Origin of the sequence: Prevotella sp. C561 (genome assembly GCF_000224595.1) — a bacterium.
GTDB lineage: Bacteria > Bacteroidota > Bacteroidia > Bacteroidales > Bacteroidaceae > Prevotella > Prevotella jejuni.
The window spans coordinates 1-57,671 of record NZ_JH114147.1 but is presented as its reverse complement, the minus strand read 5'-3'; the positions used below and the strand labels follow the sequence as shown (position 1 = coordinate 57,671).

The window sequence follows — 57,671 nt, the reverse complement described above, 5'->3', positions numbered from 1 at the left end:
GGAAGAATATCCACTCGTCACGACACGATCACCTAACTTAAACTTAGCATGTCGAGGTATATCATCCAAATAGGCTACATCTGATGCGCCACCATTCCAATGAAGATAACCAAAGTAGTCACGTCCCTGAATGGAACAACTGATATTTGACTTTGAATTCAGCACTGGGATAACAACAGCATAATGGATACCTGCCATATAGACAATACCTACAACACCATTACCACAGGCTACACCCATATCCTTCTGTACTCCATCCCATGTTCCCTTATTGATGGTGATAAAGTTATTTGGCTTATCCAGCGAGTTAGCAACAACCTTTGCTTGTATCAAACGGAACTTAGATAGAAAACGATACTGACCTTTATGAAGAAAGGTAGAATCCTTTGTTTTATCATACAGTTGGGCGGACAACGCCTTAACTTGCTGTTCCAATTCGAGGTTACGCTTGGTTAAAGCTTCATTCACCTCACCCATTGTCAGATATGATGTAACCTTCGAACTCCCTTCATAAGCCAAACCAGCAACGTAGTTTGCCGACGTGAACCACACACTGCCCTGATAGTCATTGAATCGGAACAGGAGAACCATACTCAAGACTTCCAGGGCAACGAACAAGAACCAATGCTTGTACTTAGCAAGGAACTCTGTCAGATTGTGCATGAACAGTTATTGTTATCTCATTAAGAACGAGAATCGGTCTACGTTCTTCAATGCAATACCGGCACCCTTAGCCACACTGTGCAATGGGTCTTCGGCTATATGGAATGGAATATTAATCTTATCAGTCAGACGCTTGTCGATACCACGAAGCAAAGCACCACCACCACTGAGATAGATACCATTCTTTACGATATCAGCATAAAGCTCAGGTGGAGTGTTTTCCAATGCTGAAAGTACAGCATTCTCAATTTTTGCTACTGTCTTATCAAGGCAATGAGCAATCTCTTGATAGCATACAGGTACCTCCATAGGAAGAGCTGTTATACGGTTAGGACCATGTACGATGTAATCCTCTGGGGCCTCCTCACCAAGATCCGTCAGCGCTGAACCCACATGAAGCTTGATACGTTCTGCCATACGCTCACTGACCTTTACATTGTGCTGGCGGCTCATATATTCTTGAATATCAGCTGTAAGATCATCACCAGCAACACGGATAGAGTTGTTACATACGATACCTCCTAAAGAAATCACAGCTATCTCCGTACTTCCACCACCGATATCAACAATCATGTTACCCTCTGGTGCCTCTACATCAAGACCCATACCAAGGGCTGCTGCCATTGGTTCGAAGATAAGGTAAACATCACGACCATCAGCGTGTTCTGCTGAGTCACGCACTGCACGAAGTTCTACTTCTGTAGAGCCAGATGGCACTCCTATCACCATACGAAGTGAAGGAGAGAAGAAGCGATTACCAGTGTGAACCATCTTAATAAGTCCACGCATCATCTGCTCACAAGCCGTAAAGTCTGCAATAACACCGTCGCGTAAAGGGCGAATAGTACGAATATTGGGATGTTCCTTCTCGTACATCATCTTTGCATCACCTCCCACAGCAATCATCTTATCTGTGCGACGGTCCAGAGCTACTACTGACGGCTCATCAACAACAATCTTATCATCACTGATAATGATTGTGTTTGCCGTTCCCAGGTCCATAGCTATTTCCTGGATAAATGAAAATAATCCCATTAATATATGTGTATTTTGTAAATTTCTAATTCTTTATCTTATATGCTTATTCCGCTGCAAACCAACGATGAATAGCGGTATCATAATGACTACTAACACCAAAAGCACGCTCTGCAAACATCTTTCGATCTTCTATATCTGTCTGTGCTCCGTTCGTGTTAAGTATCTGAAGCAACACAGGATATTCTGCTTTACTTGGCACAATGACAACATCCTTGAAGTTCTTAGCACCTGCACGTATCAGCGAGATACCACCAATATCAATCTTCTCAATGATATCCTCTGCACTGGCACCACTGGCTACTGTCTGCTCGAAAGGATAGAGGTCTACGATAACAAGGTCGATAAATGGAATATCATACTCCTCCATCTGTTCTTGATCGCCTGCATTATCACGACGAGAGAGGATTCCTCCGAATATCTTTGGGTGGAGTGTCTTTACGCGACCACCAAGAATAGAAGGGTAAGATGTAACCTCTTCAACCTTTTGGCACTCATAGCCTAAGGCCTCAATAAACTCCTGTGTACCGCCAGTACTTAGGAACTTAACGCCTTCTTCGTGTAACGTCTTGAGCAAATCCTCAAGTCCATCTTTGTGAAAGACCGAAATAAGAGCAGTCTTAATTTGTTTTTTACCAGCCATTGTAAAACATTTTATGGATTTGATGTGCAAAGTTACTAATTAAAGGTGACTAAACAATATTTTAAATCAAAAAAAAACAAAAGGTGAGCAACTAATTGATTAAAGTCTAATAAGCTGCCATCTTTTGTTTTATTATGCTTGTTCCCTGAGCGCTGCTGTTTTGTTCTTAACTCCCTACAAAGCTCTCTTTAAGTTTATTCATTACGCTTGATACCGAAAGCATCTAATATACCTTGTATCTCACTACCAAGCCCAAAGACACTATTCACCACTCCGTCCTTAGCACCTCGCACCATGTAGCGTGCACAATCGCCTTCGAGTCTGCCGATACGCTGGCGTTCTGCAACGGTATAGTCATGACGTGCTATCTCACGACGTATCCTACCGAACTTGTTCACAGCCTTACGCCACTTCTTTGCAGTATAATACTGACTGTTATCTCGCAATTCGTATGAAAATTTCTCTAAATCGTTAACAGCTGACTCACGTGTGGCACATGAGCTTACCGAGAGTGTTGCCACAATGAGGGCAAGTCCCATTAGCATTTTCTTCATCTTGTTTCTCATCTTTTATAACCTCTAATTCTACATTAATTTTCCCTATCCTCGGCTTGTATTTATCATACTTCCACTACATGGTAAGTAATGTCTGTTTTTGCCATCATAGGGTTATAGTCATGGCAAAAATAGGAAATAATAATGATTTTAGCAACAAATCGCCACGTTACTTTTCATTCTTTTTCTACTTTTTAACTACCTTTGCCCCATGAATTTCGCAGCGACACTCCTTCAATGGTTCAAAAACAACGGACGAAGCCTGCCTTGGCGGGATACGAATGACGCATACGCTATTTGGCTTAGCGAGGTCATTCTACAACAGACTCGTATCGCTCAAGGTTTGAGTTACTGGCAACATTTTATGGAACAATGGCCTACGGTAAACGAACTGGCTGCTGCTACGGTGGACGAGGTACTAAAGGCTTGGCAGGGATTAGGCTACTACTCCCGTGCACGAAACCTGCATACTGCTGCCCTACAGGTGGTTGAATTAGGTGGATTTCCACAGACTTTCAAGGGATTGAAAGCACTGAAGGGGGTGGGTGATTACACTGCTGCAGCCATTGCTTCTATTGCTTTTGGCGAACCGGTAGCCGTGGTGGATGGCAATGTGTATCGTGTCCTCTCTCGTTATTATGGCATAGAAACTCCTATTGACAGCACCGACGGCAAGAAAGAGTTTCAAACACTGGCTCAATCTCTTTTACCTACAAGCGAACCAGCTGACTACAATGAGGCGATAATGGACTTTGGTGCTATTCAGTGTACACCATCTTCTCCTCATTGCAACACTTGCCCTTTATGTGAAACATGCGTCGCTTTCCGTGAGCAACGTGTTAATGAACTGCCCATAAAAAGCAAGAAGGTGAAACAACGGGAACGCCATCTCACCTATTTATATATTGAATATGGAGACGAGATTGCCATCCATCAACGTGGTGCTGGCGATATTTGGCAGGGATTATGGGAATTTCCACAACCCGAACTGCTTGCTCCTTCCATAGGAGATAGATGGGAAACAGAAGCACAACTACTACGGAAAGGGATGAAGCATGTTCTTACTCATCAAATTCTACTTGCTGATTTCTACCTTTGGCAGCCTAAGGTACGACCACAGCTACCCTCCGACTTCATCTGGATAGACAAGCAAGACCTTGAGAAATATGCCTTACCTCGCCTTATCGAAATTCTCCTGAAGGAAATTCCAACCTAAGCTTCTCTCCCCTTTCATCCTCCCTTCTCGCCTTCTGACTATCATCGCCTTTTCCACGGTCCACTTCTACAAGGCACAGCCTCTTAGCCAGTCTTCCCATGCAATGGCTACCTTCTCGCTCCTTTCCTTTCTCTTCAAAGCCCAGCCCCAACCATTACTTCTTTCCAAAGTCCTCATCAATGCGTAGCTGATGAGCCACCAAGAAGGGGAAGATGCAGACTATCATCACGATTACAAAGAACCAACGATAACCCACAGCCTGTGCTAATGTTCCCGCAAATAGTCCCGGAACCATCATTGACAATGCCATAAAACCCGTACAGAGGGCGTAATGACTGGTTTTGTGTTCACCCTGACTGAAATAAATCATAAAGAGCATATAAGCACTGAACCCAAAGCCATAACCGAAATTCTCGATAAATACGGCTACACTAACAGCTATTACGTTGTCTGGAAGCATATAGGCGAGGTAAACGTAGGCCAAATTAGGCAACGTGATAGCTGCAGTCATCGGCCATATCCAACGCTTCAAACCATCACGACTAATCATCATTCCTCCTATAACACCACCTATCAAGAGGCCTACTGTACCAACTATACCATTCACTGTACCATACTCAATCTCGGAAAGTGCTATCCCTCCCTTTGCCTTCGATGCTTGTAGGAAAAGTTGAGAGATAGGTATAATTAATGCCTCTGGCAAACGAAAGAGTAATAGAAAGCAAATAGTGGTTAGTGCTTGTTCCTTTTTGAAGAAGGAGAGAAAGGTCTGCCCAAAGCTACGTAACAAATGGTAAGCTGATATTTGTTCTCTCTCTGCGTCTTCAGATGGACAAGGGAGTATCAAACGATGATAGAGAGCAAGACCCATAAAGAGTGCCATCAGGCCATAGAACACAAGCGACCACGTCCATTGTATATCAAAGCTCATGTGCAGAAAACCTGCAAGAGCAATCAGTCCGCCCTTACCGACGACCATAGAAATACGATAGAAAGTAGAACGAATACCAACGAAAAAGGCTTGGTCGTGCTGGTTGAGTCCCATCATATAGAACCCATCGGCAACTACATCATGCGTAGCACTACTGAAAGCAAGTAACCAGAAGAAACAGATGGTTCCTTGAAGCCATAAAGACGTATTAACCGTAAAAGCTACTCCGGCAAAGGCTGCTCCCACAAGCGTTTGCATAATGATAATCCACCATCGTTTTGTCTTTATCAAATCAAGGAAGGGACTCCACAAGGGTTTGATGACCCAAGGGAGATAAAGCCATGATGTGTAAAACGTAACTTCGGCATCTGACAGCCCCATCTGCATATAGACTTGAAGTGACAACACCGTTACGGCAATATAAGGCAGGCCCTCTGCGAAATAAAGAGAGGGAATCCATGCCCACGGACTTATCTTTCTTTCTGTTTTCAATGCTTAACGTGTTTTATGTTCTATTATTTTCACTTTTGCTTGAGGTGTGTTCATCTTCTACCGTCTACTATCTGCAAACAGATTAGAGGTTATCCTATCATATCAGCCAAAGGAGACAGATAGGGCTAAGTAGACAAGCCGAACATTATTGAACACTTTGTTTTGTGACTTTTCAAACGTTCACAAAGATACACAAAATTAACGAGAAAAGATAAAATGACATTCACGAAAAAGGATAAGAAAGATAATTTATACATTAGAGTGCAATGATTTTCGCTTTTCTTGAAAGCATCTTTGAGAAATTTAACCTATCTTTGTGAACAGAAGAATGACATCCATCACATTATCACTTATCTTCTCTAACATGCGATTAGATTAGTTCATAATATGTGAACATAGAGACGACTCTAATACACTCTACCCTCTCTATTGGATATAGAGAACCATAGAGTAACACGATAAGGAAGCATGACACTAACAAAGGTCCATCTAAAACTCAAAGTGATATGCTTCCTTCTTCGTTTGCAAAAGAATGAACAGGAATATAGCTAAACTTTACCTGCATTAATAACAGCCCAATCTAAGGGTAGAATCTATCATCTCTAAAGCTATAGAAACACCAATATTATCTGCTTAATTATTTCTTTCTTCTATCGCAAGAATCTATCTTCGACAATTTATTCTCGTGTGAAGAAATATTTATTTTCACGAGAAGAAATATTTATTTTCATGAAGAAAAATATTTTTTTCATGAAAATAATTCGCAACACACTATTCTCTGTTATTGAAAAGAGTAACTAATACTCATCTATAATGGGGATTTAAGATGTTAGAACGACATAGCTAATAACGGATCTTACCAACGACAAGCCTCCTACCCCAGCGTTGTAACATTAAAAAAAAGGGCGATAGTCATTACGACCATCGCCCTTATACCTAATAAATATTACGGATAATTACATTCCTAAAGCCTTCTTTGCGCCCTCATTGTTAGGGTTAACCTTCAGCACCTTATTGAAATACTCGTCTGCAAGAGGCTTATTACCCTTCTTTGAGTAATAGTAACCAAGACCATAGTAAACGTTCTCCAAATAGCTCTTGCTATCTTCGTCGAGCGTTGGCTTTGCCTCTTCGTATGCAGCAACTTTCTGATATATCTCAGCAACCTTATCTGGGTCGTTCATTAACTGAGCTACATTAGCTTGGTTCAACCATACCCAGTCAGAGATTGTTGGGAACTTTGCAACCATCTGCTCATAAACGTCAAGAGCCTTAGCGAGAACCGCATTCTTTGCAGCACGGTCTGTCAAGCCATCTGCCTTTGCAATGTATGTGTTGGCAAGTGTTGCCCAGTCGTTGTTAGTAGCCTTCTTGCTCTTTGAAAGATACTCCTGCTGAACCTCAAGTGCCTTATCATCATTACCCTGTGCAGCATAAATAGCGGCCAAAGTCTTCAATGGCTCTATATTGTTCTTATCAGCTTCAAGTGCCTTGTTGACAGTGCTAATAGCCTCGTCATACTGCTGAGCACCACAGAGAGCCTTTGCATATACATCGTAGTCGTTAGCTACCTTCTTACCAGAACCAGCGAATACAGCCTTTCCATAGTTGATAGCTGAAGCATAATCCTTCAACTCAACAGATGCCATCATTGCTATACGGCTCAAGTATTCACTGTTAGGGAACTTCTGCAAACCCTGCTTTACAACATCCAAAGCTCTCTGGTAGTCTTTTGTAATGTATGCTGCGAAACCATAGTTATAGAAGTTGTCCTCTGACATATTAGCTGGATTAGCCTTAGCATACCACTCCAAAGCTTCCTTGTACTTACCGTCATTCAACATGATTTCAGCTGCAGTTGCCTCAACAGGATAGTCAGGCTTAACTTTACGGAGTTCTTCAAGTTTCTGAACAGCAACCTTTGAATTTACATGACGAAAAACCTTTGCATAACGCTCATAAGCTGTTACGTTCTGTGGATCAACAGTAATTGCGTTCTGATACTGTGTAGCAGCTGCACCCGCATTACCGATAGAGTCCTTAAGAGCAGCAATGTCGCCCAAAAGAACGTATGCTAAGCTACCCTTAAATTTCTTATTATTGATAACATTGTTGGCAATCTCTGTTGCTGCATCGTAGTTATGCTGCAAAAGATAAACATTACCCAACGCAACAATAGCCTCCTCACTCTTCTTAAAGGTCTTTTGATACTCCTTGATGAGGTCCTTGGCTGCCTTTGGATCATTTGGTGCAGCTTCGATAGCTGCTACTATAGGCTTAAGTGCAACAGCATAGTCAACTTCCTGTGCCAGTGCTGGAGTTGACATTGCCAACATCAAAGCTCCAGCTATCAAATATTTCTTTGTCTTCATAATTCTCTCTCTTTAATTTTCAATTTAAGTGAACACATTATTTATTAAGACGCCTACCATGATATAATAGTTTAAAGAAACTATCTATATTTGACTATTATCGAAGATAAGCAAGCTTATTTATCTCTATCTTATAACTACTTACTCTACGTCTATAACTACCTCTAATTTAATAATTCTTGCAAAGACTTACCTGTTAGATAACACGTAATTAATACTTAAGCTACATACTTTGGTGATTTGTACAATACCTCCATCCAACTAAAGGACTCGTAGTTAATTGCTTAAACCACATGTGATGAAAGTTTGTACGGCTTTTCCAACACAACATGATTATCAGTAGTTAAGAATTAGACCATTTGTGAGAGCTGCCTTTACCATACTTCCAACTTAGCAAGATGACCTATACTTAATACTTAAACCACCTGCGATGGCTGCTTGTACGATATACCCAACTTAGCAAGAGAATACGTAATCATTGCTCATCCACTAAGGATGGTAGCCAGCACCAACATCTTCGTCCGTGTCTGGTGACATGATGCTTAACTCTTAAACCACCTGCGATAGCCGCTTGTACGATACGTTCAACTTAGCAAGATGATATGTAATCAAAGCTCAACCACATACGATGGTAACCAGCACCAACATCTTCGTCACTGTCTTGTAACAAGTAGCCAGATGTATAAACCACCTACAATAGTAGTTTGTTCCACATCTCCATCCTATCGGATGGTCCGTTATTAATCATTAAGCCACTACTGTGTCTTTACCTCAACCTCACGGATGTTAATCTCTCCACGATAAGGTAATAGACCTGCCTTGAAGATAATCTTCTGCCCAATAGGGTTCGTTACGAAGTTAGCAAATGCCCATGGAAGTGCCTTGTGAGGGTCAGCAACTATCGCATAGATTGTTCTAACAAACGGATACCTTCCATCCAAGAGATAAGCTTGGTATGGCTGCCAACTGTTACCAGGCTGTGCTACAGTAGCCTGTGAGATACCTACTACGGTAATATCTTTCTTAAATGTAGTGTTTGTTGAGTCTCTGTGGTCATTCAACCAGTTTGAACCAATAACACCTATGGCGTTAGGAGTCTTATGAACATAGTCGACAACCGACTTACTATTACTTGCTGCAACAATGTTCGCACCCTTAATATTCTTTCCACCTAATATCGAATCGACTACATAATGTAATGTTGCTGAAGCCTTATTATCAAAGACAACTTCTATGTTACCTTTGTTATTCTTCGGGTTCAGTTGATTCCACTTAGTAATCTGTCCGCTGAGAATCTTCTTAACATTTGTGACCGTTATACATGAATCTGCATTCGTATTGTTCACAATGAAAGCAATTCCATCATATCCTATCGGGAATACCGCTGGAATAGGACCTTTCTCTCGTAACATGGCATCCTCTCCCTTCGTCAGTGCATGAGAAGTAAAGAAAAGATTAACCTTCTGGTCGAGAATCAGTTGCATACCTTTGTTGTCATCTGTATAGATTGGCAACAAGTGAGTTTGTGGGTAGCGGAACTGATAATTCTGTAACAGTTCCTCTATAATAGGACTAAAACTTTCGTCAGAGGCGAATTGAATCGTCCCTGACGTCGGTGTATCTGTTCTGCCGTCCTTAGCTTTCTTCTGTCCGCAAGCAGACAGAAGGAAGCCGAGGGATAGCATCAATCCTACTGTTATGTAGAATCTGGTTCTTTTCATATAATATTTGCTTTTACTGCAGTTTGAAAGTAATAGGGAGAGTAAACCAAACGTTTGCTGGCTGACCATTGTTCATACCAGGAGACCACTTCGGCATGCTGTTAACAACACGAAGCGCCTCACGGTCGAGTGACTGGTCAACACCACGAACAATCTGTGCCTGACTTACGCTACCATCACGTCCTACAACGAACTTAACGATAACACGACCCTGCACACCATTCTCAGCTGCTACAGCTGGGTACTGGATGTGAGAAGCCAACCAAGCATTTACGTTCGGGAACGAAGGCATAACCTCTGCCACTGTGAAGACCTTATTCTCAACCTCCTGCTTTGGCTCTGGTTTTGGAGCCTCAACAACAGGCTTTTCAATCTTTGGTACAATCTGCTCAGGAGTAGCAACGGTACTACGAGCTGCAGTTTCAGTACGATCTTCCGTACCTTCCTTGTTCTCAACACCGACTGCCTTAGTCTCCTTGTTCATCTTGACCATTGGTGGCATCTCTTCCTTTACATCCTTATCATCTTTGATGACTGGGGCTGTAAACTTAACTGTTGCACGAGTTTCTGGAACAACCTTCTCTGGTTCAACCTTCTTAGGTTCTTCCTTCTTCTGTTGCTTCTTACGCTCAGCCTGATCTTTCTTAGCCTGCTCAAGAGCAGCTAATTCCATCTTAGCAGCATAAGCCGCTTGAGCAGCCAACTCGTCGTTGTGCTTCTTAATCTGATAAGCTAAGTAACCACCACCGAGGAATGCAGCACAAAGCAGAATAGCTAACGCTTTGATGTTACGCTGAGAAACAGTTTTACGAAGCTTGTATGCACCGTACTCCTTGTTCTTGTCGGCGAACACCATGTCGACCCATTTAGGATCGCATAAATCTATTTTTGCCATTGTCTTTCTTTCTTTAATTGTTTACGAATCAGTGATTAAGCCTTTATACCTTTCTTGGCTAAGAGTGCCTTGTCTTGGTCTGTCAGCTTGTCAATGACGTAAGTTCCAATATATGAAATCTGCATTTCATCGAGGATGTCTACCAAGTGACGATATGAAGCATGATCAGTTGGTTTAATAATGACAGTCATGGTTGAAACCTTCTTGCCATCAATCATACCACCTTTAATCGATGCAATCTCAGCCTGATAGATGCTATCAGGATAAGCCTTAGGGTTCTCAGCCTTCTTGCGATTCAGATCCTTTACAGCGATATCCATATCCTTATATGGGATAGAGATAGCTTCACCAGTAGAAGGATCACCCACTTGCTTATGTTGAAGAACGTAGCGAATACCTTTTGAAGTGTTACTCCAATCAGCAGGCTTTAGCCAATTAGCGTTATCATACTCTGGTTTACCATTACCATAGAAGATTTTATCTCCGTCAGCAATGTAAATTGTAATAGAGTGTGACTCCTTAGCCTCATTCTTCTGGTTCTCATTCTGAGTTTTATCATTACTTGGCATCGTCAACTCCATAGTTGAAGGCTTGCTAAGCGAAGTACAAAGCATGAAGAAAGTAATCAGCAACATAAGCATATCTACCATCGGCGTAAAGTCTACGCGGACGGTCATCTTCTTCTGCTTGCCGCCTCCTTTTCCTGTATCCATCATTTCCATACTTTGATCTCCTTACTTATTAGCTGCCTGAGCAGCCTTTTTAGCGTCCAACTGTGTGATCATATAGTAATGGCTCTCATCCATATCTTGGAGTTCGCTCATTACCTTCTTAACGGTACCATAAGGAGAGTCAGCATCAGACTTGATAGCAAGTCTAACCTTTGGGTTCACCTGGCGGGCTGCGTTAACCCACTGTTGGAACTCAGTCATCTCCTGTCCTTGGATACTATCGAGAGGAATACCCATCTTAGGGAGTTCTTTACTACGCTCTGCAGCAGGCTTTGACAAATAAGCAGCTAACTTATCGAGCGGAGTACCAAATGTAGACTCAGCAACAAAAGTTTTCTTCTGTGCAGGAGTCAATGTAATGCCCATATTGCCTACGATCTGTCCCAACTCATTGGTATTATCGTAGCTCATGAAAACCTGGCCTTCGCCAGTAGGCTTTCCATTAGGTCCTTTTTCAGGACTAACGAGAATTGTCAAGACACCATTCTCAGGCACCTTAGTTTCAGACACAGAACCCGGAGTATTTACCTTCACTGGCTCATTCTTAACGAAAGTAGAAGTCAGCATAAAGAAGGTAAGCAACAGGGTCATAACGTCTGACATAGGCGTCATGTCGATAAAAGTGTCATTCTTCTTAACTTTTACTTTACCCATAGCGATAAATTATTAAAGGGTTAGCAAAAATTAAGCCTCGTCTGTGTGGTTTACTTCGTATGTCTGAGCGATAGAATAACCAACCTCGTCGAGGGCGAAAGTCAACTTGTCAACCTTGTTAGAGTAGTAACCGTATGATACCACTGCACACCAAGATGTTGCAATACCGAAAGCGGTGTTGATCAACGCCTCAGAAATACCAGCAGAAAGTGCAGCAGAGTCAGCACCACCACCTGCAGAAAGAGCAGAGAACGACTTGATCATACCGGTTACAGTACCGAGAAGACCAGTAAGAGTACCAAGAGTTACGAGAGTAGCAATGATAGGGAGGTTCATTGTCAGAGTTGGCATCTCAAGCTGAGTAGCCTCCTCGTGAGCCTGCTGAATCTTAGCTACCTTCTGAGCCTTCTTAAGGTTAGCATTAGCACCAGTCTCCATATCCTTGTAAGCGTTCAAAGAAGCCTTAACAACGTTTGCTACAGAACCCTTCTGCTGATCGCAGAGCTGGTTAGCCTTAGCAAGGTCATTAGCGTTAAGAGCACTCTTGATGTTTGCAACGAACTTTGGAAGTGAACCCTTACCGAAAGCAGTCTTCAATGCCATCCAACGCTCGATAGACATAGCAAGCACTGTCAACAAGAGAGTGTGGATAACTGGAACGACTACGCCACCCTTGAAGATAGTACCCCAAACGTCTGCTGGGTTCTCACGTGCAGCACCATCCTGGAAATGCATCTGATTGCCGAACCAAAAGTAGAACAATGCGAACGCAACGATAGCGCAAAAGATGATAATCCAAAATGCACCTCTAACTCCTGTGAAGCCCTCAGACTTTTTCTGTGGGACTGGTTTTTGTTGTGTAGTTGCCATAATTTGATAAAATTTTAATTTTAGGTTATTAATGAATTAATTTGTTAATATCTTTCTGATTTATAAGCATTTGTATGATACGAGCCGTATGTGAGCTCGTTCAACACAGTGTCTTATCTCCGCAAAGATAGTAATTAAAAGAAAAATAGAGATAGGATTAATAACATTTAACAGTTATAAATGTACGGTTTCTCTCTCTACTTTATTACTATCTACTCTTTCGAGCCCTATTTAAGTTTTGAAAGTACTTCTTTGATACGATGTAGTGCTTCCTTAATATTATCATCACTTGTTGCGTAACTCATTCGGAAACATTCTGGGGCACCAAAAGCGTCGCCACCCACTGTTGCCACGCCTCCTTCTTCAAGAATATACATTGCGAGGTCTGATGAACTCCGAATGACATGCTTACCATCTGTCTTGCCAAAGTAGCTTGAACATTTAGGGAAGAGATAGAATGCACCCTGTGGTACATTCACTTCAAGGCCAGGTATCTCCTTTGCCAGCCTAACTATCAAGTCACGACGACGTCGGAATGCCTCACGATAGTCAGCCACACAAGCTTGATCAGCCTCGTATGCAGCCACAGCAGCCATCTGACTTACACTACATGTACCTGACGTATATTGTCCTTGTAGCTTATTAATTCCTTTTGCAATCCACTCTGGTGCAGCAACCCAGCCTAATCTCCAACCTGTCATAGCGTAAGCTTTGCTAACACCATTGCAGAGTATCGTACGGTCTTTCATCCCTTGGCAAGAAGCAATACTACAATGACCACCTATATAATTAATGTGTTCATATATCTCATCTGACAGAACGAACAAGTCATCATGTGCCAAAACGACCTTGGCTAAGCTCTCCAACTCTTCTGCAGAGTAGACACTACCAGTAGGATTACTTGGAGAACAAAGAATAATCATCTTTGTCTTGGGTGTAATCGCATGCTCCAACTGTTCAGCCGTAATCTTGAAATCCTGTTCAATACCAGCAGAAACAATAACAGGAACGCCTCCAGCGAGTTTTACCATCTGTGGGTAACTAACCCAATAAGGTGCAGGAATAATGACCTCATCACCAGGATTAACCAAAGCCAAGATGGCATTGCATACACCTTGCTTACCTCCTGTACCAACAACTATCTCTGAAACAGCATAATCAAGGTGATTTTCTTGCTTCAGTTTCTTAACAATTGCCTCACGCAGAACAGGATATCCAGGAACAGGAGAATACTTAGAGAAGTTATCATCAATAGCTTTTTTGCCCGCTTCCTTCACATGGTCGGGTGTCATAAAGTCTGGTTCACCCACACTCATATTGATAACATCAATTCCCTGCGCTTTCATTTCACTACTCTTCTGCGACATTGCTAATGTTTCAGAAGGCGCCAGTCGATTCAAACGATCTGATAGTTGTGCCATTTCGAACTTTATCTTTCTTTATGAATAATATCAAGTACAAATGTACGTAAATTCATTCTGATAACGCAACTTTTCTTTCTTTATTTTATCATTATAACATTTTTACTGCCGATTTGACAGTTAAAACCACAAAAATAGGGTTCTTCCGATACTAAAAGTGATAGAACTTAAATACTAAGAAGAACTTTGTTATAAGAACTGAACACCTTTTCTTCTCACTGGATGACACATGAGTTATACTCAAATAGAGTTGATGGGTGGTGGGTGATGGGTGTTAAGTGATCGGTGTTAATGTTTTGTGTTTGGTGGGTAGTAGGTGATGGAAGATGGGTGTTAGGTGATGGTGGATAGGTGTTAAGGGATTGTGTTTGGCGAATAATAGGTGATGGATTATGGGTGTTGGGTGATGAGTGATAGGTGTTAATGGTTTCTGTTTGGTGGGTAATAGGTGATGGATTATGGGTGTTTGGTGATGGTGGATGGGTGTTAAGGGTTTGTGTTAGTGATGGGAGTAGGTAACATCTGATGGGTATTAGAGGCTATGGAAAACGCTCTCTCTCCCCTTTCTGTCAACTATTTTCACCCTTCATGAATAGAGTACACGCTTTTTAAGATAATAGAAGAGGCCTAACTGCATTCAAGAAGATGCCCTTCTTGCATGTTGAAGACGCCCTTCTTGAAGCAAGGAAAGCATCTTCTTCAAGTCTATATGTAACCTATTGATTTATTGTATATTATAAGCTCTATCATAAGAGTTCTTATACTCGTGTTGTAAGGGTAATTAGATCGATATTATGTAATGATTTTTTACAGTTAAGTAAATTCCCATGAAATAGAGACCAGTACTTTTGATATACTTATCGAAAAGCCAAACAGACATGAAATACAATAATATTTACATACCTAAATATACCATACTTTGCAAACAAAGACTTACCATCTTCGTCTATATAAAACATCCTTTTACATCTATCGACCTCTCTAACTTACATTCGCTCAAGCAATTCATAGCTTTGTGCCTACCCTTCACACAACTTGCAACAAAAGCTCACACTTACCCTATTGAGTAATATCTCACCTGTCATAAACCTATAAGTGCAGCATTTTTCTCATATTTCCACATAGCAACTGGTAGCTAACAAACTTACACGAGTAACGACTGTCAGAGGTCACAAAACACTACCACCACCCTATCCTACTCCATTCGCCACCAGCCAACAGACCATTTTTGATTCGGACAGATTATGAAGATGAACTCCCAAAAGCATAAACAACAATCCCACTATAAAGAGACAGAACGCCTCTCCATAGTGGGATTGACAACAAGGCTTACTACATAGCCTTTCAATAGAATATTATCTTTATAGATGCAAGTCGTGCCCCATGCGATCACGCTTCGTCTTCAAATAGCGATAATCAAACTTATTAGGAGTAATCTCAATAGGGACATTCTCCTCAATCTCCAATCCGTAAGCTTCAAGCCCCACACGCTTCGTTGGGTTGTTTGTAATCAGACGCATCTTATGGACGCCAAGATGGCGCAACATCTGTGCTCCGCAACCATAATCACGTTCGTCAGGACGGAAGCCAAGGTGGAGGTTTGCCTCAACAGTATCAAGTCCTTCTTCCTGCAGTTTATAGGCAGCAATCTTATTCATCAAGCCGATGCCACGTCCTTCCTGTTGCATATAGATAAGGACACCCTTACCTTCTTTCTCAATCATCTCCATTGCCTTGTGCAGTTGCTCACCACAATCACAACGTTGACTACCAAGAATATCGCCCGTCGCACATGAAGAGTGTACACGCACAAGCACCGGTTCGTTTTCTGTCCACGTACCTTTAATAAGTGCCATGTGCTCTAATCCATTCGCTTGACGGAATGGAATCAGATGGAACATACCATATTTAGTAGGAAGCTCTACCTCCTCACCGACAACAATACTTGTCTCGGTCTTCAAGCGATAAGCTATGATATCCTTGATACTAATAATCTTCAGTCCCCATTCCTTTGCACGTTTCTGCAAATCAGGCATACGCGCCATCGATCCATCTTCGTTCATTATCTCCATCAACACACCCGCTGGGAAACAGCCAGAGAGCTTACAGAGATCGACGGCAGCCTCGGTATGACCCGAACGACGCAGAACTCCATTGTCTTGAGCATACAATGGGTTGATATGACCAGGTCGGCCAAAGGTCTGTGGAGTAGATTTTGGGTCGGCCAACGCCTTGATTGTCTCAGCACGATCATGTGTAGACACACCTGTCGAACAGCCTTCCAGCTTATCAACGGTAACGGTGAACGGAGTACCAAGCATTGATGTGTTATCAGAAACTTGGTGAGGTAGGTCCAATTCTTCCGCACGTGACATCGTAATAGGTACACAAAGCACACCTCGTGCATTCTTCAACATAAAGTTAACCTTCTCTGGTGTGATCATTTCTGCAGCCATGATAAGGTCACCTTCATTCTCTCGGTCTTCGTCATCAACTACGATAACGAACTTTCCCTCCCGAAAGTCTTTCAGCGCATCTTCGATGCTATCGAGTTTAAAGTCTTCCATATTGTTACTGATTGTTTGTTGTTTCGATACCAATAAACCTTTGCCCCTCTCTTTCCTTCATCCGTATTATCTCTGAGATTATCATCACGTTACAGCCAATAATCGTATGGAGATCACGATAAAGACGCAAGCGGAAACGCCACATGCGGAAGTAGAAGAAGATACCAGCTGGCAGTATCACTGCTGCAAGAATATTAGACCACTTATGGTCGAACGGTCTTGTATGTGCCTTAACAGCTAATATTGGGTATTTATTCAGTTCTGTCATGATGACCTTATTGCGTGTATTACCCAAGTCTTCAATGACAGTTTCAAGTTCATCATTAATCTTCTCGATGACATGATCCGTATGATAACGGAAGAACACCTTTATTACATTAGGTGCTGACTTAAGTCTTCGAGTCTTAGCATAGTCCTCAATTCTAACGTTCAAATCCTTCAGTAGTTCTGCATCTTTATCATAGTCAGGGTCATGCAAGATAACTTCTTTGCTCGCAACGCTACGTTTCACCCTCATTCCAAACATCTTCATCAACATTCTCCTATACATATCTGCATTGAATACAGTTGAGTCATTGTTGGCTTTGTACGTAAAGAATATCGCCATTGGGATAAGTACGGCCATAGAAAGGCCCTTTCCAAACCAGATAGCCCAGTCACCCTGTCGCGACATTCGATAACCTGTATTATCGAGGATATAAAAGATTATGAACACTATAACGCTGATAATGATTGGAATACCCAATCCTCCCTTTCGGATAATAGCACCGAGTGGTGCACCGATAAAGAAGAAGATAATACATATCAGCGATAATGTAAACTTATTAATAATCTCTATCTCATGCAATCGGATAAGCTTATCACCATCACTGGTTATCATACTCTTAAAATCAAGGTCGCTTACTTCTTGCTGAACGGTCGATAAAGCTTGGTCAACAACATAACGTCGCTGATCGGCAGGTAGCTTATTAAAGGCCGAATCTATGTTAAAAGCCTTTTCTTCCGACAGTTTTATGGCCTCCTTCCTTTCGACAGCCTTTAACTTAGGCGTTCGATAATAAAGGGACTGTGCATCCTTATAGAAGGCGTTACCCACACTATCGTAGACGTGAACAAGGGAGTCCTTATCGTGCTGTATCTTCGTAATACTCTTCGTACGAGCATCATTTGAGATACCAGCCATATCCGTTAAGTTGAAGTCACCATCGAAGTCAAGGACTATATGCTTATGTGCAAATGTCTCTCGACGATATGGGACACTGGCACTATTACCCATTTCTTGTGAGCGCATGTTCTCAAACCACTCTCCACTCCATAGGTTCAATACAAGGTGTTTCTTGTCTGCTGTAGACTGTAACATACCTGAATCAGCAAGGATAATAGCCTGGTCTTCGTAGCTGTCTGTCATCCTATACACCATAATATTATATAGGTGGCCAGTCTTCATATCCTTCTTTTCAACATAGAGGTTCGTCTGTGGGATACCATCATAGAAGATTCCTTCTGGTATTTCCAGCTCAGGACTCTTCTGTTTCATGGATATAAGTAATTGAGCAATATGCTTTTGTGCTGTTGGCCCCACATTGTTTTGGAAATAGAACGAGCCAAAAGCGATAAGAACACTAATAAAGATTAGTCCTCTAAACGACTGAATAAGAGAGATGCCAGCAGCCTTGATAGCCGTCAACTCCGAACTTTCACCAAGGTTACCATAGGAGATTAGCGATGAAAGAAGAATTGCCAACGGAAGAGCCTGTGGTACCATCATTAAGCTCATGTACCAGAAGAATTGTCCAAGAACGTCCATAGACAATCCTTTACCTATCAAGTCATCAACGTATCTCCACAAGAACTGCATCATCAACACAAACAAGCTGATGAAGAAAGTTCCCATGAAAAGCATACCAAATTGCTTGGCAATAAAGATATCTAACTTCTTGATTCGAAACATGATATAATGACAAGGAGTTTATTCTCCCTTATTTACATACGAGCTATGACACATTAAGGATACAGAGGTCCCATCAGTGGAGAATAGCTTACCTTTTGCAAATTTACATAAAAATATCAGAGTAATTGTCTTTTTTAATATTTTTATTCTTTAACCAGCCTCTTTCATCTATCTGTTCACGCCAAATTAGCATCAAGGAGCTTACATTCCCGTTATGACATGTAGGCGTTCAATGTTCTGATTCCACATCTGTTCTAAGCCCTCGACGTCATCGTCCTCTGCAAAGTCAGTTATATATAGATGGTAATTACCTGCAATCTCACTATGGAACATCTTTATCTCCCAATAAGCTTCATCCTCCGAAGCCTCCCAATGGAAACGTACATGGTCGTTCTTGACCATTTCGACGATTTTTGCTGTATGTATATCATGCTCACGAAGCGGGTCGCCCCATACAAAAGTTGCGACATCCTCATTTATTGTCACGTCATCTGCTAACCACTTCTTCAGCCCTATAGGTGTGCTAATCAGTGCCCACACAGCACTGCCTGAACGTGTTTTCAATTCGTATTCTAATTCTACTTTCTTACTCATAACTAAGTAAAGCGTTTTGTTTATGCTTATTTATCAACTCTCTATTGTGTCTCTTCGCCCTCATACTATCCTCTTCCAGAAATAAAGTCATCATATAAGTTTGTTCTTAGCAGTTACTTAAATAGCCGTTAGATATACTTGCGATAATATCATCATAGAACCGTTTTCTTCTCTTACTGCGCCAAACAGAAGGACAGCCTTTAAACGTATATCTTCTTGTTTTTATTGTATTCCATCATTAATAAGCATAAATTAGGATGGTGTTCTTACTCAAAAGCATATCTTCTATCCTTATTGTAATAAGCAGCAAACCATCGCCTCCCCTGCAGTATCAGACACAGAGAAAGAATGTTTTTAATGAATAAACCACAAAAAAGTGAGTTATTATTTGCAAGTATGATTTTTTCTTCATACCTTTGCACCCGCTTTCGAGAACGAAAGTAATATGGATGGCGGGATAGCTCAGTTGGTTAGAGCGTCGGATTCATAATCCGGAGGTCCGGGGATCGTAGCCCCGTCCCGCTACAAAAAGGTTGATAATCATTTTTGATTACCAACCTTTTTTGCTTATATACTATCCTTTTAATATAAAGAAATAGATATACCAACTTATAATGATTGGTATCTGATAAAGCTCACTCATATCTATAAGAAAGAAGTTATCTGGTATATAGTATTAGATTCAGCCCTCGTTTCAAGTGATTACACAACCTTTCTTTATTGCATTAGATTTCTCGTATTACTTTACAGTTGCCCATGCCAACAGAAAGCTCACCGCATGTTCTATTTCTATGTACCATCTGCAAAGTAGTTTCCAACCAAAACTAAACTTACTGTCACTGCCGTCACACAAAGTTACCACCTAACTATCTTGTTTACAGAGAAGTTACGTCAAATGTTAAAAATGACAGCAAAACGAATTTAAAACTATTCTTGTAGTAGTACGTATTATATCCCTCTTATTTTAAAAAGTTGCATTCCTCCGTTAACCAGAACCATCATAAACTTTGCTATTAAGAAAGAAGAAGCTAATAAAAGTTGCTCGGACATAAAACACAAAAAGGCGAGCCTTACGACTCGCCTTGTGAATTTAATCAGTAACAGGTTATAAACCTTATGGAAGGCTAATAGCCTCATTTGGACAAACTGACGCACATGTGCCGCATTCTGTGCATGCGTCTGCGTCAATCTTATAGATATCACCCTCAGAGATTGCCTCTACTGGACATTCATCGATACATGTACCACAAGCGATACAATCATTACCAATTACGTAAGCCATAATATAAATAATTTATAATGTTAATAATGTTCTTGTATTACAAATAGGTTTATACCTAAATTTGATGGTGCAAAGTTAGGAATAAATTCCTTAATACCTAAACATAATGAGATAAATTACAAATATTTAGACGACATAAAAATAGAATTACAAGGCCTTTCATAAACGTAACTAACTATTAAATAGAAACTTACAAACAAAGAATACAACAATCACGAAGGCTTTCCTCTATTACATTAAACAACATCGTTTTTCTTGCTTCATACCTAAAAAGGATGAGAGACACCTAAAAAAGAGGAAATATCAACAGGAAGATAGACAATAAAACAAGTAGATAAACGTTTGAAGAATAATATGAAAAGAATACTATTCGCACTTATCTCATTGGCTACTGTGCTTTCAAGCCATGCACAGGAACGGAGAGTTCAGAACCGTCCCTACACCGACTTGCGTGAATTTCACTTCGGTGTACTCGTCGGAACACATCTGCAAGACCTCGAACTCAATAATGTTGGACCACAGATGGTAGACCTTGGAGATGGTAACGGACTGGTTCAGAAGACTATATCAGTAGACCAAGACCGTTGGGATGCGGGCTTCACTGTTGGCGTCTTAGGTGAGTTACGACTCAACTCAACCCTCCAACTGCGTATGGCCCCAGCCATGTACTTTGGCACACGACATCTCACTTTCCGAAACCTCACAGACCTTAATACGCAAGGCGAACCTACTGAACAGGTGCAAGAACTAAAGACAGCATATATCTCATGCGCTTTCGACCTCATTGCAGCGGCCCCACGATTCAACAACCACCGTCCATACGTAATGTTAGGATTGAACCCCATGCTCAATCTCTCAGGTAAGGACAATGATTATATCAAGCTCAAACGTAGCGATGTCTTCGTAGAAGTGGGACTTGGATGTGATTTCTACCTCCCTTACTTTAAGTTACGTCCAGAATTAAAGTTCATGTACAGTCTTACTAATAGCCTTGACAAGAGTCATTCAAAAAACCTCCAAGACAAGAATATGCTCATGTACACCAACTCTGTCAACGATACACGGGCAAAGATGATAGCCCTCACTTTCTACTTTGAATAAATCGCTTGTTTGCAAAATTAGCAGATATTACATCGAAGAAAGGCAACGGAAGAAGACTTACCAGAACACTTATAGAATCTATGCAATATTGAAGTGCAACTCCAAAATTGCATAGATTTTTTTATTAAAAACACGCTTTTCACTTGTACGCATGCCTTTTTTATGTAATTTTGGAGTTGAACTTCAATTTTACATAAACTTATGAACGATTATATACATCGCAAAATAGAGGAAACGATACTTGAGGCATCAAAATACTTCTCCGTGATAGCAGTCTCTGGGCCACGTCAATCAGGCAAGAGTACATTGCTAACTCAATTATTCCCATTCTACGAGAAATACAGTCTAAAGGACCTCAACATTATTGATTACGCAAAGAATGATCCCATAGCCTTCCTTAATCAGACAGATGAAGGAATGTTTATTGACGAGATACAAAGGTGTCCTCAACTATTAGACTACATACAAGGCATTGTAGATAACAATCCCAAGAGACATTTCGCATTGTCAGGAAGTTCGAATTTCGAGGTAATGAAGAACTTATCAGAATCTCTTGCTGGTCGTGCAGGGGTGTTCGAACTGTTGCCAATGTCCATACAGGAGGTTACAGGAAAGATTGATTTAGACAATCTAAATCAAATCCTTTACAACGGGCTCTACCCTTCTATCTGTGCAAAGAAGAATATTGCTAAGTTCTTTTACCCCTCTTATGTTAGGACATACTTGGAGAAAGACGTAAGAGATCTCCTACAGATGAAAGACCAAATACGCTTCACAAAGTTCTTGAAGCAGTGTGCAGCACGAATAGGCTCACTCTTCAACGCTTCTGAATTAGGTGCAGAGATAGGCGTAAGTTCCAAGACTATCAGCCACTGGCTTTCTGTCTTGCAGGCTTCTTACCTCATAACGCTCCTCCCACCCTACTATGAGAACATACCCAAAAGACTGGTGAAGAGTCCTAAACTCTATTTCAACGACCCTGGTCTGGCCTGTTATCTACTCGACATCGAGACTCCTCAACAGTTAGACAGGGATAAGATGCGTGGTGCTATCTTTGAGAATATGATTGTTATGGAGGCCATCAAGCATCGCTATAACATGGGATTAGAGGGTGGAGTATTCTTCTATCGCGACTCTAATCAGAATGAAGTTGACCTCTTAATCAAGCAGGAAGGGGAACTAACAGCCATTGAAGTGAAGTCTTCTATGACTTATAGTTCATCTTTTGAGAAGACACTCACACAGATTGAAGGCTGGATAAAGACCCCCATAAGTAGGAAGGCTATAGTCTACTCTGGCGACTTTGAGAACACGAGTGACAACATCAACCTTATCAACTATCGCCATATATCTTCCATTCTCTGAGTCTTTATTATTCAAGACAAGGTACTATTTCTCTGTTACAGAGGCTCCCCTCTTCTTTTCCCAATGCCGAATAGGTAGACAACAAAAGATGTTAAAAAAGCGAGGAATTAGTTTCAAAATATAAAAAAACAGTATCTTTGTTGTATTACAAATCGTAAACAAAAGTAGTTATGAGAAAGTTTATTATCCTTCTTTGTGCACTCGTTGCAAGTATAAACATTAGCGCACAGACTAAAGAAAAGCAAGATAGTCTGAACATACCAGTGTTTCTTGTAGATGGAGTTGAGGTACAGAACATCGATAACCTTGACCAGAAAGACATCATTAGTGTGAATGTTATCAAAAACGGTGACTTCAACAAGCTATTTTATCCACGTACTGGCGGCGTGATGCTGATTACAACAAAATCAAAAAAGTATCTGAAGCCTATCATTCAAAAGTATCAGGAAAATATGAAGAAAGCAAAGAGTGACAGGAAGCCTGGGCAGATTTACATAAGATAAAGGTGCTCACAAACACCTTTCATAATACGAGAACACTATCAGATTATAGCTTTTTACATCATAACCAACGTCCAATAGTAGCTGTAATAACCGTCAACTCCTACTATTGGGTTTGGTTCTTGTAAACAAAAGAGACCGATTTCCACAAATTATTACCATGAATAAAAGAATTTATTATCGTGAAAAAAAATATTTCTCATCATGAAAATAAATATTTCTTTTCATGAAAATAATTCGTATTAGACCCTCTGCACGCTCTTTTATCTTTCTCTTCAGGCTTATAGAATGGCGGAGAAGGCGACAGTAGAAAGCATCTATTCTCATACTCTCAACAATGCCCATAGCGCATGAACAACAATGGGCTGTATCAATAAGATAGCCATTAACAACCTTATTGATACAGCCCACATTATTTATATATAGGTCTTATCGATTGAAAGACTTACTTTTTCTTCTTCATATCAAGTACTAACTTACCGACGTAAATAGCATGCTTACCATTCTGATCATCGCCAACCATCTTACCATTAAGGTCTTTCACGTATTCTAACTTAGTCAGGAAGGTATGCGAATGACCACCTAAAATGAGGTCGAGACCACGAGTTCCAGCAATAACCTCCTCATCACTGACCCCTTCTATATTCCATCCAAGATGGGAGATACAGATAATCAAATCGCATTTCTTTGCTTTTAACTCGTCAATAACCTTCTGTGCACAAGCCACAGGGTCGTTATAAACAATCTTACCATAGTTAGCCTTCACCACAAGACCATCCAACTTAGGAGCAAGACCGAAGACACCTATCTTTAAGCCATTACGTTTCAAGATAACGTAGGGCTTTACCAAGCCCTGAAGTGGCGTACCCGTAAAGTCGTAATTAGCGCATACAATAGGGAACTTAGCCATCTTAAAGAGGCGAACCATATTGTCCATACCAAAGTCGAACTCATGGTTACCAATCGTAGCAGCGTCATAGTGCATCTGATTCATCAGTCCCACTTCAACATCACCCTTGAACATTGTATAATAAGGAGAGCCTTGTGAGAAGTCGCCACTATCAAAGAGCAGCAAGTCTGGTTGCTTCTTTCTCTCTTCTTTAATCATAGCCACACGACGCACGAAACCGCCTCGTCCAGCCTTCATCGTGTCTGCAAGATTCGTATTAAGCGGATAGATCTGGCTATGCGCATCGTTAGTATGCAGAATTGTTAAGTGCTTATTCTGACCGAAAGCGAGAACAGCCAGGAAGCAGAAAGTAATCAATAATATATTTCTTTTCATACATGTGTATCGTTAAAAGATTATTCCACTCGGATACGTCCTTCTTTATGTGAATTGACAACCTTACCTTGAGCAGTCTGCTCCTTAAAGTAGTTCATGATAAGGAAGCGTGTATTATTACTGCTTGCTTGGGGTGATACGACATTAGTAGCCGACTTGAAAGCCTCCATCTTATCATTACCTTGCGCCAAGTAGTCAAGAGTTGCAATACGATAAGTTGCCTTTGGGTCAATCTCCTTACCATTGAGACGAGCCGATTTCAACTTGTGGTCACGTGTGAAAACGAGTTCTACCCCATGGCTGACAGCCTCACCACCAGTATGTGCCATCTGTGAGAACAACTCCAAAACCTTCTCACCTGTGAGTGTCACAAAGCATATCTTATTCTCAAAAGGAGCAATGTCTAACACATCTCCGTAGGTCACTTTACCCTTAGAAAGTGCTGCACGGATACCTCCCATATTGTAAACACCAAAGTCAACCTTCTCATTATAGCTGCGAGCAGACCATACCATAATATCTGCTAACAGGTTAGAAAGGTCGCTCTCAGGCCGATGAGCCACCATCTCGTGGTCGACCTCGCCCACAACAGGTCCCATCACAGAGTCAACCTTATGCTTAAATGGTTCCATAAACTTTGCTGCTTCAGCATCAGGAGTAGCATCATACCTACTGTCAACCAGCACACGTGTACGCTGAATGCCCGCTAACTCATAATGAGAAGCACAGCCTGTCAACGCTAATACCGCCGTTAGTCCAGACAGATAAACTGTTTTCTTATACATATATAATGACATTTTATAGTTCTCATAAAGACCTGTCAGAACAAAGAATACACATCCTTTATTTGATAACCGATAATTTCCACCTATTATATATAGGTGATGTCGCAAACTGACAACATCTAAAAAGACAATGCAAAAGTAAGAAAAAAATCGAATACACTGCTTGTCTAAGAATGAAAGATAGTCTCTCTTTTCATGAAAGGACAAACGACAGCATCCCCTACGACCCTAACTATACCTTGTTTTAGGTATTGTGAGTTTGAAAGATTATTTATACTTTTGTAACCAATTATTAATATTTAACGGATTGTGTTCACATGAAGAAAGAAGTAATTTACCTATCTCTTACAATGCTCACAATGGCTGCAATGCCTTGTAATGCACAAGCACAAGAGATGGAAGACACCACATTACAACTCAAAGAGGTAACGATTAGTACAACACGTATGCCTGAAGTAAAGCAGAATGCGGCTGCTACTGTTACCATCATTGACCAGAAGCAAATAGCAGAAATGAGTAAGGCTGCACCTGACATCACCCACCTTTTGGGTATGCTCACACCTGGTATGGCTCTATCGAGCAATACCACAAGCTCGCGCTCACAATCACTTCGCGGACGAAGTGCACTTATCTTGATTGATGGAATCCCTCAATCAACTCCTTTACGTTCAACCGATCGTGACATAAGAACCATTGACATCGCTGCTATCGACCATATAGAAGTAGTGAAGGGATCTACTGCTCTCTATGGTAATGGGGCTATCGGTGGATTGATAAACATCATCACTAAGAAGAATACTACCAATAAGTCTTTTGCAGGAGAGACGACTCTCTCAGGGTCAACCTACAATTTCTTCCGTAAAGGAAAAGGCCAAGGTTATCGCATCAACCAGCAAGTCTATGGACGTGTGGGTAATTTCGATTATCTCGTAAATGGTGCTTTCGGACGTACAGGTAGCGCTATTGACGGTGACGGAGAGTTTATTTCTCCACGTTACGGACTCGGTGATACTTACACCACGAATGCCCTCGTCAATCTCGGTTACAGCCTGTCTCCAAAGAACAGAATTGAGTTGATGTATAATTTCTATCGTAGTTTGCAGGACACAAAACTGATTCCTTTCGGTGGAAAGTATCTCCAAAGCCCTTCTATTGGCGTCATTGGCAACAAGGACCCACAGGCAGTTGACGAGGGAACAAGGTACAACCACAATGCGTACCTCAAGTTTACTTCAAAGGACATATTCAAGCACACCGATTTAGAAGCGTCTGTTTATGGTTCAAGTCTATACACCATCTTCGACTTCCGCAAGGCTAATCCAGCACAACCAAGATGGGAGGAAACAAGCGGACAGTCGGCTGTTAAGGACCGTAAGTTCGGTGTTCGTGCTCAGTTCAATAGTCGTCTTATATTCTCTGACGATGCCTTTGCGCACATAGTCTACGGTTACGACTACCTCTACAATAAGACTTCTCAACCCTTAGTAGACGGCAGGTATTGGATGCCATGGCTGACAAGTAACAACCATGCACCCTTTGTTCAGATCAAGACAACGCTCTGGCAGCACCTTAACGTCAAACTTGGAGGTCGTTACGACTACATTAGTGTGAAGGTGCCAGACTACGACGTGTTGCGTAATAAGCTCTCTGACCCACAGGTTCAGGTCAAGGGTGGGACGCTGAAGTATAATAACATGTCTTTTAACGTAGGTCTTTCTTATAACAAATATCCTGCTTTTCAACCTTTCGTAGCCTACTCTCAAGGCTTTTCTATCTTCGATTTAGGTCGTACACTACGTGCTGCTAAGGCGGATGTACTCGCTAAGATCTCCACAGAACCAGTAAAGACTAACAACTACGAGATTGGTGCTTACTCTGATATCAACCATTGGCTGCAACTCAATGGTTCGTTCTTCTACACCTATTCTAAGTTAGGAAGTGACCTCAAGATAGACCACGGCTTCTGGGTAGTCAATCGTACTCCACAGAAGGTATATGGCGTTGAGTTGAGTGCAGACGCACAAATCCTCAGCAACTTAAAGGCTGGTGCTAATTTCTCATGGTTCGAAGGTAAGCTCAAATCAGCTACTGGTGATTGGGACACATACATGTCGAATATCTCTATCCCAGCCGCTAAGTTGGCAATGTATGTCAACTATGCTCCAGTCAAGAACACCTATCTCCAGCTGCAATACATGCACACGGGTAAGCGTGACCGATTTGCTCCTAACGCATCAGGACAGTATAATGAAGGAGAAGGAATAGTAAGTCGTATCAACTTACTAAACCTCACTGCAGGTGTTAAACTGAAGGTTTGTGACTTGAGTTTGGCTGTATCTAACTTGCTAAACTACACTTATTACACACCAGCATCTATGATGATGGCACGTAATGCAGAGTATGCTCATGCTGATGGACGCAAGATTACGCTCACAGCTGTGTTTAAGTATTAAGGTTAAAACACTCTCTTAAAGATATTCACAGGTGTTGGGAGTTTCCTAAATAAGGAAGCTGAGGTTGATTAAACAGTCCTCTTACACTTATACAAGAGGTCCTTTTAAACACTGATACACCTTATTTATATATCGTAACCCACAGGCAGGGAAGATGGAAAGCAACGCATGTTGCTCCTCTTTCCTGCTTTTCATTTACTATCTTAAAGCCTTTATCCTATTAGCACGATTGTTGTTACGCAAACGAAGAAGTATTACGACACTATAATATAAGGTCACACTATCAGCCATTTATACGTAAAGAAGCCAATAGTTGCAACCCCTCAGAACGACAGTCAATGCAGAATGCAACTATTAAAAACCTATTAAACCTTTGAAAAACACGTACAATTCCCTACTTTTGCAGCATATAACACATATCAACTTAAATTCATTAAAACAATTATTCATTATGAGAAAGAGTTTGTTCGTAAGCTTTGTTATGCTATTAATAGGCATGACGGTGAATGCTCAGGATTACAAGAAGCAGTCGTTCATACCAGAGGCTGACATGCCAGATGCCGGTATCTACCTCCCAGCCCCACCTGACACAGCATCCTATCAGTTCGACTATGACTTCCATCAGTATTGGTGGGGTCGCAAGATGAGAGAGGACAAAGAGCGTGCTGCACAGGCTAAGTTCGATGCTAACTTTGATGTTGATTCAGTCCTCGTAGGCTTTGCTCCTTCCTTTGGCATGCTCATCACACCCGAGAAAACACCCGAGACTTACAAGCTCATGTATATGATTGGTATTGATGGTAACCATGCTGTCGACCGCGCCAAGGCTAAGTATATGCGCAAGCGTCCATTTGCTCAGTTCCATGAGCATACCCTCCAACCACAGTTCGAGGCAGAATTAATCAACAACGGTTCCTATCCTTCTGGTCATACTTGCCGTGGATGGATTTTCGGATTGACCTTAACAGCCTTGAACCCATCCCGTGGCAACGAAATCATGAAGCATGCCTACGAATATGGTCAGAGCCGAGTAATCTGTGGATATCACTATCAGAGCGATGTCGACGCAGGCCGTCTCTGTGCAAGTGTAGGCTTTGCTGCCGTACAGTCATCAGATGCTTTCCAGAAGCAGATGGCTAAGGCAAAGAAGGAGATTGCAAAGGTGCTTGCAACAAATAAGCATTAAAAAGCATATAAATACTTTGTCATTTCATTGAAAAGTAGTAACTTTGCATCGCTTTTGGCGTAACCGCTGGTCGTGGAAGAGTCATGGACTATGTTACGTTGGAACGACAAACAATATTTAATTAATAAAAGACAATGGATTTAATTAAAGTTGCTGAAGAAGCATTTGCAACCGGCAAGCAGTTCCCAGAGTTCAAGGCTGGTGACACTATCACTGTCGCTTACAAAATCGTCGAGGGTAATAAGCAGCGTATTCAGCTCTACCGTGGCGTAGTAATCAAGATTTCTGGTCATGGAGAGAAGAAGCGTTTCACTGTTCGTAAGATGTCAGGCACCATCGGTGTTGAGCGTATCTTCCCTATTGAGTCACCTAACATCGATTCTATCGAGGTGAACAAGCGTGGTAAGGTTCGCCGTGCGAAACTCTACTACCTACGTAATCTTACAGGTAAGGCTGCACGCATCAAGGAGAAGAGAACCGTTGCTGTTGAAAAGTAAATCCTTGAGAATCCAAGAAAATAAAAGCTCGAAACCATTGGTTTCGGGCTTTTTTATTTGTCCTTCAAAAGGTTTATTTACCACTACCTCACCTGTGACACGTTAGAAAGAGAGCGAAATCAATCATCCTGAGAACTTACATACAAACTTACATCTCACCTTTCGCTTAACCCCGAGACGTGGTATTCCTCTATCAAAAATGACATTAAAACAATGTAGGGATATACGCCTTGTTTATCTCATAACAGGCCTTACCTGCGGATAAACCTACCGTATGTCCCTACAAATCCTCACAGATAGTCTTTCAGCATCCAGTCTTCAAGACTATCCCCTACCCCATCATACAATGGAGTACTTAATCTTCATAATTCAACTTCGCATCGTTTTCGCCATGCAAAGCAGCACTTAAATCCTTCCAGTTTTGGAACCCTGCAAAGAGAGCCAGCCTATCTAATGTTTTTTTAGAAGGTTTTTCTATCCCCTTGAAATAGCCAATCAGCTTCTTTAACGATGCTGACCCCAAGTGGATGTGATAAAGTGCTAACCTGTCAGACAATCTCTCCAAATCGGAAGCCAGCTCTTTACGCAGATACGTCCTTTGCCCAAGCTCCTCGATAATGGTTCTAAGCTTCTTTCTCATACCTCATTCTCCAGTATAAATACTAACGTGTTACAAAAGTAATAAAAGAATAAGTAATTAAGTAATATTCAACGGCTTTTCTCAACATTAAATATGTTAATTAAACTTGTAAACGAAGGGGTAATAATTTAATGAGTTCCATCACCATGCGATACTGCTTTGACTTAGAACGCCTTACACCGTTTTCTAATAAAGAAAAATCTAATCTAACAAACCTTATTCTGAGTTATCTAACGCCTCATCCGCCCCTTTCTATCCTCCATCCAAACAGTATCTCGGAAGGCGATTAAGCCTTAATACCATTCGTGCAAACACATCATATAACGACAGAAAAAGGGTGATTATCGTCTTTCCTATCCTTTCTATCTATCTTCCTAAGCAACAAAACGTTCCTCTTTCAAGCTTTTCTACCAGTGCATCCGACTTTTTAATGGATGTTCCATACCTTCCTCTTCCTATCTCAAGGGCATTTGTAGATACGTAAAAAATCATTACATATTATAGAGAAAAACTCTCTCATAGCAGGAATATAATATCCTCAACTATCAAGCTTATAATCCTCACTATATCAGCTTATTACAAACAGCATTGCAGAAGATGCCCTTCTTGCATCAAGAAGGGCGTCTTCTATAAGCAAGAAGGGCATGTTCTACAATCTAATTAGGCCTCTTCTCTTAGCTTGAGGGGCATATACTGTTTCCGAGAGAGGCGAAAATTATTTACATCAAGACGATTGGGATAAATCCAGATGAACGTTACTCGTATGTAAACATCTGTGCCATTCCATGAGAGAACTGGCCATCCTCCCCACAAGCTAAGAACATACGATTAGGTAAATCACACCACCTTACTTCACAGCAATGCACTCCACCTCAACGAGTGCACCCTTTGGCAAAGCTTTGACAGCGAAGGCTGAGCGAGCAGGATAAGGTTCCTTGAAGAACTCAGCATAAACCTCATTCATCGCTGCGAAGTTCTCCATATCTGAAAGGAATACTGTTGTCTTAACGACATGAGACAGGTCAACACCAGCTGAAGCCAACACGTTACGTGCATTCGTGAGTGATTGGCGTGTCTGTTCCTTCACACCTCCTTCAGCGAAAGCATTGGTAGCTGGGTCAATAGGGAGCTGACCAGATGCGAAAATGAAACCATTAGCCTCGATGGCCTGGCTGTAAGGACCTACTGCAGCAGGTGCCTTGTCTGTGTGTAATGCTTGCATATCTATTATAATTTGTAAGGGATTAAAGGTAGCCGAGGGTGTATAGTCAACGACAAGACAGCCCTCTATGCTCCAAAGATTAATTTTTATCGAGTGTAAAAGTAATGATTTCTTTCAAAAGAAACAAACCTGAAGGGCTATTTTACTTAAAAACAACGACCGTAACAACGTATTCCATTATTTTCCTTACCTTTGCATAACCATTTACATATACCACATAAGTTATATGAAAGAATTAGCTCTTAAGTACGGATGCAATCCGAACCAGAAGCCTTCACGTATCTATATGGAGGAAGGCGAACTCCCCATCACAGTTCTCAGTGGTCGTCCAGGCTACATTAACTTTCTTGATGCACTCAACAGTTGGCAGCTTGTTAAGGAGCTGAAGGCTGCTACGGGTCTTCCTGCAGCCGCATCGTTCAAGCATGTCAGCCCAGCTGGCGCTGCAGTGGGTCTTCCTTTGAGTGAGACACTCAAGAAGATTTACTTTGTCGACGACGTTGACTTCGAGCTTACACCGCTTGCCAGTGCCTATGCACGTGCTCGTGGAGCCGACCGTATGTGCTCATACGGCGATTTCTGTGCGCTCAGTGACACCTGCGACAAGGAGACTGCGCTACTTATCAAACGTGAGGTTAGCGACGGTGTGATAGCCCCTGACTATACTCCGGAGGCTTTAGAGATTCTAAAGGCGAAGCGTAAGGGGACATACAATGTTATCAAGATTGACCCTGACTATGTACCTGCTCCTATCGAGAGGAAGCAAGTCTTCGGTATTACCTTTGAACAAGGGCGCAACGAAGTGAAGCTTGATGACCCCAAGCTCTTCGAGAACATTCCTACAAAGAACAAGACTTTCACTGCGAATGCCAAGCGAGATCTTATCATATCGTTGATTACTTTGAAATATACTCAGAGTAATTCGGTTTGTTATGTGGCTGATGGACAAGCTATAGGGATTGGGGCTGGACAGCAGAGTCGCATCCACTGTACCCGTTTAGCTGGTAATAAGGCTGACGAATGGTGGCTACGTCAGTGCCCAAAGGTTATGAACCTCCCATTCAAGAAGGATATTCGCCGTGCCGATAGGGACAATACTATCAACATCTACATCTCTGACGAGTATGAAGACGTGCTGCAAGATGGCGTATGGCAACAGTTCTTTACAGAATGTCCAGAGCCTCTGACACGTGAAGAGCGTAAGGAGTGGATTGCCAAAAACACTGGTGTTGCACTCGGTTCTGACGCATTCTTCCCGTTTGGCGACAATATTGAGCGTGCGCACAAGAGTGGTGTAGAGTATATAGCACAGGCCGGAGGGAGTATTCGTGACGACCATGTCATCGACACATGTGATAAGTATAACATCGCAATGACCTTTACGGGCGTTCGTTTATTCCATCATTAAAGAGATTAAATATGAGCGATATAGATGAAATCATCGAGAGTGGAATGGTATTTCGAGGTGCCTCGAAACCCAAGACCGATGATGGTAAGGTGAAAACCAAAGCCAAGAAGAAGAAGTATATCACTGGTGCTCATGGCTCTGGCAGCGCTAAGCAGAAGGCGAAATACCGTCAGCAACGTGCCAACCGACACAAGTAAATAAATCAACAAACGCCCTCGTTTGTCCGTCCCTATCGAAGGGAACTGGAGAAATGAGGGCGTTTGCTTTTGGTTTTATAACTGTTTATTCATATCCATCACCGAAGTCTTCACCAGGATATTTCCCTAATAACCTAACAAAGCGAGGGTTGTAATGAGACAACATAGCCGAATGGAAACTTGTTGCCATCGTAATATCAGAGTAAGACTCACGGCCGTTCTTTTTTGATGACAAGGCAAGCGTTGCGTCAATAAAGTTGTATGCCCACTGATTATTATAAGCCATTACTGCCTCAAATAAGTATTTGCTACGAGGTAGCATACTACCATCATGTTTCTTTATTTCATAGTCTCGGATGCGCATCAGCAAAGGAATGAAATCTTGACAAGCCCAAACCGTAACTGCCAACAAGGCATTATCGGTTTCATCATCTTCCCAACCAACATCTTCATTATCATTATCATAATGTGATAAAGCATCCAATAAGATAGATTTATCCTCCTCTCTACGATAGGAAGCTAAAGCCTTCAATGCTTGATAGGTTCGTTCTTTAAGAACAATCTCCTTTACTCTTGAGTAATAGCTTTCCTTTGGTGGAAGTCTCAATAAAAGTTTCTTTGTATATTGATATTTGGACAATCCGGGTGTATAGAGCGCTAAAGAGTCATTACGCAAAGAATCTTTCTTACTAATGACCGTCTTATCTCTGCATGACTGAACATTACGTAAGAACACACTACCAGCATATTCCTCTTCTATAACATCATCTGAACGCACATAAATCTTCGTCGTATCAGTATAATTCGAGAGTAATATTTCCTCTAAGTGTGCATACTTTCGACGTATCAAAGCATCTGTAGCTGCAAGTCGAACACCCGCAGAATAGCTCCTATTAGTGAGTTCGCAAAGTTCTTTAGTAGTACATAATGAATCTAATAAAGACTGTACCACAGGAAAAGCTCTTGGTCCTTTGCATGTTTTAATATAAGTCGTATCAATACCATCCAACAGACTATCCACATTCAGATAATACTGTCTACCATTAATATTTTGCATTTCATAGGATGTTCCAGTTCTATTCAACAGGAAGAGAACCTTCGCTATCTGCTCCTGTCGCTTGTCTGTACAAGCCACCAACAGCATACATATTGAAAGGAAAAACAGGATTTTCTTCATACGATACAACAAATATCTCGGTACGGAATAAACGTCTCCTTAGACAGCAAAGATACTAAATTATTCACAAAGACATGCCTTTCAATCACATTTCTTCACCTTATTATATCCCGAGCTGAACGCTCAACACCACTTACACAAACACCCTTCTCGAATTCTTTTCATGATAAGAAATATTTTTCTTCACGACAAGAAAGATTTATTTTCACGACAAGAAATATTTATTTACATGACAATAAATATGTGACAACACGTCATGCAGAAATTTATCGCAGGGCTATACCAGTGTAAATAGTGCCAAATCCCTCCTTTAGAATACGTGCTGAGAAGAAATCGGAAGCATTATCATAGGTGCAGATAGCCGCCTGAAGGATGTTAGCAGTTGGTACACCGAGTTCTTCTAATTGAAGTTGATTACAGAGCGGAAGGTCGATATGCCATTTCTCATACATCCGTGCAATACGTTCCATAGGGAAGCCAGCTTCAGAAAAGGCGTCATATACCTCCTGACCAACCTCAAAGTTCTTTAATGAGATGCATGGTCCTACAACTGCCTTAAGTTCCTTTGGATTGGTACCGTACAGTTCTGTCATCTTACGAAGTGTATGTTGAGCGATACGTTGCACCGTGCCACGCCAACCGGCATGGGCTGCCCCAATAGCAGAGTGAACGGGGTCGTAAAAAAGATAGGAACACAATCGGCCGTATGAACACCAATGCAAACGTTACGACAATCGGTAACGACAGCATCTTTCCCTTCTTCCCTCTCATACTGTTCAGCGACTGAAAGATGGAAGAAATCATCCGTCACGGTAAGACAGTGCGTCTCATGTATCTGATGAAGACGGACAATCTTATCTGCTTTGACGCCAATCTCTGCAGCTACGGCCTGCAGGTTTTCGGTTACAGCAGATGGGTCATCCCCCCGATGAGGGTTGATATTCAGTGTTGCAAGTTTCCCCTTGCTAACACCGCCATGGCGCGTAGTGCTAAAGCAGACTACCTCGTCGGCAAGATTAAAGTAATGTAGAACAGGCTTAATCATCCGTATATTCAAAATCTTCGAGGTCTTCCACCTCATCTAACTCGTCTATTCCAACCTCTTCAACATCATCTATATCAGCATCCTCAGCCGCTAACTCGGCAGCAAAACGCGACATATCCTTGTCACGATGGACAAGTGTGTCTTCTGAGAGAATACCCTGTAGCTTATTACTCTCAGCGTTCAGTTCCCTCCATAGAATATCCTTCAGCTCATCAAGACCTTGTCCAGTAACTGCTGAAATGAAGACTACAGGAAGGTCGGTTGGCAATGTCTCGCGCAGCATCTCAATGAGTTCATCATCAAGAAGGTCGCTCTTTGTTACCGCTAAAACACGGTGCTTGTCGAGCATCTCAGGATTAAACTGCTGCAACTCATTAAGTAGTATCTCATACTCACGCTTGATGTCGTCTGTATCCCCTGGTACCATAAAGAGGAGAAGAGAGTTGCGTTCAATATGACGGAGGAAGCGCAAGCCGAGTCCCTTACCTTCGCTTGCCCCTTCAATGATACCTGGAATATCGGCCATCACGAAGCTCTGGTTGTCACGATAGCTGACAATTCCTAACGAAGGTTCCATTGTTGTGAAGGGATAGTTGGCTATCTTGGGCTTTGCACTTGAGAGAGAAGAAAGCAAAGTAGACTTACCTGCATTCGGGAAACCCACCAGACCGACATCGGCCAGCAACTTCAACTCAAGAATAACAGTCATCTCCTGCATTGGTTCACCTGGTTGTGCATAGCGGGGAGCCTGATTTGTGGATGTACGGAACTGAAAGTTACCCAATCCACCACGTCCACCTTTCAACAGCAATACCGTCTGTCCGTCGTGCATAACATCACAGACATACTTGCCCGTCTCGGCATCGTAGACAACAGTACCACATGGAACGTCGATATAAACATCCTTACCATCCGTACCATGACACTTGTCACGACCCCCATTACCACCATGTTCAGCATAAATGTGACGCTGAAACTTCAAGTGCAACAGCGTCCAATAATTGTGGTTACCACGCAGATAAACGCTCCCACCTTTGCCACCGTCGCCACCATCTGGGCCTCCATTAGGGTTATACTTCACATGACGAAGGTGCATGGAACCTCTACCTCCCTTACCAGAGCGGCAGTATATCTTTACATAATCAACAAAATTCGAATCAGCCATAGCAAGTGATGAATGTTAGAGAATAGTATGAATAATCGTTTATATCAACTGACCTTTTGTTATTTAAGGTCTAATTAGCAAAAAGCTGATAGGCTTTAGGAAAAGACAATACATATAGTATCTGCCCATACCTAACACCTATCAGCCAGTATATTAAAGTTCTTCAATAACAGACGCAATACGTGCGAAGATCTCATCTACACTTCCGAGACCTTCCACATGATGGTGGATATTCTCACCCTTGTACCAGTCGATTAATGGAGAAGTCTGATTGTGATACACGTTAAGACGCTTCTTAATAGTCTCCTCGTTATCGTCTGAACGGCCACTCTGCTGTCCACGGAGAAGTAGACGTTTCATCAACTCGTCCTCTGGAACAAATAGTTCAATCATTGCTGCTACGTTGTGACCACGCTCAGCCAACATCTTCTTCAATGCTTCTGCTTGTGGGATAGTGCGTGGGAAACCATCGAAGATAACTCCCTTATGCTCCTTTCCAAAGCTGTCATAGACGCTTGCAAGGATGTCTATCATCAACTCGTCAGGAATGAGCTGACCATTGTCAATGTAACCTTTTGCCGTTTTACCGAGTTCTGTACCATTCTTTATCTCATTACGAAGTACGTCACCTGTAGAGATATGACCGAACCCATACTTCTCAATCATCCTGTCGCTCTGAGTGCCTTTACCTGCACCTGGCGCACCGAAAATCACAATATTCTTCATTATTCTTGTACTAATGTGTATATATCCCTTAAGTTACGACCCTCTTGATCGTAGTCGAGTCCATAGCCAACGATAAAGTCGTTTGGTATTTCAATAGCTGCATACTCTATGTTCAAAGGTACTGTAAGCTTACCTGGCTTCAATAGTAAGGTTGTAATATGTAGTCCTGCTGGCTCACGTGTACCAAGTGTCTCGAGCATACGCTTCATCGTTGCACCTGTATCAACAATATCTTCTACAATGATGACCTCCCTGCCACGGATGTCTTCATTCAAACCGATAATCTCCTTGATAGTGCCTGTTGAAGTAACACCTTGATAAGAGGCTAACTTGACAAAAGATATTTCACATGGGATAGTGATATTCTTCATTAAGTCAGAGGCATACATAAACGAACCGTTCAGCACAGCAAGGAACAATGGTTTCTTACCTTCAAAATCCTTATTAATACGCTCTGCTACCTGTTTCACCCTATCCAGAATCTCTGCTTCTGGGATAGAAGTCTCAAACGTTTTATCCTTAATTGTTACGCGACTCATGCTTCTTTATTTATAATTTAGCGCAAAATTACGAAAATAATACCAAACTATCCGCATTTATTTTGTAAATTTGCCATCGTTATGAAGATATTTACAAGTGCCCAGATTCACGAACTGGACAGATACACTATAGAGCATGAACCAATCAAGTCGATTGACTTGATGGAACGTGCGGCCAAGGCTATTACTCGTGCTATCACTGAGGAATGGTCTACAAACACGCCAATTGTTGTCTTTGCAGGCCCTGGCAACAATGGTGGGGACGCTCTTGCTGTGGCCAGATTACTGATAAATGAAGGGTATAAGGTAAGTACTTTCCTCTTTAATATCACCAATCATCTATCGGAAGACTGCGTAACAAACCGTCAGCGTCTGCTTGATGGTAAGCATGCAAAGGACTTTACTGAGATTACAGCAAAGTTTGATCCACCAGAGCTGACCGCTGACACTTTGGTTATTGACGGTCTCTTCGGATCTGGACTCAACAAGCCTTTGGCTGGAGGATTTGCTTCTTTGGTGAAATATATCAATCAGAGTCCTGCAAAGATTGTAAGTATTGATGTGCCATCAGGCCTGATGTCTGAAGACAACACTTATAATGTACGTGCCAATATCATCCATGCTACACTCACGCTGACCCTCCACGAGCGGAAACTCTCCTTCCTGTTCGCTGATGCACAGCAGTTTATTGGTAGACTGAAAGTACTTGACATTCGTTTAAGTCAGGAGTTTATTCAGAAGACAGAAGCACAGTTTTATGTATTAGAAGAGAGCGACATTCGTTCACGTCTTATCCATCGGGACGACTTCGCACACAAGGGAGACATGGGGAATGCGCTTATCATAGCTGGTAGTTATGGTATGTCTGGGGCAGCAATATTGTCTGCTCGTGCTTGTCTACGCTGTGGTGTGGGCAAGACCACCGTACATACACCCAAGAAGAACTACGACATCATGCAGATTGCAGTCCCTGAAGCAGTCTTACAGATGGACCACGAGGAGACAGCCTTTACCGAAGCCGTTGATACAGATGACTTTGATGCATTAGCCATAGGACCCGGCTTGGGCAGACAAGAGCCTACAGCGATTGCGATGATAGCACAGATAAGACGTGCGCAATGTCCTATTGTTGCAGATGCGGATGCTTTGAACATCCTTGCAAGCCATCGTGCATGGATGCAACAACTACCAAAGGGAATCATAATGACACCTCATGCGAGGGAACTCGACCGCCTGACAGGCTCTCCAGCCAATGCTGATTACGAGCGTCTCCACCGTACACGTGAGTTGGCAAAGTCGTTACAAGCCTACATTATACTTAAAGGACATAACAGTGCACTATGCCTTCCTAATGGCAACGTTATCTTCAACTCCACTGGTAATAGCGGTATGGCAACAGCTGGAAGTGGTGATGTACTCACCGGCATCATCACAGCCCTCCTTGCACGTGGCTATCATCAACAGAACGCTTGTATGGTGGGAATGTACTTACACGGCCTTGCTGGCGACTTAGCCGCTAAAGACTTAGGTAAGGAGAGCCTTGTTGCAAGTGATATCATCAACTATCTTCCTAAGGCCTTTAAGCTCTTGGATGATTAGCCAATCACTCACCCGTAGCCTATTATAATAAGGTATCAGCCTACGAGACATCGTCTCGTAGAAAACGAAATAACCAAAAAGCGGCAGCTCCAAAAGGAACTACCGCTTATTTTTATATCTAATCAAACTGATCTCAACTGACGATTAGTCGCAGTTAACGAGCTTGTTATCAGAACCAAGAACATCAGTGATCTTGTGCTTGTAAAGGTCCTCCATGTACTCACGAGCCTTACCACAGTACTGACGTGGGTCGAAGTACTCAGGATGTTCATCAAATGTTTGACGAACGCCAGCAGTAAAGGCAAGACGAGAGTCAGAGTCGATGTTAATCTTACATACAGCACTCTTAGCAGCCTGACGGAGCTGATCCTCTGGGATACCTACAGCGTTTGGCAACTTACCACCGTGCTCGTTGATGATGTCAACATACTCCTGAGGAACAGAAGAAGAACCGTGGAGAACGATTGGGAAGCCTGGGAGCTGCTTCTCGATAGCTGCGAGAACGTCGAAAGCCAATGGAGGAGGAATCAAACGGCCAGTCTTTGGGTCACGTGTACACTGCTCTGGAGTGAACTTGTAAGCACCATGAGAAGTACCGATTGAGATAGCCAAAGAGTCACAACCAGTGCGAGTAGCGAAGTCAACAACCTCTTCTGGCTTTGTATAGTGAGATACCTCAGCAACAACGTCATCCTCAACACCAGCGAGAACACCGAGCTCAGCCTCAACAGTTACATCATACTGATGTGCATATTCAACAACCTTCTTTGTCAAAGCAATATTCTCCTCGTATGGAAGAGCAGAACCATCAATCATCACAGAAGAGAAGCCGAAGTCTACACAAGACTTACATGTCTCGAAGCTATCACCGTGGTCAAGGTGAAGTACAATCTCTGGATGATGGCAACCCAACTCCTTTGCATACTCTACAGCACCCTCTGCGAGGTAACGAAGTAGCGTCTGGTTAGCATACTTACGAGCGCCCTTAGATACCTGAAGGATAACAGGTGATCTCAACTCAGAAGATGCTTTGATAATAGCCTGAAGCTGCTCAAGGTTATTAAAGTTGAATGCTGGGATAGCATAACCGCCTTTGATTGCTCTCTTGAACATCTCACGTGTGTTCACGAGACCTAATTTCTTGTAATCTACTACCATAATTTCTATTATGCTTAAAAAATTAAAATTAATAAGTCTATACCTATTTTGTATTTGCAAAAGTACGGTTTTATTTTCTCATAACCAAGACATCACACATATTTAATAGCCTTTAAGTGTTAAAATCCCTAACAATTGCTCGTTGCCTAAAGATTATAGATTAATAGGCTTATTAGCACCGTCTGTCTAATAAGCCTATTCTATTACTTCTCTGATGAGTCGAGAACTCGCCAAATGACGGACGCTATTGCACCGCCAACAAACGGTCCGACGATGAATATCCATAGGTTACTCCATGCTGCGGAAGGACCTTCTGCGAGCTTAACAAACAAAGCTGGACCAAATGAACGTGCTGGGTTGACTGATGTTCCTGTATAACGAATACATACAAGGTGTACGAGGATGAGCGACAAACCTATTGCTAATCCTGCAAACTTACCTGTTGTACCATTGGTCTTTGACGTTGCACCCAACACTACAAGTACGAATATGCATGTAAAGATAATCTCTGCAAGTAGGCCACTTACGACACTTATCCCTTCTTGCAACCCATTTGCGCCTAAGCCTGCACCTGCGGCTGCAAAGCTACTACCGGCATTCGTGACAAGGAGGAACTGTAGTGCTGCACCTATCAAACCGCCAATAAACTGGAACAACATGTACATCACGCAGTCTTTCGCACTCATACGACCACTAAGGAAAACACTGAGTGTAATCGCTGGATTAATATGACAACCAGAGATACCCCCTATCGTGTAAGCCATTGCGACTACGGAAAGACCAAACGCAATGGCTGTTCCAACCACAGCTGCTTGATTGTTAACAGGGTCACAACCCAAAGATACAGCTGCGCCACAGCCCATGAGGACCAATACCATTGTACCGATCATCTCTGCTAAATACTTCTTCATAACTCTCTTCGATTTTAATTAATATTTATTTATCCTGACTTTAACGTCTTTAGAATGGTTAATTCGCTGTATAAACGCTTTCGTCTACGATTAACTATTTCGGTCGTCTACTTTTTGAATGTTTTTGTTTTATATCAAGAGAAACACGGCCTTTACTTCATAAAAAGCCGTACCTTTGCAAAGAGATTCGTGCGTCTCAATAAGAATTAGATGTTTTCCACAACCGAAAATACAAAGAATAAAGTATTAAAGCAATATGAAATATAAGATGATAGTGCTCGACTTGGACGGCACACTGACCAATAATAAAAAACTCATAACCCCTCACACCCAGCAAGCCCTCATGCTGGCACAGACTGCTGGAGTGCATGTCGTACTGGCATCTGGCCGCCCTACATACGGTATCGTCCCTTTGGCGGAGGAGTTAAAACTGAAAGAAAACAACGGTTATATCCTCGCCTTCAATGGAGGAAAGATTATCGACTGCACGAACAACAACGTTCTTTTTGAACAGAAGTTGGACGAGCAGCTTGTTCCTCTGCTCTATCAAGAAGCGAAGAAAGCTAATATGGAAATCCTAACCTACCAAGGGGAGGGTATTGCGGCTACCAACAAAGACGATAAATACGTACAACACGAGGCATTCATCAATAAGATGCCTGTCATGCAATACGATGATTTCCTTCATCAGTTGGTCTATCCTATCAACAAATGTCTCATTGTTGGCGACCCTACCCCACTCCATGAGTTAGAATTAAGATTGTCTAAAGAGTTGGAAGGGAGGATGGATGTCTATCGTTCGGCCGACTTTTTCCTTGAGTGTGTACCGCTCGGCATCGACAAAGCCCGCTCTCTCGATCGTCTCATCTCTTCGCTTGGTATTAGCCGCGAGGAGGTTATCGCCTGCGGTGACGGATATAACGACCTTAGTATGATACGCTTTGCAGGACTCGGTGTAGCGATGGCGAACGCTGCAAAAGACATACAGAAAGAGGCCGACTTCGTCACCTTATCGAATGAAGAAGATGGTGTGGCACATGTCATCGAACGCTTTATTCTTCCAACTGAGTAGGCGAATTAAATTAGTTAACATCACTAAGACTGAATTATGTTCATGAAAAGAAATATTTTTCTTCATGAACATAAATATTTTTTATCATGAAAAGAAATATTTCTCTTCATGAAAAGAATTCGAGAACAAGCTAAAGTCGACCAGTCCTAATAGTCGATTTAGCTTATTATTTACCCTTGTCAAACACGCTGAAAACGACAAGATAGCAGCTCACCGACTGTCTAATCCTGCCCTCAACTTACTCGACTATTCAAAAGACATTGGGCTTTAAGATTCCTTTCAGCAAGTATGTCGCATTCTGATTACGTGCTACTCCCTTGGTTATCTTATACGAATAGGTAATATCCTCACCTAATTCTATCTCAAAACAATAGTTATGAAATCGTCCCTCATATTCGTTCTCCATCTTTGAAAGCTCAAGGTCGTGCGTAGCAATGACGCCTGTCACATTGCGTTCAGCGATGTATTGTAAGAAAAGACGAGACCCATTCAACTTATCGAGGGAGTTTGTTCCCTTCAATATCTCGTCTAAGATAATCAGACTCGGTACGTCATCATGCAACGAGCCCAACAGTTTCTTCAAACGAAGCAACTCCGCATTGAAATAAGAAATACCGTGGGTAAGGTCGTCTGTGGTGCGCATGCTCGTGAAAAGATGGAACGCTGAGACCTTCAACTCGTCTGCAAAGACGGGCAAGCCATTCATTGCTAAGAGGTAATTAATACCTAACGAGCGAAGGAAAGTACTCTTTCCTGCCATATTCGCACCCGTGACGATGTAATACTCATGGTCGTGAATAGTGAAGTCGTTTGCCACAGCCTTCTCGCCAAGGAAGGGATGATAAAGACCTTTCGCTTCGTAGACAACCTTATTCTCCTCGCTGATTTCGGCCTTTACTGCTCTATCTTCATTCAGTCGATAGTTACCCATTGACACCAAAGCATCAAAGAGATTAAGACCATCAATCCACTCTTTTGTGCGTTGCTCATACGTGTGCTGCCAGCGAAGGAACAATCTCACGATTGTGAGATCAATCAAGGCAAAACTATTGAAGATAAACACCCCGACCTCATTACTTCTGTTATCTATCTTTTGTAAGATAAGTTCTAACTGCTCAAAGGAGGCCTCTGCACCCGAAAGCTGTGCTTTCAACGCTTGGAGTTCAGCCGACTTAAACTCAGTCGTGTTAATCAACTTCAATACTTGCAAGTAACCATCTACCTGTGCGTGTACCTTTGCTATCAGTTCAGAAATGACACGCATGTACTTGTGTCCACAAAGGAAAGCGAACATAAAGTTGAACATTCCCCACCATAGAGGGAGCAAAGAGGGGGCTAAACCCATAATGGAAAGCACGATACTCACGTAGAACCCGAGTAAATCGGCATAACAGAAATAACGTAACAGTGGGTTGTGGAAAATCTTTGGAAAGGTCTGCTGATGAATAGCCGTCAGTGCTTTCAACACTTCTGCTGTATTAATTCGCTCTTTAACGCCCAAAGACTTGAAGGTAGACAAGAATGTTTCATCTTGTCCTAACTCGTCAATAGCGGCCATCCTCATGCGTATCTCTCCGATAAGATCCTCCCTTTTCGTATGTCCCCACTCAGTAGACAGACAGGCAGCCAACTGGTCGCTACCACCAGTAGAGATGGTGCGGTTCATCCTTTGGAACAGTGAACCTACTCCGAAGACATCCATATCAAAGGTATAAGAATGTTGCGGACAAACATACTGTTCACCAGCTTCAAAGCCTGAGAAATTGCCATGCTGATAGTCTATCTCGTTCTGATAGACCCGCAGCAGTGCCTCTCCATGCTTTATCTTTCGGTCGTTCAATACGTCACGACGACGGATATAAAGATAGAAACACAAGGCGGCTACGGCACAGAGGAGTGTCCAAGCCGCATCAGCCAATAGCGTGTAGAGAACTACAAAACCAATGGCTACTAAAAAGGAGCCGATTTCTGTCAAGATAAAAAACCGACTACGGCTACGGAGAGACACGAGCATTGTACTCGTCTCTTCCGCTTTATGCTGATACAAATCAGTTAAGTTTTTATTCATGCCTACACCTATATAATATTGAAGGAGTCCTTATTTTGTCACCACCTCTTTGCTCACTCGCCCATCACTGTACCTCACGATGTTAATACCCCTTTGTGGAGTCGTGATGCGCCGACCGTCAAGTGTGTAGCGTCCTACCACCACTTCGCTACGAGTACCATCTGAAACAGAAGAGATGGCAGTGGCCTTTGGTTCAGAGATAACACACTTAGCTGCATTCTCAACATGCCCCGTTTGTGTGTTAATCAGCAGAACACAGACACGAAGGTTCTCTTTCTTTTGTATGACTTTCTTACTATTAATATCTTTAAAGACGTAGGAATGGCTCAGTGGGGTATCTGCTTTAATCGGCGCTTTGACGTGACCTGTTACAGGAACATTCACCCCCTCTGCTGCAATAGCTACAAAGTTGTTCTTAAGATTATGGATTTCTCCTGGAGAGTCGATTATCTCATCGAACTCCTTTGTTACTCCGCGGTCTCCGTGACTACCAGAGTATGCATTGTTCTGCACCCATCTTGAGTCCGTCATTCCATCCTCTGTTAGGACATAGGCAAAGCCGTATGGAGCCTCATCTCGGTTCACTCGGAATGTAACAACAGGCGTCACTGTAATGTTGTTCTTACTTTCGTCCCATACAGCTGACACCTCAAGGTCCATGTCTGCACCAGCTTCTTGCTCTGCTTTGAACTCATCAACTGCCAAGACATAGCCTAACCTGTGGCTTCTATTCATATCAACTGTGGGAAAACGGTTCCCCTTAGCTTTCGAATAATAGTCCCAACAGGTCAATGGATCATCAACATGCACAGCAATACCGACGAAGTCATCCCCAAAAGTATGCGACAGGTTCTCCATAAGGGCAATCCCTGTTGGACAATACCTGCACCACATTGCCGTGTATTCTTCCACTGCTATCCTCCGCTTAGGGACCTTTGTTACAGTAATTCTCGGTAGGTTAGCATAGCTAATCGTTGCACCATTACGTCCCCCATTCACCTTTGTTATCGTGAAGACAAGTTCGTCCTCTCCCAGTTCTGTGTATGGTGGGACCTCTACCTCAACCACTGCATCATCGTTATGTCCCAACGCCTGTGGGAACACATAGTGTTTTGACTCCAACTCCCTCCCATTGAGAGAAAGCGTATAGTCTATGTTCTGAATAGTTGTCCTACCTATATTAGAAACTTTCATCTTCCCTTTTACACTCTTTGCAGTGATGGGGACATACACTCTCTGCCCTGCAGTAGGCATGAGAATATGCTCTTGTGCCTTAACGTTCACGGTGTATGAGAAGAGAGCAATTAGTATGATGATTTGTATATAATACTTACGTAACATATCAGGTTGTGCGTTTTAAGGATGACTGTTTAGTGAATTACGCATTTCTTAATCGTGGTAACACCCTTTGCAGACTGCTGTCTCACAAGGTAAAGACCCTTAGGAAGACCTGCCAAATACGTAAGCTGCCTATATAATAAGGCACCCTGCGTATTGAATACATCGTAAGTAAGACCCTTCTGTGACGCTACTCCTGCTATTGCTGTTGGGTCAGTATCGAACTTAATAGTAATAGATGGGCCCTCTATCTGCTGTCCGGAGTCAGACTCTTTAGTAGTAAGCTTCAATGTAATTGAGCCCTTCTCATTATGCTCGTAAGTGTGTTCTATCGCAATAGACTCCCTCTCCGAGCCTGCCAACAGCGGTTGACTTCCTATCTCTGTACTGTTATCTCCATCAAGAGGAGTACATCCGCCGAGTGCACAAACCGTCACATTGCCTTCATCAATGCTGTTAATTCTACTGTAAAGGGTTACTGTCAGGTCCTTATCCGACGTATTCTTAATATACACCTCACCTGCTATTTCCTTCCATCCAGGTGGGAACATGGCTTCTTTCACAGCGTTTAATACCACCGTTGTGCCGTTCGGAATAACCTTACCTTGCGCATCCACGAAGGCAACATCATTGTTACTTGTCTGTGTTTGAGCACTAACTAAAAGACTGGTCAGCAGTCCGATTAATACGAGTAAGCGTAATTTCATATTGTTCAATTTATATTTATCTACTTAATTGATGATGACTTATTTACGAGAGCGAAACCTTTTGGCGCACAGCCTGCAGTACTCCGCTATCGTTATAGACGAATCCTACAATCCACGCATTGCCTGGTACGACATCTTCCGGGAGTGTGTACGTTGTTTGCTCCACGTGCGTTCGCATTGAAGAGAGCGTTAACTCCGTTCCCCACTCCCCATTGATAGCAGCACGGAACACGTGGTTATGCACATACTCCTTATCCATCTTATTGTTTGGAAAGAGCTGTGGAGCCACGACACTATCCTCTACTAACCAAAGCTGAAGCCTTCCCTTCACATCTTCGGACAATGTCTTTAGATCGGTTTCAATCTTCACTTGATGTGTAGCTGCGTCATAGTGACATTGAAGGGCTATATTGATTGTAGTCGTTTGAGCGAACTCTTCATAGATACGCCCAGCCCAAGTATCTTTCTGCAGGACGCCCCCACGACGATTGATAATGGCTTTCGGCACATTAGGAACTGCCCAATACTTGTAATAAACATCCCCTGCATCAGTGCGCAAGCCCTTAACTCCACCCATACTCTTTATTGCGAGCGGTCCAGCATGTATACCTACAGCTATCAATCTGTCTGCTCCATAAAGTTTTTGCAGCTCATCTATCGTCTGAGAAGCCGCCGGACAGAAGATACAACGTTGCCCAGTAAAGTCCTCGATGAGTACATTTCGCTGAACAGTTGCAGGTGGGATCTCTATCAATCGTTCGTCAGAACCAACTGAATCACAGCCTGCCAAGAGTGCAACAGCAGCCAAGATAAGTATATAAAAACGTCTCATTTCCATCAAAAGTTATAATTATAAGAGAGTGTCAAGCCCTTTGTTGCAGGGATATAACGGCATACTCCACCCGAACAATTAAACCCCGCACGTGTTCGACCATAGCCTAATTGCAGTCGATGTGCCCCACCGCTATAGGTTACATAGCCTTGGTAGTAATGCACATGGGTGTTGCCTGCATTGTAGAGATCGCTCACAGTGACCATCCAATGCGGTGCGAACGATAGCTCTCCCAGCCCAAATAGCCAGTCTTTATCGCCCTCTTTTGATGCAAGATACTGCCCTTCGACACGCAAGATGGCGTTCGTTGCGAGTTTCTGTTTGATATCTGCGACGAAGATATGCGTGTTTAGCATTCCTCCATGCCCTTCCAACAAGGTCTGATTGTATCGTTGATACATATACATCAGGTTTAACTTCGTTGCTTTTGAGAGTCGCTTCTCCAACTGTACATCAATATCTTGATAATAGGTAGCGTCACCCCATGCCCAAAACGGACTTCCATAACCCTCTGTACCCATCTCTCCTGCACCCTTCTTAAGCACTGAATGGACATGAGAGAAGTTCACTTTCGTTGTTGTTCCATACTTTCCTCCCATCCATGAGCCCTTTGGAAAGGTGTAAGCTGCCGTGGCTTGATAAGCCCACTCACCCTCGGGGCGTGTAGCGTAAGGGTAGAGTGCTGCCAAGGTATAGGTATGCTCCACCGTGAAAGGCGGTAGATGATTGATGAAAGAGGAGATTCCTTCCATCCCTCTTCGGCTTCGGAAGCCCATATTCGTACTGCGTTTTGCTTGCAGCAATAGGCTCATTCCACGCTTAGAATAGGACCCTGACAGCATTGCCACATAGCCATTACGATAGATGTAACCATTATCATGCGAAGGATCCTGCGTCTTCATCGCCATTTCTGCCAATACATTGAAGCCGTGATGTTGCACTCGTAGACGTAAATCGAACGCATTGACATAACGAGGAAAGCGCAACCGATGGGTCGGATCGACCATCACCACCTCGTCTCTCTCGTATTTATTAAGGTAGGAACCACCCAACATTATATAGGTATTATGCTCTTGAAGCGACTTAAACGACTCTTCCATGTTCCATTCCACATCCGCTCCTGTCATCCAACTCTTATTGTGGTGCCAGTAACGACGCTGTCTACCCGTGAGCAACTTGACTGCAACTCCCGCACAAGGGAGATAGTTCAAGCGTGCTCCTTGCAATGAGTTATCAATTCCAAGACTGCGTTCTTCATACGAACGGAGGATGAAACCAGAGCCAAACTGCTCATAGAAGCTACCCAAAGTAAGCTCCGCATTCTTATAACGACCCTTCAAGTAGGCGTAAGGAACGCCCCAACCCTTAAAGTCGCTCTCGTATCCTGGGAGCGGATGGGGCATATATTCCAACCTTGCACCAGCCTCAAAGTATCTGTTTGAAAGCCTCAAGTCGAGATAAGTATTCGTTCGGAAACGACTGCCTGTAGCCTCTGCGCCTGTCGCACTGTCCTTTTGTGCCAACAGCATATCACTCTGAAGACTTCCAGAAAGGTGTAATTTGTCGGACTCTTGTGCATAAATCGATGCACTACTCAGGCTTATGAGCAGTCCTATCATCATCCATCTTTTCATAAAATCACCTTCCTGCTACCTCTTTCACCTTCTTATATAGCTCCATCTCTGCGCCATCTGTGTAGCCATTATGCTTATAAACAATCCTGCCCTGACCATCGAGTAAGATCGTATAAGGCACTGACTGAATACCTAACGAGCGTCGGAACTCACCATTAGGGTCGAGTAATACATCATAACGCCAGCCATTCTGGTCGACCATCGGCTTCACTTTATTGACGTTTTGAGCCTGATCAATGGATACAGCAACGATTCGCACACCTGTTTCTTGGCGCCAATCGTCATAAAGCTCATCAATGCTTTTCAACTCACGGTCGCATGGCTTGCACCAAGTAGCAAAGAAGGTAACAACAAGAGGATTACCATTATTAGAGATAGTGTCGGTTTGTACGGTCCTTCCTTCTATGTCTTTGAGTATCACTTTGGGCAGTCGCTCTTGTGCAGACAACGCAAAGCTCACCAACAACAAACAAAGGGATAGAAATAACTTATTCATTGTTTTTAATTATATTGGTGCTACAAAAATACGAAAAAAAAGCGATATAGCAAAGAAGAAACAGCCAAAGACAAATAACATTATACGTCTTGACCGATTTTAGACTTGTCCGTCATGCATATTATGCTCACTTATCTCATTCGCTCGGGGTAGTTTTCTGCTGTAATAAAGAGGTTGCTTGAGAGCGATAGGGAGTATTATCTCTCACGAAGAACATTTCTTTCTCTCACGAAGGACACTTCTTTCTCTCACTAAGGACATTTCTTTCTCTCACGAAGAACATTTCTTTCTCTCACGAAGGACACTTCTTTCTCTCACTAAGGACATTTCTTTCTCTCACAGAACTCACAGATCTAACAGAACTTTTTTGCGCACTGTTTCGAACTCACAGAAGGCCTTCGGCATACAGATATCACAGAACGTTATAGCTAATGTTGGCTGTAACGTTCTGTGAATTCGGTTGACTTAATGTCTCTGTGAAGCTTTGTGTGTTCTGTTCTTCTGTGTTCTTCTGTGAGAAAGAGAACGCACCCACTCGATGAGGTACGGCCTATGAGACTCGCTGGGGAGTTTTTTTCTCACAGAACTCACAGATTTAACAGAACCTTTTGGCGCACAGGTTCGAACTCAAAAGATAGTGGCCCCTCCCCCAACCCCTCCCCCGCAGGGAGGGGCGTAGTATGTGAGGTTACCCCTACTGGCCTGCTGACACGAGGTGTGAGTAAGCATTTCTCTCACGCTGGGAAGTTTTTCTCTCACAGAGCGCACAGAGTTCACGGAGCTTTTTGGCGCACAGTTTCGAGCCCACAGAAGGCCTTCGGCATACAGAGTTCACAGAGCGTTACTACCAAAGATGGGTGTTAAGTGATGGTTGTTAGGTGTTGATGATTAGCCATAGGGGTATCTCGGTGATTACGCCCTTCCCTTCGGGGAGGGGAAGGGGAGGGGCCAACTGGTAGTTAGTATGTGAGGTTACCCCTATTGGCCTGCTGATAGAAGGAAATAGGCTGCTAAACATTTGGAGGACATGTAGGGGTATGTCGGTGATCACTCCCCTCTCCATTCGGAGAGGGGCTGGGGGTGAGGCCTCTGTTGGCTGTAACGCTCTGTGTTTTCAGTTGACTTAAGCCTCTGTGAAACCCTGCGTGTTCTGTTTATCTGTGCGTTCTGTGAGAAAAGAAATCACTGAGAGACACCAACAAAGGCAATGAGAAAGAAAGAAGGAACACTCAACAAATTAGTAGAAATTGTAAAGTTATTTCATTAACAATCCCTTCTTAATTTGTAGAAAAGGCCTGACTCGATGCAAGAAGATGCCCTTCTTCATACAAGAACATGCCCTTCAAGGGACAAGAAGACGCCCTTCTTGAAGCAAGAAAGGCGTCTTCTTCAACCCAACTTGTAACATTCTGATTCCTTGTAGGTTACAAACTCATTCATAAAACATATCATACGCCTATGTCGAGGACACTTAGCTTGACTACTTGTAACGATTTTTTACTGCGTTATCAATTCCTCCGAAGTGGGAAGAAGATTGTTTGAGACTATACTCAAAACGATGGATAGGACTTGTACAGATTGTTTGTAATCGACATCAAAACGATGGATAGGACTTATATGAGACGCTTTTCACAGTAGAATACTAACGGGTATCGCCCGCTATCAATGGCTTAGTAGCCTTTTAGTGCGACTGAAAGAAACAAAAAAAATACTTGTCAGCAACCTCGATATTGCCGACAAGTAATCTAAACTGTATATATTATACCTCTTGAGGATAGGCAACACGATTACACATCGCCTACTATAGTCCTCGTTATCACTTATTATCCACGCTTCTTCTTAGCACCTTTCATCCACATATAAACTATCAAGATGATGAAAGCAGCTAAGATGCAAAGTAGTTGAACACTGTATTCTTGTGGATGAACCCAGAACTCCTTGAAGAAATTAATACGTCCGAGAATCTCAATAGGAGTCCAAAAAACAATCACCGTTGCCACTGACATACGGATATTAGCACCCCATGAAGCAATGTGAAGCTGCTTTCTGAACATGAACAACGAACCGATAAAGCAACTAAAACCTATGAGATAAGTCACTGGATGATGGTCGCCAAGGAAGTTCTTATCGTAACAGAACATCAATAAAAGATAAGAAGCCCATAGAATCATATTGACTTCCATAAACGTGACAATAGACGTGTGGCGGGTCATCGGTTGGAAGGCTATCTCGTTCTTACGCTTTCCAAACAGTCGTTTCTGTATCCATGTTATAAAGTCACAACCATTACGTGTACTGAAGATGTACATCGTCATCATCATCATCCAGAACCCGAATGATGCAGGAAGTATCAGATATTCTGGCTTAGTAACGACCTGTCCGTGTTCAATCTCTGGTGGTACGCCATAGCGATTGGCGTAATATTGGAAGAGGAACTCTACCCAGCCGGTCCAGAAGAGCAACCCTCCGATAAGTCCCCACAGTGTTTGACGAGTATCACCTTTAACAAATACACCAATGATAACGATGACCAATCCCACAAAACCCATGGCAAAGCCTGCATAATGCACAGCTTCTGGCGCCATGTTCTTATCCATCATGATCATAAGAGCATGACCTAAAGGCATCGTGAACAACACTAAAATAAACGAGGCGATGGCTCGCCAGAAGTAGATCTTATCCTTTTCCATAAATTAATTAAAGCTTTCAGTGCTTAAAAGAGTTTGTCCACATCGACCGACATCCCTATCATTAGGTTTGTTCCATCAGTCAATGGGCAGTTCAAATAATAATATTCTGGTTTATAATTAAAAATGTTATCGAGTACAACACTTACCTTTACAGCCTTGCTGATACGCTGTACTAAGGATAGTTTGAAGAGTGCGTATGCTGGGTAATGGATATTCTTTATACCCTTAGAGATGTCATAGTAATCGACAAACTCTTCATTGTCGACTGCAGAGAGGAAGCGACCATCAAGTCCGATGTTCGTTCCATAGTTCTTCAACCACTGATGATCCCAATCGACATGACCTGTCATTGAGTGTTTGCGAGCAGGTATATACTGGTTGTTTACAGCGTTGCTATTCTTGTCTTTAGGCAGGCGCTCATTGGTATAAGCATAACTTAAACGGGCGGTAAGACCATTCGTCCAACGCGCTTGTGCCGTTGCCTCTCCCCCACTTACCGTATAGTTATTTAGGTTAAGATAAGGAAGATGAGGCATGACGTCAGATGGGTTCTTATAGTAAGGAGCTCCCGTCGCTATCTTGTTCTCAATCTTATTACAATAAGCACTTACCGTGAAGTTATAGTGACCCTTTGTGTAATCAACCGAGGCATTAAAGTTCTGGCTCACTTCTGGCCGTAAAGAAGGGTTGCCTTCGACCACCCATATACCCGACATGTCAAAGTTGTAGTACTTTTCTTTTAGTGTTGGTGCACGGAAGCCCATGCCATAACTGAGTCGAACATTTAGATTTCTTATTGGTTGATAACGTGCACTTACCTTCGGAGTCAGTCTTGAGATGCGTCCATCAGAGAAGTAGTCGTAACGCAGCGCACCTACTACTTCCCAATACTTATTGATGTTCCAGTCGTATTGAGCAAATGCATCGAAGGAGTCTTGCTTACGTACTCTACCCTCTAAGTTCGTATTGAAGAGGTAATCATGCATATAGTCTGCACCCACAGAGAGGACATTCTCGTCTTCAAACGTGTGCGTATAAAGTAGTCGAAGACTGTTCTGTACATTTGAATAGTCACGGATGTCCAGTCGAGTGATGCGCTGATAGTCTGACTTATCATACTGGTCGAAAGCATAGGAGAGGTCTACACTGTTGAAGAGGTCGGGTGTCCACGTACCACGAAGGCCGCCTGTAAAGTCACGATAACGCTCTGGTACCTCCTCTGTACGTACCAACTGACGATAGAAATAACCAGCACGTCCTGTCAAGCGTAGCTTCTCATTCAGTGTATAAGTTAGCTGTTCCTTGAAGTTCCAGACAGCATCACCATAGATAGTAGATACGACGCGCGTAATAGGATTAGGTCCGTTGTGCACATTAAAGTTGTTGGAACTATTCCTGTTGACCGTCAGCAAGTTATTCCACTTGCCCCTTGCGTACTGCCAAGACAGTCCATAACGTTGCTCATGATGACGACCAAAGCGCATGTTAAGGTTGAGTGCGCAGGGATTAGGCTTTTTCTTTGTGATGATATTGATAACTCCACCGGCAGCATTAGAGCCATAGAGTGCTGAAGCAGCACCTTTCACTATCTCGATATGGTCTACATTTTCCATACCAATACGGGTGAAGTCGACATCGTCCATCGTCTCTCCTGCAAGGCGTTCACCGTCAACAAGAATCAACATACTCTGTCCACCGAAGCCAGAGAAGTTCATGTGTACCTGCTGATTCATGGCGTATGAGAACTCAACACCTGGTATTATCTGCTGTAAGACATCACGTAGATTGGTGGCATCTGTCTTCATTATGTCATTAGCAGTGATGAGTTTCGTCAACACAGGGGTATTGGCAAGCAATTTTGGGGTACGTGTTCCCGTCACTACTACTTGGTCTAACTCTATCGTCTGGGGGATAGAGTCATTGGGAACATCAGCCGACATACCTTCAAAGGTGAGGCTGAGTAGAGCCGACAGTATTATGGTCTTTCGCATCATAGCCAATAACAAATATTTATGAAGTCCCTTTCTTATCCTCGAATAAAGCATAACGAAAAGGGTTACATGTCTAATTTAATATGGATACTTATAGTTAATAGTCAACCAGCACTTGGTCCCATCGGTACCAATATAGTTCTCCAACTGCAAGGCAGCATACTTCCCATTCTTCAAACGAACGATGAACACATGCTTGTTCATCGTGAAAGCTGGTGGCATTGGGGGTATATCGATTTTCAACCAAGACGATAGTACCTTATTGATACGTATTCCCTGGCATCCAATCAGGCTCATAAGCATCTGCGACTGGTCCTCCCATACCTCGTTCTCTGTCCATTCATCTTCTTGGAAGGATGCTCCTAAGAAATAAGAACTATTCTTTGGAAGATCATTTAAAGAGGTGTACTTCGTTTCAAGAACGGCACCACCGTTCGTCCTTACATTGTTACGATGAAAGGCAATGCTCCACGACTGTGGTTCAGGCTGCGAATCAGTAGCAGTAAAGCCACGCTTTTCATTTACCGAGATACCTTTTCCGAAGACATCAAACCAGTAAGTGTACATACCCGTTTTCCCATCACCACTACCCGACGACAGACTTGTAGGGATGGCATAATGCGTGAAGTGCGTCTGTGCCTTAAGCAATCCTGCCGTGTCTTTACGCTCGATATACATCTGTAAAGAGTCAAAGTCTACATAATACCAGTCCTTCCAACTGGCGGCATTAACAAGGAGTTGACCCTCTGTAGTTACACTTGATGAAGCAGAAGCCTCATCATATATATCATCAAAAATGCCATTACAGGCTGTTACCAACATCATGATGGCACAGCCTGCAAGGATAGAAATAGGGCGAAATACTCTGTGCATGAGCGTATAAAGTTTTACTTAGCCTTCTTACCAGTATATGTTGCTGAGATTGGGAGTGGCATATGTGTAAGCTTATAGCTATTTGTAATTGTCAAAGTCCCATTCTCATCAAGTTTTACAATAATCTTACTTGGTGACTCGAAAGCATAGTCTTTATTAAGACTCATCAGACCTCCTTCAGACTTAAGATAAACCTTGAGATCATCACTGCTATAATCACGACTAAAACTATTGGTTGCCTTATCGTAAGCAAGGTTCTTTACGGTGTATGTTCCTATTGTCAAGTTTCCTACCATAGGAACTCCAGTGTACTTCTCTTCTGATGTTGTCACATTGATAGAGCCATCTTCATTAGCAGTAACCTTATACCCAACCGTTGGAGATGTGTATGAACCAGGCATTTCACCAATCTTCAAAGAGGTTGTACCAGTATAGTTTCCTGCCACCTTAGATGCTGCTGAAGCCTCAGCATAATGCCAAGTAATATCAGTACCACCCATGAGTGATGGGATTGAAATCTTTATTTCTGTCATCGAACCACTCATTGTTGCATCATACTCATTCATTGCACCGCCAGCTTTTGGGTTTGCAATCTTCATCTTTCCAGTACCGTTAATAGCATGATTAGCCATGGTTATCACAAAAGAACCAGTACCCCACTGAGTATCGGAGAACTCTGCAAGGAACTTACCACCGTCCTGCAACACCTTAATCTTAGCACCAGTGTCAAAACGAGCATTGTCGAGTACTCTGTTCTTTACAGTCAAATAGCCTGCAAACTCGTGTATCAACTTTGGCTGTGAAGGTGTCTCACTTGGCAAGAACTCAATCTTTGAAATATCTGACGCGTTATAAGTTACAACGCTACCATCAGTTTTTGTTACCTTTAATGACTGTGCCTGTACTGCGAGTGCACTCAAGAAAGATACGATTACTAAAGTAAAGATCTTTTTCATTTACGTATGAATTTAAATGTCTTAGATAATGATTTAACTACAAAAACGCCTGTTTGTCCGTCGAGAGGAATCTCAACAGTACCGCTTTGGCTTACGGTGGAACGACCTACCAACTGTCCATTAATGGTGTAAACAGCTACTTGGCTACCTGCTTTCAGGCCTTCTCCCTTCAAGGAGTTACCAAAGGAAAAGATGGCATTGTTGCCTTCTCCATTAAGAGACTCAATGCTTAATGGATCATCTTCGAAGGCAAAAGCACGGAAATCTGTCAGAGGATACTCTATTGTTTGGCTCCCAGCAGTCAAAACCATGGCAGTGGAAGTGAAGGTAACAGTAGGCTTCTCAGACAGGGCAAAGTAAGTGTTATTGCCATCTTTGTCACTTACTTTCACATGGTTAGCCGCAGAGACGGAGACAGAAGTCATCGAAACTAACAGCGTAACAGCAAGTGTAAGAAATAAATTTTTAATTCTCATGTTACTGATTCAGTTTATATTAATTCTATTCGAATGCAAAGTTATAAGAAACATCAGTATGCCACAATACCTATTTATTATGATTTTAGCCCACAGAACACTTAAAAATTACTTACAAATGCTTATAGTCTGCGACCTAAACGACGATAAGAGGCAGCGTAACCTACTGATTTCTCGAATTCTCCCAAGCAAATGCTGCACCCTAACTCGGCTTCTTTATGTCCTCTTCTCATCATTGTCAACATACAAGAAGAGCGTTAGGAACGAGCAACTCCTTGTCGTTTTCAAATTCTTTTCATGAAGAAAAATATTTTTTTTCACGACAAGAAATATTTATTTCCATGATAAAAAATATTTTTCTTCACGATAATAATTCGGCATGACTACTTTTGCCTATCATAGAAACACACCTTACTGACTCTTTATCAGTAATGTTCTCTATCGTTCATAGCCGTTATATCCTATCTAACGGAACCTATATATCGGTCGTTACGGTCGTCTTGTTGACCCATGAAAACAATAAAGGCTGAAACCCACTGTCGGATTTCAGCCCTTAAGTAACGTTTAAAAAATAACTTGGTATTTTTTGTCTCTCCATGAAACCTTGTAGTTCCATTTCGGTAGCTCTTCATCAAAGGTAATATGCCGTTGACAGACATCATCATAATTGCTATCCACACAACGAGAAGTGTCGTACTTCTTTCTGTTGATGTTGGTGAAGACACAAAGGCCGGATTTCGTTCTGGCCTCTGCGGCAAGTTCGCATGCCTGCTCAACGCTCTCGAAGGAAATACCACTCCATACTCTGGTGATTTGAGAGAAAAGCCTGTGTTCAATGGGGTTCCACTTCGACGTGTACGGGGGATAGTGCGCCACTATTATGTCAATATGGAGGTCTTCGGAAAGTTTGATCAGCTCTTGCTTGAAAAGCCTGCTGGAACTGCTGTTGGAACCTCCACCGTCACAGAGCAACATGATGGCAGTTGC

General features: G+C 42.5%; 49 protein-coding genes, 1 tRNA gene and 2 pseudogenes (1 of these 52 running past the window's edge). 13 read left to right on the top strand and 39 right to left on the bottom strand.

What is annotated here, in order from left to right; genetic code table 11:
- The 4 genes from mreC to HMPREF0666_RS09975 form a co-directional block, all read right to left on the bottom strand.
- A protein-coding gene (gene mreC / locus HMPREF0666_RS09990) for a rod shape-determining protein MreC (protein ID WP_009012253.1) crosses the window boundary here: on the bottom strand, window positions 1-663 show its 5' portion. It extends 222 nt beyond the left edge of the window; only the first 663 of its 885 coding nucleotides appear in the window; it begins with the start codon at window positions 661-663; its stop codon lies off the left edge, out of view.
- 12 nt (window positions 664-675) lie between these two features.
- Entirely contained in the window at window positions 676-1,698 is a 1,023-nt protein-coding gene (locus tag HMPREF0666_RS09985; protein WP_009012252.1) for a rod shape-determining protein, read from the bottom strand.
- Window positions 1,699-1,744: 46 nt separating this feature from the next.
- The gene (locus HMPREF0666_RS09980; protein WP_009012251.1) at window positions 1,745-2,341 is read right to left on the bottom strand and encodes a hypothetical protein; all 597 of its coding nucleotides are present in this window, start codon (window positions 2,339-2,341) and stop codon (window positions 1,745-1,747) included.
- A 194-nt stretch (window positions 2,342-2,535) separates the two neighbouring features.
- A complete protein-coding gene (locus HMPREF0666_RS09975) occupies window positions 2,536-2,895 on the bottom strand; it encodes a hypothetical protein (protein ID WP_009012250.1) in 360 nt (119 codons plus the stop codon).
- Between the two features lie 211 nt (window positions 2,896-3,106).
- Between HMPREF0666_RS09975 and mutY the strand changes: the two genes are divergently transcribed.
- Window positions 3,107-4,111: an A/G-specific adenine glycosylase gene (mutY, locus tag HMPREF0666_RS09970; RefSeq protein WP_009012249.1), complete on the top strand. Its 1,005-nt coding sequence runs from the start codon at window positions 3,107-3,109 to the stop codon at window positions 4,109-4,111.
- 154 nt (window positions 4,112-4,265) lie between these two features.
- Here mutY and HMPREF0666_RS09960 read toward each other — a convergent pair whose 3' ends face one another.
- The 8 genes from HMPREF0666_RS09960 to HMPREF0666_RS09925 form a co-directional block, all read right to left on the bottom strand.
- Window positions 4,266-5,534 (bottom strand): MFS transporter, encoded by a 1,269-nt coding sequence (locus HMPREF0666_RS09960; protein ID WP_009012248.1) that lies wholly within the window; start codon window positions 5,532-5,534, stop codon window positions 4,266-4,268.
- A 956-nt stretch (window positions 5,535-6,490) separates the two neighbouring features.
- Window positions 6,491-7,906 (bottom strand): lipopolysaccharide assembly protein LapB, encoded by a 1,416-nt coding sequence (locus HMPREF0666_RS09955; protein WP_009012247.1) that lies wholly within the window; start codon window positions 7,904-7,906, stop codon window positions 6,491-6,493.
- Window positions 7,907-8,661: 755 nt separating this feature from the next.
- Window positions 8,662-9,627 carry a PstS family phosphate ABC transporter substrate-binding protein gene (locus HMPREF0666_RS09950; RefSeq protein WP_009012246.1) on the bottom strand — a complete coding sequence of 322 codons (966 nt, stop codon included), beginning with the start codon at window positions 9,625-9,627 and terminating at the stop codon, window positions 8,662-8,664.
- A gap of 13 nt (window positions 9,628-9,640) precedes the next feature.
- Window positions 9,641-10,522 carry an energy transducer TonB gene (locus tag HMPREF0666_RS09945; RefSeq protein ID WP_009012245.1) on the bottom strand — a complete coding sequence of 294 codons (882 nt, stop codon included), beginning with the start codon at window positions 10,520-10,522 and terminating at the stop codon, window positions 9,641-9,643.
- A 35-nt stretch (window positions 10,523-10,557) separates the two neighbouring features.
- Window positions 10,558-11,244: a biopolymer transporter ExbD gene (locus HMPREF0666_RS09940; protein ID WP_009012244.1), complete on the bottom strand. Its 687-nt coding sequence runs from the start codon at window positions 11,242-11,244 to the stop codon at window positions 10,558-10,560.
- A gap of 12 nt (window positions 11,245-11,256) precedes the next feature.
- On the bottom strand, window positions 11,257-11,907 hold the full coding sequence (locus HMPREF0666_RS09935; protein ID WP_009012243.1) for a biopolymer transporter ExbD: 651 nt from the start codon (window positions 11,905-11,907) through the stop codon (window positions 11,257-11,259).
- Between the two features lie 30 nt (window positions 11,908-11,937).
- Entirely contained in the window at window positions 11,938-12,777 is an 840-nt protein-coding gene (locus HMPREF0666_RS09930) for a MotA/TolQ/ExbB proton channel family protein (protein WP_009012242.1), read from the bottom strand.
- 227 nt (window positions 12,778-13,004) lie between these two features.
- On the bottom strand, window positions 13,005-14,198 hold the full coding sequence (locus tag HMPREF0666_RS09925) for a pyridoxal phosphate-dependent aminotransferase (protein ID WP_009012241.1): 1,194 nt from the start codon (window positions 14,196-14,198) through the stop codon (window positions 13,005-13,007).
- Window positions 14,199-15,076: 878 nt separating this feature from the next.
- Between HMPREF0666_RS09925 and HMPREF0666_RS18125 the strand changes: the two genes are divergently transcribed.
- Window positions 15,077-15,268: a hypothetical protein gene (locus HMPREF0666_RS18125; RefSeq protein WP_009012240.1), complete on the top strand. Its 192-nt coding sequence runs from the start codon at window positions 15,077-15,079 to the stop codon at window positions 15,266-15,268.
- A 291-nt stretch (window positions 15,269-15,559) separates the two neighbouring features.
- Here the strand turns inward: HMPREF0666_RS18125 and HMPREF0666_RS09920 are convergent, their stop codons facing one another.
- From HMPREF0666_RS09920 to HMPREF0666_RS09910, 3 genes are all read right to left on the bottom strand, one after another.
- A complete protein-coding gene (locus HMPREF0666_RS09920; RefSeq protein WP_009012239.1) occupies window positions 15,560-16,765 on the bottom strand; it encodes a bifunctional 3,4-dihydroxy-2-butanone-4-phosphate synthase/GTP cyclohydrolase II in 1,206 nt (401 codons plus the stop codon).
- Window positions 16,766-16,769: 4 nt separating this feature from the next.
- Window positions 16,770-18,716, bottom strand: coding sequence for an LptF/LptG family permease (locus tag HMPREF0666_RS09915; protein ID WP_009012238.1), 1,947 nt, complete (start codon window positions 18,714-18,716; stop codon window positions 16,770-16,772).
- Window positions 18,717-18,917: 201 nt separating this feature from the next.
- Window positions 18,918-19,310: an START-like domain-containing protein gene (locus HMPREF0666_RS09910; protein WP_009012237.1), complete on the bottom strand. Its 393-nt coding sequence runs from the start codon at window positions 19,308-19,310 to the stop codon at window positions 18,918-18,920.
- A 451-nt stretch (window positions 19,311-19,761) separates the two neighbouring features.
- Here HMPREF0666_RS09910 and HMPREF0666_RS09905 point away from each other — a divergent pair.
- Window positions 19,762-19,835: transfer RNA gene (locus tag HMPREF0666_RS09905), tRNA-Met, on the top strand.
- Window positions 19,836-20,424: 589 nt separating this feature from the next.
- Here HMPREF0666_RS09905 and HMPREF0666_RS09900 read toward each other — a convergent pair.
- Window positions 20,425-20,592, bottom strand: a complete 168-nt coding sequence (locus tag HMPREF0666_RS09900; protein ID WP_008822033.1) for a DUF362 domain-containing protein — start codon at window positions 20,590-20,592, stop codon at window positions 20,425-20,427.
- Window positions 20,593-20,946: 354 nt separating this feature from the next.
- Between HMPREF0666_RS09900 and HMPREF0666_RS09895 the strand changes: the two genes are divergently transcribed.
- The 3 genes from HMPREF0666_RS09895 to HMPREF0666_RS09885 all read left to right on the top strand — a co-directional run bounded on the left by HMPREF0666_RS09895 (window position 20,947) and on the right by HMPREF0666_RS09885 (window position 23,561).
- Complete coding sequence (locus tag HMPREF0666_RS09895) at window positions 20,947-21,693, top strand: porin family protein (protein WP_009012236.1); 747 nt, start codon at window positions 20,947-20,949, stop codon at window positions 21,691-21,693.
- Between the two features lie 201 nt (window positions 21,694-21,894).
- Window positions 21,895-23,058, top strand: coding sequence for an ATP-binding protein (locus HMPREF0666_RS09890; protein WP_009012235.1), 1,164 nt, complete (start codon window positions 21,895-21,897; stop codon window positions 23,056-23,058).
- Window positions 23,059-23,228: 170 nt separating this feature from the next.
- On the top strand, window positions 23,229-23,561 hold the full coding sequence (locus HMPREF0666_RS09885) for a hypothetical protein (protein ID WP_009012234.1): 333 nt from the start codon (window positions 23,229-23,231) through the stop codon (window positions 23,559-23,561).
- Window positions 23,562-24,003: 442 nt separating this feature from the next.
- On the opposite strand, the gene HMPREF0666_RS09880 is transcribed toward HMPREF0666_RS09885, so the two are convergent.
- Together HMPREF0666_RS09880 and HMPREF0666_RS09875 are read right to left on the bottom strand one after the other, a co-directional pair.
- The gene (locus HMPREF0666_RS09880; RefSeq protein ID WP_009012233.1) at window positions 24,004-24,843 is read right to left on the bottom strand and encodes a bifunctional UDP-sugar hydrolase/5'-nucleotidase; all 840 of its coding nucleotides are present in this window, start codon (window positions 24,841-24,843) and stop codon (window positions 24,004-24,006) included.
- Between the two features lie 20 nt (window positions 24,844-24,863).
- Window positions 24,864-25,628 (bottom strand): 5'-nucleotidase C-terminal domain-containing protein, encoded by a 765-nt coding sequence (locus HMPREF0666_RS09875; RefSeq protein ID WP_009012232.1) that lies wholly within the window; start codon window positions 25,626-25,628, stop codon window positions 24,864-24,866.
- A 317-nt stretch (window positions 25,629-25,945) separates the two neighbouring features.
- Between HMPREF0666_RS09875 and HMPREF0666_RS09870 the strand changes: the two genes are divergently transcribed.
- From HMPREF0666_RS09870 to rplS, 3 genes are all read left to right on the top strand, one after another.
- On the top strand, window positions 25,946-28,081 hold the full coding sequence (locus tag HMPREF0666_RS09870; RefSeq protein ID WP_009012231.1) for a TonB-dependent receptor: 2,136 nt from the start codon (window positions 25,946-25,948) through the stop codon (window positions 28,079-28,081).
- 451 nt (window positions 28,082-28,532) lie between these two features.
- Entirely contained in the window at window positions 28,533-29,267 is a 735-nt protein-coding gene (locus tag HMPREF0666_RS09865) for a phosphatase PAP2 family protein (protein WP_009012230.1), read from the top strand.
- Window positions 29,268-29,401: 134 nt separating this feature from the next.
- Window positions 29,402-29,764: a 50S ribosomal protein L19 gene (rplS, locus tag HMPREF0666_RS09860; RefSeq protein ID WP_009012229.1), complete on the top strand. Its 363-nt coding sequence runs from the start codon at window positions 29,402-29,404 to the stop codon at window positions 29,762-29,764.
- A gap of 355 nt (window positions 29,765-30,119) precedes the next feature.
- Here the strand turns inward: rplS and HMPREF0666_RS09855 are convergent, their stop codons facing one another.
- Window positions 30,120-30,404 (bottom strand): hypothetical protein, encoded by a 285-nt coding sequence (locus HMPREF0666_RS09855; protein WP_009012228.1) that lies wholly within the window; start codon window positions 30,402-30,404, stop codon window positions 30,120-30,122.
- An 847-nt stretch (window positions 30,405-31,251) separates the two neighbouring features.
- Window positions 31,252-31,626 (bottom strand): RidA family protein, encoded by a 375-nt coding sequence (locus HMPREF0666_RS09850; RefSeq protein ID WP_009012227.1) that lies wholly within the window; start codon window positions 31,624-31,626, stop codon window positions 31,252-31,254.
- 217 nt (window positions 31,627-31,843) lie between these two features.
- Here HMPREF0666_RS09850 and HMPREF0666_RS09845 point away from each other — a divergent pair, with 217 nt between their 5' ends.
- On the top strand, window positions 31,844-33,034 hold the full coding sequence (locus HMPREF0666_RS09845; protein WP_255346426.1) for a phosphoribosylaminoimidazolecarboxamide formyltransferase: 1,191 nt from the start codon (window positions 31,844-31,846) through the stop codon (window positions 33,032-33,034).
- Window positions 33,035-33,045: 11 nt separating this feature from the next.
- Window positions 33,046-33,231 carry a hypothetical protein gene (locus HMPREF0666_RS09840; protein ID WP_009012225.1) on the top strand — a complete coding sequence of 62 codons (186 nt, stop codon included), beginning with the start codon at window positions 33,046-33,048 and terminating at the stop codon, window positions 33,229-33,231.
- 85 nt (window positions 33,232-33,316) lie between these two features.
- On the opposite strand, the gene HMPREF0666_RS09835 is transcribed toward HMPREF0666_RS09840, so the two are convergent.
- The 5 genes and pseudogenes from HMPREF0666_RS09835 to hpt form a co-directional block, all read right to left on the bottom strand.
- The gene (locus HMPREF0666_RS09835; protein WP_232214094.1) at window positions 33,317-34,408 is read right to left on the bottom strand and encodes a hypothetical protein; all 1,092 of its coding nucleotides are present in this window, start codon (window positions 34,406-34,408) and stop codon (window positions 33,317-33,319) included.
- A gap of 266 nt (window positions 34,409-34,674) precedes the next feature.
- Window positions 34,675-35,453, bottom strand: a pseudogene (pgeF, locus tag HMPREF0666_RS09830) (peptidoglycan editing factor PgeF).
- Window positions 35,446-36,618, bottom strand: coding sequence for a GTPase ObgE (gene obgE / locus HMPREF0666_RS09825; protein WP_009012221.1), 1,173 nt, complete (start codon window positions 36,616-36,618; stop codon window positions 35,446-35,448). The pseudogene pgeF and the gene obgE overlap by 8 nt, the downstream one beginning before the upstream one ends.
- Window positions 36,619-36,771: 153 nt before the next feature.
- Window positions 36,772-37,344, bottom strand: a complete 573-nt coding sequence (locus HMPREF0666_RS09820; RefSeq protein WP_009012220.1) for an adenylate kinase — start codon at window positions 37,342-37,344, stop codon at window positions 36,772-36,774.
- On the bottom strand, window positions 37,344-37,883 hold the full coding sequence (gene hpt / locus HMPREF0666_RS09815; protein ID WP_009012219.1) for a hypoxanthine phosphoribosyltransferase: 540 nt from the start codon (window positions 37,881-37,883) through the stop codon (window positions 37,344-37,346). Before hpt ends, HMPREF0666_RS09820 begins: the two co-directional genes overlap by 1 nt.
- Before the next feature lie 81 nt (window positions 37,884-37,964).
- Between hpt and HMPREF0666_RS09810 the strand changes: the two genes are divergently transcribed.
- The gene (locus HMPREF0666_RS09810) at window positions 37,965-39,482 is read left to right on the top strand and encodes an NAD(P)H-hydrate dehydratase (protein ID WP_009012218.1); all 1,518 of its coding nucleotides are present in this window, start codon (window positions 37,965-37,967) and stop codon (window positions 39,480-39,482) included.
- 144 nt (window positions 39,483-39,626) lie between these two features.
- Here HMPREF0666_RS09810 and HMPREF0666_RS09805 read toward each other — a convergent pair whose 3' ends face one another.
- Entirely contained in the window at window positions 39,627-40,640 is a 1,014-nt protein-coding gene (locus HMPREF0666_RS09805; protein ID WP_009012217.1) for a class II fructose-bisphosphate aldolase, read from the bottom strand.
- Window positions 40,641-40,843: 203 nt separating this feature from the next.
- Window positions 40,844-41,554: pseudogene (locus tag HMPREF0666_RS09800) on the bottom strand (MIP/aquaporin family protein); the annotation flags it as partial.
- A gap of 253 nt (window positions 41,555-41,807) precedes the next feature.
- Between HMPREF0666_RS09800 and HMPREF0666_RS09795 the strand changes: the two are divergent.
- A complete protein-coding gene (locus HMPREF0666_RS09795; protein WP_009012215.1) occupies window positions 41,808-42,623 on the top strand; it encodes a Cof-type HAD-IIB family hydrolase in 816 nt (271 codons plus the stop codon).
- Window positions 42,624-42,873: 250 nt separating this feature from the next.
- Here the strand turns inward: HMPREF0666_RS09795 and HMPREF0666_RS09790 are convergent, their stop codons facing one another.
- The 12 genes from HMPREF0666_RS09790 to HMPREF0666_RS16690 all read right to left on the bottom strand — a co-directional run bounded on the left by HMPREF0666_RS09790 (window position 42,874) and on the right by HMPREF0666_RS16690 (window position 57,659).
- The gene (locus tag HMPREF0666_RS09790; RefSeq protein WP_042856262.1) at window positions 42,874-44,691 is read right to left on the bottom strand and encodes a hypothetical protein; all 1,818 of its coding nucleotides are present in this window, start codon (window positions 44,689-44,691) and stop codon (window positions 42,874-42,876) included.
- Between the two features lie 30 nt (window positions 44,692-44,721).
- A complete protein-coding gene (locus tag HMPREF0666_RS09785; protein ID WP_009012212.1) occupies window positions 44,722-46,032 on the bottom strand; it encodes a hypothetical protein in 1,311 nt (436 codons plus the stop codon).
- A gap of 29 nt (window positions 46,033-46,061) precedes the next feature.
- Window positions 46,062-46,736 carry a hypothetical protein gene (locus HMPREF0666_RS09780; protein ID WP_009012211.1) on the bottom strand — a complete coding sequence of 225 codons (675 nt, stop codon included), beginning with the start codon at window positions 46,734-46,736 and terminating at the stop codon, window positions 46,062-46,064.
- A 43-nt stretch (window positions 46,737-46,779) separates the two neighbouring features.
- Window positions 46,780-47,568 (bottom strand): Omp28 family outer membrane lipoprotein, encoded by a 789-nt coding sequence (locus tag HMPREF0666_RS09775; protein WP_042856277.1) that lies wholly within the window; start codon window positions 47,566-47,568, stop codon window positions 46,780-46,782.
- 5 nt (window positions 47,569-47,573) lie between these two features.
- Complete coding sequence (locus HMPREF0666_RS09770) at window positions 47,574-49,202, bottom strand: DUF6029 family protein (protein WP_042856261.1); 1,629 nt, start codon at window positions 49,200-49,202, stop codon at window positions 47,574-47,576.
- 4 nt (window positions 49,203-49,206) lie between these two features.
- Window positions 49,207-49,698, bottom strand: a complete 492-nt coding sequence (locus HMPREF0666_RS09765) for a TlpA disulfide reductase family protein (protein WP_009012208.1) — start codon at window positions 49,696-49,698, stop codon at window positions 49,207-49,209.
- Between the two features lie 1,823 nt (window positions 49,699-51,521).
- Entirely contained in the window at window positions 51,522-52,388 is an 867-nt protein-coding gene (locus HMPREF0666_RS09760) for a hypothetical protein (protein WP_009012207.1), read from the bottom strand.
- A gap of 23 nt (window positions 52,389-52,411) precedes the next feature.
- On the bottom strand, window positions 52,412-54,382 hold the full coding sequence (locus tag HMPREF0666_RS09755) for a TonB-dependent siderophore receptor (protein WP_042856260.1): 1,971 nt from the start codon (window positions 54,380-54,382) through the stop codon (window positions 52,412-52,414).
- Window positions 54,383-54,457: 75 nt separating this feature from the next.
- On the bottom strand, window positions 54,458-55,252 hold the full coding sequence (locus tag HMPREF0666_RS09750; protein ID WP_009012205.1) for an HmuY family protein: 795 nt from the start codon (window positions 55,250-55,252) through the stop codon (window positions 54,458-54,460).
- A gap of 14 nt (window positions 55,253-55,266) precedes the next feature.
- Window positions 55,267-56,208: a calycin-like domain-containing protein gene (locus HMPREF0666_RS09745; RefSeq protein ID WP_009012204.1), complete on the bottom strand. Its 942-nt coding sequence runs from the start codon at window positions 56,206-56,208 to the stop codon at window positions 55,267-55,269.
- A complete protein-coding gene (locus HMPREF0666_RS09740; protein ID WP_009012203.1) occupies window positions 56,205-56,684 on the bottom strand; it encodes a hypothetical protein in 480 nt (159 codons plus the stop codon). The genes HMPREF0666_RS09745 and HMPREF0666_RS09740 overlap by 4 nt, the downstream gene beginning before the upstream one ends.
- A 564-nt stretch (window positions 56,685-57,248) precedes the next feature.
- A complete protein-coding gene (locus HMPREF0666_RS16690) occupies window positions 57,249-57,659 on the bottom strand; it encodes a hypothetical protein (protein WP_083822542.1) in 411 nt (136 codons plus the stop codon).
- Window positions 57,660-57,671: the final 12 nt, after the last annotated feature.

Bases quoted from the DNA above. Each gene is read 5' to 3' on its own strand.
- HMPREF0666_RS09855 (WP_009012228.1), bottom strand. From the start codon at position 30,404: ATGAGAAAGAAGCTTAGAACCATTATCGAGGAGCTTGGGCAAAGGACG.
- HMPREF0666_RS09770 (WP_042856261.1), bottom strand. From the start codon at position 49,202: ATGAAAAGATGGATGATGATAGGACTGCTCATAAGCCTGAGTAGTGCA.
- HMPREF0666_RS09790 (WP_042856262.1), bottom strand. From the start codon at position 44,691: ATGAATAAAAACTTAACTGATTTGTATCAGCATAAAGCGGAAGAGACG.
- HMPREF0666_RS09980 (WP_009012251.1), bottom strand. From the start codon at position 2,341: ATGGCTGGTAAAAAACAAATTAAGACTGCTCTTATTTCGGTCTTTCAC.
- HMPREF0666_RS09780 (WP_009012211.1), bottom strand. From the start codon at position 46,736: ATGAAATTACGCTTACTCGTATTAATCGGACTGCTGACCAGTCTTTTA.
- HMPREF0666_RS09925 (WP_009012241.1), bottom strand. From the start codon at position 14,198: ATGGCACAACTATCAGATCGTTTGAATCGACTGGCGCCTTCTGAAACA.
- HMPREF0666_RS09850 (WP_009012227.1), bottom strand. From the start codon at position 31,626: ATGCAAGCATTACACACAGACAAGGCACCTGCTGCAGTAGGTCCTTAC.
- HMPREF0666_RS09755 (WP_042856260.1), bottom strand. From the start codon at position 54,382: ATGATGCGAAAGACCATAATACTGTCGGCTCTACTCAGCCTCACCTTT.
- HMPREF0666_RS09910 (WP_009012237.1), bottom strand. From the start codon at position 19,310: ATGAGTAAGAAAGTAGAATTAGAATACGAATTGAAAACACGTTCAGGC.
- HMPREF0666_RS09810 (WP_009012218.1), top strand. From the start codon at position 37,965: ATGAAGATATTTACAAGTGCCCAGATTCACGAACTGGACAGATACACT.
- HMPREF0666_RS16690 (WP_083822542.1), bottom strand. From the start codon at position 57,659: ATGTTGCTCTGTGACGGTGGAGGTTCCAACAGCAGTTCCAGCAGGCTT.
- HMPREF0666_RS09875 (WP_009012232.1), bottom strand. From the start codon at position 25,628: ATGTATAAGAAAACAGTTTATCTGTCTGGACTAACGGCGGTATTAGCG.
- HMPREF0666_RS09945 (WP_009012245.1), bottom strand. From the start codon at position 10,522: ATGGCAAAAATAGATTTATGCGATCCTAAATGGGTCGACATGGTGTTC.
- HMPREF0666_RS09900 (WP_008822033.1), bottom strand. From the start codon at position 20,592: ATGGCTTACGTAATTGGTAATGATTGTATCGCTTGTGGTACATGTATC.
- HMPREF0666_RS09920 (WP_009012239.1), bottom strand. From the start codon at position 16,765: ATGGAAGACTTTAAACTCGATAGCATCGAAGATGCGCTGAAAGACTTT.
- obgE (WP_009012221.1), bottom strand. From the start codon at position 36,618: ATGGCTGATTCGAATTTTGTTGATTATGTAAAGATATACTGCCGCTCT.
- HMPREF0666_RS09930 (WP_009012242.1), bottom strand. From the start codon at position 12,777: ATGGCAACTACACAACAAAAACCAGTCCCACAGAAAAAGTCTGAGGGC.
- HMPREF0666_RS09745 (WP_009012204.1), bottom strand. From the start codon at position 56,208: ATGAAAAAGATCTTTACTTTAGTAATCGTATCTTTCTTGAGTGCACTC.
- HMPREF0666_RS09940 (WP_009012244.1), bottom strand. From the start codon at position 11,244: ATGGAAATGATGGATACAGGAAAAGGAGGCGGCAAGCAGAAGAAGATG.
- HMPREF0666_RS09975 (WP_009012250.1), bottom strand. From the start codon at position 2,895: ATGAAGAAAATGCTAATGGGACTTGCCCTCATTGTGGCAACACTCTCG.
- HMPREF0666_RS09865 (WP_009012230.1), top strand. From the start codon at position 28,533: ATGAGAAAGAGTTTGTTCGTAAGCTTTGTTATGCTATTAATAGGCATG.
- HMPREF0666_RS09820 (WP_009012220.1), bottom strand. From the start codon at position 37,344: ATGAAGAATATTGTGATTTTCGGTGCGCCAGGTGCAGGTAAAGGCACT.
- mutY (WP_009012249.1), top strand. From the start codon at position 3,107: ATGAATTTCGCAGCGACACTCCTTCAATGGTTCAAAAACAACGGACGA.
- HMPREF0666_RS09895 (WP_009012236.1), top strand. From the start codon at position 20,947: ATGAAAAGAATACTATTCGCACTTATCTCATTGGCTACTGTGCTTTCA.
- HMPREF0666_RS09775 (WP_042856277.1), bottom strand. From the start codon at position 47,568: ATGAGACGTTTTTATATACTTATCTTGGCTGCTGTTGCACTCTTGGCA.
- hpt (WP_009012219.1), bottom strand. From the start codon at position 37,883: ATGAGTCGCGTAACAATTAAGGATAAAACGTTTGAGACTTCTATCCCA.
- HMPREF0666_RS09915 (WP_009012238.1), bottom strand. From the start codon at position 18,716: ATGTTTCGAATCAAGAAGTTAGATATCTTTATTGCCAAGCAATTTGGT.
- HMPREF0666_RS09750 (WP_009012205.1), bottom strand. From the start codon at position 55,252: ATGCACAGAGTATTTCGCCCTATTTCTATCCTTGCAGGCTGTGCCATC.
- HMPREF0666_RS18125 (WP_009012240.1), top strand. From the start codon at position 15,077: ATGAAATACAATAATATTTACATACCTAAATATACCATACTTTGCAAA.
- HMPREF0666_RS09805 (WP_009012217.1), bottom strand. From the start codon at position 40,640: ATGGTAGTAGATTACAAGAAATTAGGTCTCGTGAACACACGTGAGATG.
- HMPREF0666_RS09985 (WP_009012252.1), bottom strand. From the start codon at position 1,698: ATGGGATTATTTTCATTTATCCAGGAAATAGCTATGGACCTGGGAACG.
- HMPREF0666_RS09765 (WP_009012208.1), bottom strand. From the start codon at position 49,698: ATGAATAAGTTATTTCTATCCCTTTGTTTGTTGTTGGTGAGCTTTGCG.
- HMPREF0666_RS09785 (WP_009012212.1), bottom strand. From the start codon at position 46,032: ATGTTACGTAAGTATTATATACAAATCATCATACTAATTGCTCTCTTC.
- HMPREF0666_RS09880 (WP_009012233.1), bottom strand. From the start codon at position 24,843: ATGAAAAGAAATATATTATTGATTACTTTCTGCTTCCTGGCTGTTCTC.
- rplS (WP_009012229.1), top strand. From the start codon at position 29,402: ATGGATTTAATTAAAGTTGCTGAAGAAGCATTTGCAACCGGCAAGCAG.
- HMPREF0666_RS09760 (WP_009012207.1), bottom strand. From the start codon at position 52,388: ATGGAAAAGGATAAGATCTACTTCTGGCGAGCCATCGCCTCGTTTATT.
- HMPREF0666_RS09840 (WP_009012225.1), top strand. From the start codon at position 33,046: ATGAGCGATATAGATGAAATCATCGAGAGTGGAATGGTATTTCGAGGT.
- HMPREF0666_RS09950 (WP_009012246.1), bottom strand. From the start codon at position 9,627: ATGAAAAGAACCAGATTCTACATAACAGTAGGATTGATGCTATCCCTC.
- HMPREF0666_RS09835 (WP_232214094.1), bottom strand. From the start codon at position 34,408: ATGAAGAAAATCCTGTTTTTCCTTTCAATATGTATGCTGTTGGTGGCT.
- HMPREF0666_RS09935 (WP_009012243.1), bottom strand. From the start codon at position 11,907: ATGGGTAAAGTAAAAGTTAAGAAGAATGACACTTTTATCGACATGACG.
- HMPREF0666_RS09795 (WP_009012215.1), top strand. From the start codon at position 41,808: ATGAAATATAAGATGATAGTGCTCGACTTGGACGGCACACTGACCAAT.
- HMPREF0666_RS09870 (WP_009012231.1), top strand. From the start codon at position 25,946: ATGAAGAAAGAAGTAATTTACCTATCTCTTACAATGCTCACAATGGCT.
- HMPREF0666_RS09890 (WP_009012235.1), top strand. From the start codon at position 21,895: ATGAACGATTATATACATCGCAAAATAGAGGAAACGATACTTGAGGCA.
- HMPREF0666_RS09885 (WP_009012234.1), top strand. From the start codon at position 23,229: ATGAGAAAGTTTATTATCCTTCTTTGTGCACTCGTTGCAAGTATAAAC.
- HMPREF0666_RS09955 (WP_009012247.1), bottom strand. From the start codon at position 7,906: ATGAAGACAAAGAAATATTTGATAGCTGGAGCTTTGATGTTGGCAATG.
- HMPREF0666_RS09740 (WP_009012203.1), bottom strand. From the start codon at position 56,684: ATGAGAATTAAAAATTTATTTCTTACACTTGCTGTTACGCTGTTAGTT.